Origin of the sequence: Flavobacterium araucananum, from assembly GCF_002222055.1 — a bacterium.
GTDB classification, from domain to species: domain Bacteria; phylum Bacteroidota; class Bacteroidia; order Flavobacteriales; family Flavobacteriaceae; genus Flavobacterium; species Flavobacterium araucananum.
Genome location: NZ_MUGS01000003.1, coordinates 1 through 57,671, shown reverse-complemented (window position 1 = coordinate 57,671; position 57,671 = coordinate 1). Strand labels below are relative to the sequence as shown.

Here is a 57,671-nt window from a genome sequence, read left to right as displayed (position 1 = left end):
GGTTTACAAAAACATAAAACAAATATTTTTTCTTATAATGATGGTGACAGCGTCGATTTCGTTTGCGCAGGAAATCGTTGTACACGACCCGGTTGTCATCAAACAAAAAGACACTTATTATTTGTATTGCACCGGAAACGGAATCAGTGTTTTTAGTTCGAAAGATTTAAAAAACTGGAATCCTGAACCTCCCGTTTTCAAAGACAAACCCGTTTGGGCAGATGCAGTTGCGGCCGATTTCAAAAATCATATTTGGGCGCCGGATATTTCATTACATAACAATGTATATTATCTGTATTATTCCGTTTCAGCTTTCGCCAAAAATACTTCGGCGATTGGCGTTGCGACCAATACAACTTTAGATCCAAAAGACAAAAACTACAAATGGGTCGATCAGGGAATTGTCATTCAATCGCAACCCAATCGAGATATGTGGAATGCTATTGATCCAAATTTAATCTTCGATGAAAATAATACACCGTGGTTATCATTCGGTTCTTTTTGGGAAGGATTGAAAACGGTAAAACTAAATCCTGATTTAAAATCAATTGCTCAGCCACAAGAATGGCACACGATTTCGAAACGAAAAAGAACTTTCGAATTAGCAGATTCAGATCCCGGAGATGGCGCACTTGAAGCTCCTTTTATTTTTAAAAAGAACGGCTATTATTACCAATTTCTTTCTTGGGATTTATGCTGTCGCGGAGAAAAAAGCACCTATAAAGTCGTTGTTGGAAGATCTAAAAATGTAACCGGACCGTACGTCGATAAAGACGGAAAACTATTAACCGAAGGCGGAGGAAGTATTGTAGTTCAGGGCGATGAAAATTACTTTGGCACAGGCCATAATAGCGCTTATACATTTGATGGGAAAGATTATATTTTTTATCACGCTTACGAAAAGAAAACCAACGGAACGCCAAGATTATTGGTAAAAGAAATGCTTTGGGATGCAGATTTGTGGCCCGTTTTAAAATAGAATATCCAAAATAATGAAAAAATATAATTTACCAATAGTAACGATTTTCATGGCACTTTTGATTTTTGTTTCCTGTAAAGAAACGAAGAACGATGCCGTGCAATCGACTAAAACTTCTGTATTAAAAGCAGGTTACGAAATAGAACCGGTTAATATTCAAAATGTAAAATTGACCGATTCTTTTTGGTTGCCTATTATCAAAAGAGTACAAGAAGTGACGATTGCATACGCCATTCAGAAATGTAATGAAGAAGGTCGTTTTGAGAATTTTTTAATCGCCGGAAAACAAAAAACAGGAGAAGTTCGTGGGCAAATGCCTTTTGACGATACCGATGTTTATAAAATTATCGAAGGCGCATCTAATACTTTAATTTCTGCGCCAAACCCAAAATTAGATCGCGTTTTGGATTCCCTAATTGCCATTGTAAAAATTGGTCAGGAAAAAGACGGATATCTAACAACTTGGAGAACCATAAATCCTGCAAAACCGCCAGCGCCTTGGGTTCCAGTAATTGAAGGAAAACGTTGGGAATCATTACAAATTAGCCACGAATGCTACAATGCGGGACATTTGATCGAAGCTGCTGTGGTACATTATGAAGCAACCGGAAAAAGAAACTTCCTTGATATTGCCATTAAAAATGCAGATTTATTAGTGAAAACTTTTGGCGACAAACCAGGTCAGGTAAAAGGAGTTCCGGGGCATCAAATTGTAGAAACAGGTTTGATTAAATTGTATCAAATTACCGGAAAAGAAGATTATTTAAAGTTAGCCAAATATTTTCTGGACAATCGCGGAAATCCAAACAATCATAAATTATATGGCGAATATGCACAAGATCATATTCCGGTTATTCAGCAAAAAGAAGTTGTTGGTCACGCCGTAAGAGCCGTTTATATGTACGCAGGAATGACAGATATTGCCGCCATAACAAAAGACAAAGGTTACACAGATGCCGTAAATAATTTGTGGAGTAATATGGTCAACAAAAAAATGTACATCACGGGCGGAATTGGTTCGAGACACGACGGAGAAGCTTTTGGAGCCAATTATGAATTGCCAAACTTAACGGCGTATAACGAAACCTGCGCTGCAATTGGCGATGTATATTGGAATCATAGATTGCATAATTTGACTGGAAAATCACAATATTTTGATGTGATCGAAAGAACAATGTATAACGGATTAATCTCCGGTATTTCGCTTGACGGAAAAGAATTTTTCTATCCAAATGCCTTAGAATCTGATGGCGTTTTTAAATCTAACAGAGGATCTTGTACACGTCAGGCTTGGTTTGATTGCTCTTGTTGTCCAACAAACTTAATCCGATTTGTGCCTTCTATTCCGGGACTTATTTATTCGAAATCAAAAGAGGTGCTGTATGTGAATTTGTATGCTTCAAACAACGCAGCTTTCACTTTAGGAAAAACAGATTTACAGATTTCGCAACAAACGGGATATCCCTGGAACGGAAAAGTTGCAATCTCGGTTAACCCGAAAAAAGAAAGCCAATTCACAATTAAACTTAGAGTTCCGGGTTGGGCAAGAAATGAAGTTTTGCCGGGAGATTTATATTCTTATAAAAAAGCTTCAACTCAAAAAGCCACGATTAATCTGAATGGAGAAATATTGACGATTCAGCCTCAAGATGGTTATTTTGTTATTAACAGAAAGTGGAAAAAAGGAGACAAAATCAATCTTAATTTCCCAATGGAAGTTCAGGAAGTTGAAACAAATGCCAAAGTCGAAACCAATAAAAACAAAGTTTCTCTGGAATATGGACCAATCGTTTATGCTGTTGAAGAAGTTGATAACAAAACTAATTTCGATAAAATAGATATTAGTTCTTCAGATACTTTCAGAGTAAAAAAAGAACCTAATTTATTGCAAGGCGTAAACGTAATCGAAAATTTAAAATTCAAAGCAATTCCATATTATTCTTGGTCAAATAGAGGAGTTGGGAAGATGAAAGTTTGGTTGGATTATGAGAAGTAGAGTATAGAAAATAGAATAAAGAGGCAAGAATCAAGATAATGGCGCAGATTAAAGAATTAAAAAGATTAAAAAATCTGCTCAATCTGCCGAATCTGCGAGAGAAATATTTAAACACATAGAAGCATAGATTTCTAATTGAATAAAAAAGAGAATAAAACAAATCGTGATTTGCACACATAGCTATGTGAATTCAAACAAATGAAATGCCTTTTTACAGAATCAAAAACTATGTCTCTATGTGTTAAAAAGTCAAAGTATAGAAAATAAAAACCCGTTTTTATCCGCGTTTTCACTTTAGTGAATCAGTATCATCCGCGTGCCATAAAAACATAAATATAAAAAAATGAAGTCCAATTTAATTACCAAAATTACCCTTTGTGGTTTATTGCTGAACGGCTTTTATGCATCGGCACAAAAAAACAATCTTCAGGTTGACGTTGCAAAAACAGTTACCAAAATTCAGCCAACGATGTACGGAGTGTTTTTTGAAGACATCAATTTTGCTGCCGATGGAGGTTTGTATGCCGAAATGATCAAGAACAGATCATTCGAATTCGAAACTCCAATGATGGGCTGGAACGAGCCAAACAGCGACCGACACAAACTGAACCTTCAATCCGGAATCGCAAACATCATTCAATATTCGCAAAAAGGAACGAACCATAATTATTGCCGAGTTACAATTAACGATGCAAATGGTTATGAATTGATCAATGAAGGCTTTAGAGGAATGGGAATCAAGAAAGATCTGAAATATAATTTGTCTCTAAAAGCTTCGCAACTATCAGGTAATGTTTCGAAGATTAAAATTCAATTTATTGATAAAAACAAAAAGGTTTTAGGCGAAACTTCGATTGTTCCAACAGCAAAAGATTGGGCAAATTACACCGCACAATTAACAGCAACGGCTACAGAAGCAAAAGCACAAATGAGAATCACTTTTGAAGGAAGTGGAGTGATCGATTTAGATCAGATTTCGTTATTTCCGGAAGATACCTGGAAAGGAAGGAAAAACGGAATGCGAGCTGATTTAGTGCAATTATTATACGACTTGAAACCTGGATTTTTACGTTTTCCAGGCGGATGTATTGTTGAAGGAAAAACGTTGGCATTACGTTACCAATGGAAAAAATCAATTGGAAATGTAGCTGATAGAGAAACGATGATTAACCGTTGGAATACCGAATTTGCACATAAACCGGCACCGGATTATTTTCAGAGTTTTGGTTTGGGATTCTATGAATATTTCCAACTTTCAGAAGATATTGGAGCTTCACCATTGCCTATTTTAAGCTGCGGAATGGCGTGTCAATTTAACACAGGAGAATTAGTTCCAATGGATCAATTGGATCCTTATGTACAAGATGCTTTAGATTTAATTGAATTTGCAAACGGCGATCAAACTACTGCTTGGGGAAAAGTTCGTGCTGATATGGGACATCCAAAACCATTTAATTTAAAATTTATTGGAGTTGGAAATGAGCAATGGGGACCAGATTATATTGAGCGTTTCAAAGTGTTTCAAAAAGCGATAAAAGATAAATATCCAAATATCACAATTGTTTCCGGAACAGGACCTTTTCCTGACGGAGATTATTTTGATTACGGCATGAAAGAACTTAAAAAATTAAATGCTGAAATCGTTGACGAACATTATTATAAAGATCCGGCCTGGTTTCGTAAAAACGTGACACGTTACGACAATTATGACCGTAAAGGACCAAAGATTTTTGCAGGAGAATATGCAGCGCAAAGTGTAGCGATTGCAAGTCCGGATAATAAAAACAACTGGGAATGTGCTTTTTCTGAAGCTGCTTTCATGACTGGAATGGAACGTAATGCTGCCGTTGTTCACTTAACTTCTTATGCGCCGTTATTGGCTCATGTTGAAGGCTGGCAATGGACACCGGATATGATTTGGTTCAACAATTTGCAATCCTACGGAACACCAAATTATTATGTTCAGAAATTATTCTCAAATAATAAAGGGACCGATTTAATAAATATTACAGAAGGCGGAAAAGCGGTTACGGGACAAAATGATTTGTTTGCATCGGCAGTAAAAGATGTTAATTCTAAAGAAGTAATCCTGAAAATTGTGAATGCTTCGGCAACAGCTCAAAATGCTTCAATTGATGTAAAAGGAGCAAAATTAGATTCAAAAGGAACAGCAATAATCTTAAAAGGAGACGGAATAAATGATGAGAATTCTTTTAAGTCTCCAACGAAAATTAGCCCAAAAGAAAGCGAATTTAATGTGAACGGAAGTAAGGTTCAATATGATTTTCCGGCATACTCCGTTACCGTTTTGAAAATTAAGATGAAATAATCGCAACAGAATAAATGTAAAACCAACGTTTATTTTTTGTTTTGCCCTTAAACTCTTGTTTTGATGCATTATTTGTAAAAATTCAAACCATTATTTTTATTAAGTGTTTATTGTACACTTATAAATGAATTATAATTATATTTGTCATTATTATTAAATGAATTTCGAATGAAAAATTACGTTATAGGATTGGACTACGGAACAGATTCAGTTCGAGCGATGCTAATAGATACTGAAAATGGGCAAGAGCTGGCATCAAATGTTTCTCATTATAAAAGATGGAAAAACAAGCAATATTGTGATGCGTCGATAAATCAATTTCGCCAACATCCTTTAGATCATATCGAAGGTTTAGAAATTACGATTCAGACGGTTATAAAAGAAAGTAAAGTTGATCCTTCGCAAGTATGCGGAATCTGTATTGATACAACCGGATCTTCACCGGTTCCTGTTACGAAAGAAGGAATTCCATTGGCTTTGACAAAAGGTTTCGAGGAAAACCCAAATGCGATGATGGTACTTTGGAAAGATCATACTTCGATAAATGAAGCAAACGAAATCAACGAATTGGCGGTAAGTTGGGGCGGAGAAAATGTAACTAAATATGTAGGCGGAATTTATTCATCGGAATGGTTTTGGGCAAAAATCCTGCACATTGCCAGAGAAGATGAAGCGGTTCGAAATGCAGCACATACCTGGATGGAGCATTGCGATTTAATGACGTATTTATTAATTGAAGATAAAGATTTAAAAACGTTTAAAAGAAGCCGTTGTGCAGCTGGACATAAAGCGATGTGGCACGAAGACTGGAACGGATTACCGCCATTTGAATTCTTAGAAAAATTACATCCTTATTTAGCTCAACTTCGTGGTAATCTTTATGATGAAACGTATACATCAGATGTAGTTGCCGGAAATTTAAGCAAAGAATGGGCAGATCGTTTAGGACTTTCGACAGAAACAGTTGTAGCCGTAGGAACTTTCGATGCACATTCCGGAGCTGTTGGAGCGAAGATTGGAGAAAATACTTTAGTTCGTGTTATGGGAACTTCAACCTGCGATATTTTGGTTGGTTCTTATGATGAAGTTGGAACAAAAACCGTTCGTGGAATCTGCGGACAAGTTGATGGATCAGTAATTCCCGGATTTATTGGTTTAGAAGCGGGACAATCTGCTTTTGGAGATTTACTGGCTTGGTACAAAGAATTATTGCTTTGGCCAACAGATCATTTATTAACGGCTTCAACTGTTTTAAATGAAACTCAAAAAGAACAATTAAGAGAAGAATTCAGCGATAAATTAATTGTAGAATTAACAAAAGAAGCAGAGAAAATTCCGGTTTCAGACAGTCTTCCAATAGCATTAGACTGGATTAACGGAAGAAGAACTCCAGATGCCAATCAGGAATTGAAAAGCGCGATTTCGAATCTTTCTTTAGGAACAAAAGCGCCACATATTTTCAAAGCTTTGGTAAATGCAATTTGTTTTGGAGCGAAGAAAATTGTGGATCGTTTTGAAGAGGAAGGTGTAAAAATCGACAGCGTTATCGGGATTGGTGGCGTTGCTCGTAAATCTCCTTTTATCATGCAGACATTGGCAAATGTTTTAAATAAGCCCATTAAAATTGCAGCTTCAGACCAAACTCCCGCTTTAGGAGCAGCGATTTATGCAGCAGTTGCAGCAGGAATTTATCCAAATGTAATCGAAGCAAGTCAAAAAATAGGAAGTGATTTTGACGGAGAATATTTCCCGCAATTAGACAAAGTTGCAGCTTATCATAAACTGCTTTTGGCATACGATCAATTAAGTGCATACGAAGATCCAACTATTAAAATTTCGCAACATGAGTTCTCTTTATAAAGATTTAAAACAGGAATGTTACGAAGCCAATATGCAGTTAAATGCATTGAATTTGGTTGTATATACTTTCGGAAATGTGAGTGCTGTTGATCGAAAAAATGGTGTTTTTGCGATTAAACCAAGTGGTGTTCCTTATGAAGATTTAAAACCGGAAGATATTGTGATTGTCGATTTTGATAATAATATTATTGAAGGAACAATGCGTCCGTCATCAGACACAAAAACGCATGCATATTTATATAAAAACTGGCCAAATATTGGTGGCGTTGCACATACACACGCCACTTATTCGGTAGCTTGGGCACAATCACAACGTGATATTCCCATTTTTGGAACCACGCATGCCGATCATTTAACAGCTGATATTCCGTGTGCGCCACCGATGGCAGATGAGCTTATAGAAGGAAATTACGAACACAATACCGGAATTCAGATTTTGGATTGTTTCAAAGAAAAAAATCTTTCTTATGAAGAAGTAGAAATGGTTTTGATTGGAAATCACGGTCCATTTGCATGGGGAAAAAACGCAGCAAAAGCAGTTTACAATAGCAAAGTTTTGGAAGTTGTAGCCGAAATGGCATTCTTGACTTTACAAATAAATCCAAACGCACCAAGATTAAAAGATTCCCTAATAAAGAAACATTACAATCGTAAACACGGAAAAGATTCTTATTACGGGCAGTAAAAGAGAAAAAAGAATAAAGAAAAAAGATTTTAGACGGTTTCAAATTTGAAACAAAGAAAACCTGAAATAAAAAAATAATAACAATTCGATTTTCAGATTTCAACAACCTGAAACTTGAAACAAAAAATAACAAAATGATTGACATTTCTCAAAAAGAAGTATGGTTTGTAGTAGGAAGCCAGGAATTATACGGTGAAGAAACGCTTAGAAAAGTAGCGGAACATTCGCAATTAATAGCAAAAGGATTAGACGCATCATCGAGTATTCCGGTAAAAGTGGTTTATAAAGATGTAGTAAAATCTCCTGCTCAAATTTTAGATGTTTGTTTGGCAGCGAATTCAGAAAAAAACTGTATCGGGATTATTGCCTGGATGCACACTTTTTCTCCGGCAAAAATGTGGATTGGCGGATTAAGTATTCTAAAGAAACCATTATGCCATTTGCATACACAATATAATGCCGAAATTCCGTGGGGAACTATCGACATGGATTTCATGAACCTGAATCAATCCGCACACGGAGATCGTGAGTTTGGTTTTATCATGTCAAGAATGCGCAAAAAGCGTAAAGTTGTGGTTGGACATTGGGAAGATCCTCGCGTTTTGAACAAATTGGGTGTTTGGACAAGAGTAGCTTTGGGTTGGGATGAACTTCAGAACTTAAAAGTAGCCCGTATTGGAGACAATATGCGTGAAGTTGCCGTTACAGAAGGTGATAAAGTAGAAGCTCAGATTCGTTTTGGAATGTCGGTTAATGGATATGATTCATCGGATGTTACGAAACATATTGAGAAAGTTACAGACCAACAATTGAATGATTTATTAGCCGTTTATGAATCTTCTTATACTTTGACAGATTCTTTAAAAGAAGGCGGAGCACAAAGAAGTTCATTGGTCGAAGCAGCAAAAATAGAATTAGGTTTAAGAGCTTTCCTTACCGAAGGCGGTTTTGGGGCTTTTACAGATACGTTTGAAAATCTTGGAGTTTGGAAACAATTGCCAGGAATTGCAACACAAAGATTAATGGCCGATGGTTATGGTTTTGGTGGAGAAGGCGACTGGAAAACTGCTGCAATGGTTCGTGCCTTAAAAGTGATGAATGTTGGACTTGAAGGAGGAACTTCTTTCATGGAAGATTATACGTATCATTTTACACCTCAAAAATCATACGTTTTAGGATCTCACATGTTAGAAATTTGTCCATCGATTGCAGAGGCAAAACCTTCATGCGAAGTGCATCCGTTAGGAATTGGAGGAAAAGAAGATCCTGCGCGTTTGGTGTTTAATTCACCTGCAGGAGCTGCAATCAATGTTTCTTTGATTGATATGGGGAATCGTTTCCGTTTGATTGTGAACGAAGTTGAAGCGATTAAACCATTGGCAGATTTACCAAAATTACCGGTTGCAAGAGTTTTATGGGATTGTAAACCAAATCTTGATATCGCGGCAACTGCATGGATTCTTGCCGGAGGAGCGCATCATACGGTTTACAGCCAGGCAATCACAACAGAATACATGGAAGATTTTGCTGATATCGCCGGAATCGAATTATTGGTTATTGACGAAAAAACTACGGTAAGAGACTTTAAAGATAAGATCAATGCAAACGAAGCTTATTTTCATTTGTTTCAACACGGACTTTAATTAAAGGTACAAAGGTTCAAAGAGGCAAAGGTTCAGAGGTTTCAAAATTTCGTCACTTTTAAATTTTTCATATCTTTCATTTCACTTTTTACAATACTTAAAAAATAATATTTATGAATGTATTAAAACGTTGCGTTTTTGGAATTAGCCTTATGAGTTTGGCAGCAATTTCTGTTCAATGTAAAAACGATAAAAAAATGGATGCGACAACAGTTTCTTCAGATGAAAAAGCTACGGTTACAATCGAAAAATCTTCTTATGGAACTACTGCAAAAGGAGAAAAAGTAGATAGTTATAAGTTGAAAAACCAAAATGGGATGGAAGTTGATATCATCACTTTTGGTGGAAGAATTACGGATCTTAAAGTACCAAATATACAAGGTGTTTCTGAAAATGTAGTGATCGGATTTAATTCTTTGGCACAATATGAAAAAGAAAATCCATTTTTTGGAGCTTTGATCGGAAGATATGGAAACAGAATCGCGAAAGGGAAATTCGCTTTAGACGGAAAAGAATATCAATTAGCTATAAATAATGCACCAAATGCTTTGCACGGTGGACCACAAGGATATTTTAACGTTGTTTGGAAAGCCGATGCCGTTAAATCCGGAAATACAGCGACTTTAAAATTATCTTATTTAAGTAAAGATTTAGAAGAAGGTTATCCGGGAAATCTTCAGGTTTTTGTAACGTATACATTGACAAATGATAATCAGTTAGAAGTTTTGTATGAAGCAACAACAGACAAGAAAACGATTGTAAATCTAACACAACATTCTTATTTCAATTTATCGGGAGATTTTACAAAAACAATCTTAGATCATGAATTGACTTTGAATGCTGACAAATTAGTTCCGGTAGATGCAACTTTAATTCCTACGGGAAAATTAGAAGATGTTGCTAATACTCCTTTCGATTTTAGAACTCCAAAATTAATTGGAAAAGACATCGAAGTTAAAAACGAACAATTAGAAAGAGGAAAAGGTTATGATCATTGTTGGGTATTGAATAATCCTGAAAAAGGAAAAACAATCATTGCAAAAGTATATCACGCAGCGAGCGGAAGAGTTATGGAAATGACAACTGACGAACCTGGAATTCAGTTTTATTCCGGAAACTTTCTTGACGGAACTTTACCAACACGCGATGGCAAAAAATATGGACACAGAACGGGACTTTGTTTAGAAACTGAACATTATCCGGATTCTCCCAATCAGAAAAATTTCCCGACAACGGTTTTAAACCCGGGAGAAAAATATAAGACTAAAACTGTTTTTAAATTTTCTGTAAAAAAATAGTTTTAGAATTTGTTTATTAGTTCAGTAATTTTTTAAAAACCTCGAAAGTACTCCTTTCGAGGTTTTTTTATTAGAAAATATTAGAACATATTACGATTTACAAAGACTTTGTTAATTTGTTAAATTATTTCTTACATTAGCGTAATAACTATCCTAAAAACCCTTTAATTATGAAAAACCCAATTAAATTATTACTTCTTTTATTAACATTTTCAGTATTTGGAATTGCAAATGCTCAGGTTCAGATGAATTTTAAATTTGACACGCCTTATGGTAAAAATACGGCTGTTGGAAAATTTGTCGAACTCAATGGAGCTAAAATTTATTATGAAGAATATGGAAAAGGGGAACCTTTGTTATTGATTCACGGAAATGGAGGAAGTATTGAATCGATGGGAAATCAAATTGATTATTTTAAAAGTAAATACAGAGTTATTGCTGCCGATAGTAGAGGACAAGGCAAATCAGAGTTAAAAACAGATTCTTTAACATTTGTCCAAATGACAAAAGATACTGAAGCATTAGTCAATCATTTAAAACTGGATTCGATAAGTATTATTGGATGGAGTGATGGAGGAATTGTTGGTTTGCAAATGGGGATTTCAGGGAAGTCAAAAATAAAGAAAATCGTAGCAATGGGTGCCAATTTACGACCTGATTCTACTGCTATTTATTCATGGGCGACAAAAGATGTTCAGAACTTGAAAAAAATGATTGTTTCAAAAATTAAAGAAAAAGATACTAGCGAGAATTGGAATCTAATGAAACAACTTGCCGGACTTTTGATATATCAACCTACTATTGCAACTAAAGATTTATCAAAAATTAAAGCAAAAGTTCTTGTAATAGCTGGAGATAGAGACGTAATCAGAAATGAGCATACAGTTGAAATTTTCGAAAACATACCTAAGGCACAGTTATGCATTATGCCTGGAGAAACCCATTTTGCACCGGCTTCAAGTCCGGAAGTATTTAATGCAATAGCAAATAAGTTTTTATCAGAACCGTTTAAAAGATCAGATTCGGATTGGACTAAATGGGATAAATAAAAACAGACTCAAAGTTTTATTCGTTTAATAATTCTCTAAAAACCTCGAAAGTGATTCTTTTGAGGTTTTTTTATGGATAAAGTTTTCGCCACGAATTTCACAAATTAGCACGAATTGATTTAGTAAACTCTACTCAGTTTAATTAGTAAAAATTAGTGAAATTCGTGGCAGAAAAAACTTTGCGTCTCTGCGACTTTGCGGGATTAATTCATTTACAACTTATAAAATCTTAACTTCGCAATAGAAAATGAAAGCGAAATGAAACATTTATTCAAAGCAGCAATAAACTGGACTTCAAACAAAGAGCAGGAAGATTCAACAAAGAGGGTTTACAACAAAAGCCATCAAATAAAAATTGAAGGTAAACCTGTTTTAGATGTTTCGGCAGCAAAAGCTTTCAAAGGTGATCCTGAATTATACAATCCCGAAGATTTGCTTTTGAGCAGTTTGGTTTCTTGTCACATGATGTCCTATTTATACGTATGTTCTCAAAACGAAATAGAAGTTCTGGAATATTCAGATAATGCCGAAGCAATACTCGAAGTTTCTCCTGACGGCAGCGGGCGTTTTACAGAAGTCAGATTAAATCCTAAAGCAAAGATTTTAAATCCTGATAAAATTGACTTAGCGATACAATTGCACACAAAAGCAAATCAATTGTGTTTTATCGCTAATTCTTGCAATTTTCCTGTATTGCATAACGCGAGTTGTGAACTTATATGAGGAAAAAAACTTTATATCTTAACGACAAAACCACCATAAGGTTTCATTTTCAGGGTCAGTTTTTGGTTTTTTGAAATGGATTCTTGTTTAAAACCATTCTCATCTTCAAGGACAATAAACCCTTTTTGATTTTTTACAAAAGACAAATCGACTTCAATTTCTTTTGGAGAATTTTCGCCATTAATACCCACAATGTGCCAGGTGTTTCCGCTTCTTCTGGCCATTACAATATATTTTCCTGGAAAACCGGCAATGAATTTTGAGTCGTCCCAATTTGTTGGGATATCTTTTAAATAATCAACAACATAAGCAGGCATTTTTGCCATTCCTTCCGGAATTTCAGCAATATGTTGAATACCGGATAAGAATAAAACAGGCAGAGCCAGTTCAAAAGCCGGAGTTGTTATTCTATTAATATTCGGAATTTTATCCAGAGCCATTGGCGTAAAATCCATTGGATCAAAAGCATTTCTGGCAAAAGGCAGCATCGCACAATGGCTTGGTTCCAGATTGGCAATATTTTGATCGAAAGTAATGTACTCATAACCTTTTACAGCTTCTGTAGTTAGTAAATTTGGATATGTACGTTGCCATCCTCGAGGCAAAGTCGCTCCATGAAGATTGATCATTAATTTATAATGGGAAGCATCTTTTAGCATATCGTGATAATATGCAATCATCGATTGTCCGTCGCCACCAAAGAAATCAACTTTAATTCCGGCAATACCTAAATCATTAAGCCTTTTAAATTCAAAAGCCCTGTTTTCATGCGTCAGTAATTTATTCTTAGGGTGATATTCAGTACTGTTCCAGGCACCTGATGAATTGTACCAAACCAATAATTTTACGTTTTTGGTTTTGGCAAAATCCACTAATTCTTTCATTTTCTCGTAGCCAATTCTGGTATCCCAATCTGCATCAATCAAACAATAGGGCCAATTCATTTTAGAAGCATATTCAATAAACTGATGCGTGGTTTCATAGTTTACAGAATCATCTTTTAATAAAACCCAACTCCAGGATGAAAGTCCGCTTTTTATAAAAGAGGTATCCATTTTGATAGCAGGATCGGACAAATCTGTTCCTAAAGTACTTTCGGTAATCGTGTTCAAAGAACCAATGGTGATAATGCGCCAAGGCGTAATCCAGGGCAATTGGGATTCCGGATTCAAAGCACCATTTGGAAAAACTTCTTCCTTTTGAGGAAAAGTCACCTGCATCGCTTTTGCATTGTCGTTATAAACCAATCGTGTGCCACAGTATTTGTTGTGTAAACCGGTTTCTGTAATCAAAATCCAATTGTTGTTCGTTTCAAAAAGAGCCGGATAAACCCAACCTTCACCAAATGCAGGTTTTGTACTTAAAGGAACGCCCATGGCATAATGTTCTTCGTATGCCGGATTGGTTTCTTTCCAGCCCGATTTAGCTTTAGACATAGGCTGTAACCAGGCTTTCGCCGAAGAATCAAAGTTATAAGATGTTTTTTCTTCCACTATCTTTTTCAATTCTTTTGAAGTTGACGGAAATTGGTATCGAAGCGCAACACCATCTTTCGAAAGCTGAAAAATGATTTCCATGATTTCACTTTTCGAATTCTGAAGGCTTACAATATATTGATTGGCAGAATAGGAAATATCTTTTCTTTTACCCTGAAGCATCGAGTAGTGATCCGTTACTTTTTTAGCATCAGAAATTTTAATGACTTTTAGATCTGTATAAAAATTAGCGTCTTCACGGATAATTCCCAATTCGGAGGTATTAAGCACAACTTTATCCTGATATAAAATAGTGTACGTTGGCGTGTTTTTGGTATTCATTTCAAATGCTACTTTTAGAGTCTTCTCAGAATTTGTAAAAAATGAATTCGGTTTTTTTTGAGCAAATGAATTGAGAAATATCCCAAAAATGGTTAGTAATAATAGTTTTTTCATAGTTAAGTGTTTATTTTACACTTACAAACATAATGAAATTATTTTAATATAAATTACTAGTTGCGAATAATTTAATGGGCTGGAAATGGAGGAGTTGAGGTTGGGATCTGAAGGAAAGAGAATGGGGTAAAACCAAAAAAACCTCTTCTTTCGAAGAGGTTTTTGTACCATTTACAGTTGAATTATCGAATCTTTTTGTAGAAGATTTGAAGAAATTGTCCTACGCCTATAAGTTGTTGACTAGGAATAAAAACCTTTAGAACAACGGTCGACCGACCAATCAAAAAACATTCACACAAACTATTTACAATTTATTCCAATTCAATTATGATTGTGGATAAATATTTTATGTCCGAAGGAACTTTTCCAGTTTTCCGAGATATTTATAATAAAATAACATGTCCAAAGGGAATTTAAGCAATTCTCTAATAGATATGATGCGTTTAATAAGAACTAAAAATGCAAAACAATGAATACTTAACAGTAAAAGAAATTAGTGGTAAATACGAGATGACTACTAGAAATGTTAGAAGAATAATTAGTAGTCTAATAGACAATTGTAGCGAAACCATGCTACACAAGAATAAAAATGGCGAATGGCGGGTGCACCATTTATTGGCTCCAAAGTTCAAACCTCAACGAACTAGAAAGAACAAATACTATGCACTCAGCATCGACCCGTGTACAAATTACAGTACATCTGACATCGATGTGGTAATGAAATTTGCTTATGAACAAATGGGTGATGACGTACTAGAGATTAATTATGTGGTCGAGCAAAAGAAGAGCAACAACCGAAATCATTTGCATTGCTATGTCAGATGCTCGAATAAGAAGAAACTAATCAACTGTTTCAAATTAGGATTCAGCCAAATAAGTTATCATGAGAGTGTCATTTTCGACTTAAATGGTTGGAAGGACTACATAAAAAAGGATGGTAGTCAGATAATAACATTAAAAAAATTAAACTAAGTATGATAGAAATTAAAGACTTTAAGTACAATCCAAAGCTTCGTAAGATGTTGGTCAATTACTGCATTAGAACTTATGAAGAAGATGCAATTTTAGATGATTGGCATTTGATTCAGGAGTATAATCTTTTGAAAAAGAATAACGAACTCCATTTCCTTTTCGAAGAGGAGTATTTGATTAATTACCTAAAGGATGGAAGCAATAGCAACGGATGATAAAATTAGGTTAAAGCAAATGCAAATCTCTATTGAGAACGAACCGTATCGAAAACAAGAGTTACAAAAACAGTTACAAAAGTTACAACTAGAGAAGGAAATCGAGCAAATAAAGAAGAGAATAGAGCAGTTAGGGTGATGCACCCCGTCCTGCTATTTGGGAACAAGTTGCTCGTTACCTCTAAGCTTTTTGAGGGTGTGCTTTCTTGAAATATGGGGTCTTCTGATATGTAAGCGAGGTATCGTAAAAATATTTTTTTTAGATTTTTAGGTACATATTTGTTCTTTTTGGTACGCAGATGCTCCAGTATTTATTCTGTCGGCTATTCTTAAAAACATCGTTTTAGAGCTTAAAAAGGAGCGTTCCATCGAAGGGATGCGTGAAGTGTTTCGTGAAAAACGAGAGGGTTGTGCAATGCACGACCCTTTTTGTTTTAAAATACTTATGCTGTAATTATTCTTTGAATCTTCTGTGCAGTTCCTAAGCTACAACCACCTATTTTTGATGCTCTCCTAAGAGATTCGCCATTTTTTAATTCACGGACAACCGACTTGTATTTGGTAAGAATTTCTTCGTTGGTCATTTTTGTTCCAAAAAGGCGACCAGTATAAGTGCCTTTGGCTTTGGCAAGCTCGATTCCTTGGCGTTGGCGTTCTAGCATGTTATTACGCTCCATTTCGGCAACGTTCCCTAAAACACTTACAATCATTTTAAAGCTTGGGTTCGGTTTGTTATCGATTAGTGAAAACATTCCGATATTTTCTACAAATAGGTTTATAGATTTATGGTTGAAAAATTCTACCATGGTTAAAATATCGATGATGTTTCTACCAAGACGGTCGATTGATGCGATGTGAATTTCGGTAACGATTCCAGTTTCGATGTCTGCTAAAAGTTTCTTAGCTTCTTTTCGTTCGATGAATTGGATTGCTCCCGATGTTTTATCGATGTAGATTTTCGAGAATTCTTTGGCGTTTACTTCTTGTCGACCTGTGTTTTGCTCTTCGGTTGAAACTCGGATGTATTTTACTTTTGACATTTGGCTTATAATTGATTACAGGACAAATATAGTGTATATTTTTAGACTGGCAAAAATATACACTTAAAAACCAGGCTTTTAACTAAAAAAGGTGTGCTATTTTGAAGCATGCTCTTAAAATGTACATCTCTGTATTGATTAAGAAGAGGAAAGCAAAACAATTAAGAGATATTGAGGTTGGATTCTTCTAATTGTTTTGCTTTGCCTAAGAACAAATTAAAAGAAACCATTTAATCCTGCATTTCTTTGAGCACTTTGTTTTGAAGCAAAACCTTGCCCTGCTGAACCTAGAGTTTTACCATTACTGGACACTGCTCTCCAACGCCATTTTCCAGCGGTATCTGTGTAGACTTCTAATCTATATTTTGTCATAATTTATTATATTTTGTATATGTGAGTTAAAAATTACCTATATATTTCCATAGTTTTTTATTATGGTATGCCTATTTCTGTATAGATAAATAATATTGTTTTTGTTTGATTTTTACTCTGGTCTGTGATTATCTTTGCAATGTTGTTAGAATTTAAAGAACCCAACCGAAGTTGGGCTTGCTAATAGTTCTACAATAGATTTGAAAAGATGTACTTTAATAATTCGGAAGTCGCCTGCAAGCATACTCGAACAAATAAAGTTTCTTTCCACCAAGGTTTTTGGGTGTTAGCCATTTTTGTTTTGGTTTTAATAATTCATAAATCATTTTTGCCCAGCAACTGAGGCGAGTTTTAACACAAACATTAATTGTTTTCATTTGACAAATGTTTAAGGTTAATACTACTTAAATTTTAAGCCGACTTCTTTATTGAAGACTCGGCATAATTCATTCGGCGCAAATATAATAAAAAAATTCGACTCTACAAAGAATTTTAACAAGAATTTAGGTGTTTTTATTTTAAAGGCTTGATTTTCAATCAAATATAATATTTAAAAAAATAGAGATATTCATAATTGATTGGTTCCATGTATTTTAATATCAATAATCCAAGATTTAGGTTGCATATATCGCCATAAATTCGTACCTTCGTACATATCACTTAAGAAGTTATAAGCTGATTCTTTAATCAGTCCTTTTTAACAATATTACTCAGAACCGCATGAGGGCAGTTTTTTACTGTTTAGACGATAACTTATATTTCCACTTTGTTCTTCAAAAAGTGGTTTCAGCACAAACACAAAATCATATTATAGGCATTTTTGCCTAATCAGCTATTTGTTTCATTTCGTTTGAAACGAAACTTCTATGCGCAAAATTTATCTAAATCGGGTTATGAGACTGATTTGGACAGAGGTCGTCTTGCTGTGACCAAAAATAAAGAGAATTCCACCGTCAAATTAAAAAATCGGAAAATGACGACTGAGAAACAAAGTGTTAAGTCTAACTGAATGCAAAAAAATATTAAATAAAAAAGGAATAAGCTATACAGATGCAGAAATAGAAATTATCAGAAATGTACTGTATAAACTGGCAGAGGTGTGCCACAATCAGCTCAACAATAAAATCAAAGAATAAAAGATATAAAAGAATAGAACATGGAAAATTCAAAAACAAACGTAGTTATTTACTGTCGTGTAAGTACAGACGAACAAGCTCAAAAAGGTTTTAGCTTGGATTATCAAGAAGAATCATTAAAGAGATACTGTGATTCAAGAAACTATAATATTGTCAAAGTTTACAGAGAAGACCACTCTGCTAAAAATTTCAATAGGCCTGAATGGTCAAAGTTGAAAACTTATGTAAAATCCAATAAGAAAGAAATACACAAGGTTCTTTTTGCTAAATGGGATAGGTTTTCAAGGAACGTGGAGCAAGCGTTAACCGTATTGAGAGAGTTTGATTCAATAGGAGTTGAGTTAAATGCGACTGAGCAATACTTAGATACGAGTAATTCAGATAATAAAATGGTGCTAGCTATTTATCTAACCGCTGGCGAGGTCGAGAGAGATAAAATTTCTAGTAGAACAATTGCGGGTACTTATCAGGCGAAAAGAGATGGCTATTTTGCAGGAAAAGCTCCGTTTGGGTATGATAACTTTAGGGATGAGCAAAAAAAATCCACTCTTAAACCTAATGATTATGCTTGGTTGGTGAAGCGAGCATTCAAAGAGGTTGCTATGGGAATAGAGCCTGTTGAGACGATAAGGAAAAAGCTAAGGCAAGATGGAATGGAGTTGAAAAAAAGTGCTTTTAGCGAGCTTCTTAAGAACATTGTGTATATAGGTAAGATAAGAGTTCCTGAATTCAAGAAGGAGCCAGCAATGGTAGTTGACGGTAAACACGAGGCTCTAATTGATTTGGAGACATTTAATAAGGTTCAAGCTGTATTTAGAGGAAAAAGATGGCATGGTATCAAGCCAAGTCATAAGAATCATGACTTTCCAATGCGTGATTTTTTAACTTGTAAGGTTTGTGGTAGTCAGATAACTGGTAGTAATTCTACAGGTAGGACAAAGAAATACGCTTACTACCATTGCAGGAATAAATGTGAAACAAGAGTTTCGGTTCATGATGCTCATCTTAAAATCGCAAATATTCTGACTGGTTTGCAGATAAATGACAATATAAAAGAATTGTTTTCGGTTGTTTTAAAAGATTCGGAGTCTCAAATCAATGGTGACAAGAGTAGTCAGCTAGAAATGAAATTTGAGGCTCAAAGAGCTTTAAAATCTCAAATTGAAAATGCAGAGGATAAGCTTATAAGTGGTGATATTAGCAAGGAAAGATTCGAAAGTATAATCGAACGTATCAATGGAAAGTTAAGTGTTGTGAACAATGAAATTGAGGTTCTTAGTGCTAAGACGGATTCAATGAAAACGTTTGTGGATTCAGGTCTTGAGTTGCTTACTAACATGGATAGGTTGTTTCATAATGGAGATTATGATGAGAAAAGAATTGTAGCGGGTTCAATTTTTACTCAAAAACTAATTTTTGGAAATGATGATTGTCGAACCACTCAAGTGAATGAAGTAATCAACGTTTTGACTAGAAATAGCAAGGGTTCGGAAAGGCTTAAAAAAGAAAAAGCTGTCATTTTTGACAGCTTTTCCGTTAAAGTACCCGGAGCCGGAGTCGAACCGGCACGGTTTCCCACAGGTGTTTGAGACCAGCGCGTCTACCAATTCCGCCATCCGGGCTTAGCAGACGAAAAAATAATCAAATAAATCAATTATTTTAACGCAATAGAATAAGTAATTATGATGTCATAACTGTGCTTATTCCTTTAACACGGTGCAAATGTAAAAAATAAAATTAAAAATTCTAATAAAAATACTTAATTTTTTCCTTTCAGTGTCCAATAAATTTTCTAAATTTGCACCTCGTTAAAACGACGCACACACAACTAACTACACCCGAGGCATTTATACAGGTCTGGCTTTACGAAAATCATAAAGCCGAATTGTGCAGAGCGCAGCGGAGCAAAAACAACAAATTATAATGTCGCACCTAGAACCAGAAGCTAAAATTTTTGCGTGTTCAAAAAGTGTTTATCTAGCAGAAAAAATTGCAGAACAATACGGAATTCCGTTAGGGAAAGTAACGATGTCAACGTATAGTGATGGAGAATTTCAACCATCTTACGAAGAATCAATAAGAGGATTACGCGTTTTTATCGTGTGCTCAACTTTTCCAACTGCAGATAATTTGATGGAATTGTTACTAATGATTGATGCTGCAAAACGCGCATCGGCAAGACATATTACAGCTGTTATGCCTTATTTTGGTTGGGCAAGACAGGATAGAAAAGACAAACCAAGAGTTCCGATTGGAGCAAAATTAGTAGCTAATTTATTAGATGCTGCCGGAGCGACAAGAGTAATGACAATGGATTTGCATGCAGATCAAATTCAGGGATTTTTCGAAAAACCGGTAGATCATTTATTTGCATCTACAATCTTTTTACCATACGTAAAAAGTTTAAATTTAGAAAATCTAACCATTGCATCTCCGGATATGGGAGGTTCAAAAAGAGCTTATGCTTACTCTAAGTTTCTGGAATCAGATGTAGTAATCTGTTACAAACAAAGAAAAGCAGCCAACGTTATCGACACTATGGAATTGATTGGTGAAGTAAAAGGTCGTAACGTAATATTAGTAGACGACATGATCGATACAGGTGGTACATTAGCAAAAGCCGCAGATTTAATGATCGAAAAAGGAGCATTAAGCGTAAGAGCAATTTGTACACACGCCATATTATCAGGTGATGCATACGAAAAAATAGAAAACTCAAAATTAAGCGAGTTAATAGTTACCGATTCAATCCCGTTAAAGAAAGAATCAAAGAAAATCAGAGTAGTGAGTTGTGCACCTCTTTTTGCTGAAGTAATGCACATGGTGCACCACAACAATTCCATCAGTGGAAAATTTATAATGTAGTCATCGCGGGTAACAACGCAATCTCACTACAATAAGAATTAGAATATTTATTAATAACTATATTTTTTTACAATGAAATCGATTACAATTAAAGGATCAGAAAGAGAAAGCGTGGGCAAAGTGTCAACTAAAGCCTTACGTAATGCTGGAGCGGTTCCTTGCGTGTTATACGGAGGAAATCAAGCAGTACACTTCTCAGCAGACGCTGCAGCGTTCAAAACCTTGGTTTACACTCCAAACGCACACACAGTTGTGATTGAGCTTGGAAAAGGAAAATCATTCAATGCAATTTTGCAAGACATTCAGGTTCACCCGGTATCTGATAAAATTTTACACATTGACTTCTTTCAATTATTTGATGACAAAGAAATCACTATGGAAGTTCCTGTAAAAGTTGTTGGTACATCAAAAGGTGTTCTTGCAGGTGGTGTTTTACGTTTAAACACACGTAAATTAAAAGTTAAAGCTTTACCTAAAGATCTTCCTGATTTTGTTGAAGCTGACATTACTCCACTTGAAATGGGTAACAAATTATACGTTACTAAAGTGGGTTCTCCAGAATACAAAGTTATGCACCCGGAGAACACAGTTGTTGCTCAGGTAAGAATTTCTCGTGCTGCTATGAAAGCTGCTCAAGAAGCTGCAAAAGCTGCAAAAGCTCCTGCAAAAGGAAAGAAAAAATAATTTTTTTCAACTCAATACAAAAAGCCTCAATCGAAAGATTGGGGCTTTTTTTTGTTTTAAAGGTTCTGAGTTGTTGAGGAACTGAGGTTCTAAGTTATCTAGGTTGAAATTGTCTAAGTTGTCAGGCTGAGCGAAGTCGAAGCTTTTTTCGGTTAGAATACATTCTCTCATTGACACATTTTCTAATTATCAAATTTTACAGGAGCAAAAACTTTCAGATTTTCAAGACCAGACGTTCCTGCCATTCGCTATATCTTTTTCTCTCCGCCGCGGCGGACAGGAAAAAGGATGCCGCTCCTGTCAGGGCTAGCCAGAAGTTTTGTTTTTTATTAGAAAAGAGATACAAAGGTTCAGAGGTACAAAGGTGCAAATCCGCGTCATCCGCGTGCCATTCTTCGCGGTTAAATCACAATCCAATTCAAATTATCTAAGTATCTAATTGCCACATTATCTAATTAATCATACTTTTGCAAACATGATAAAATGGATAACAAAACTGTTTTCATCAACACAAAAAGAAGAGAACATAGATAATATGAAGAAATATTTAATCGTAGGCTTAGGTAATATTGGTGCCGAATACGTAAATACAAGACACAACATAGGATTTAAAGTCCTGGACTTTTTAGCCCGGAAAGAAAGTCTTTCTTTCGAAACCGCAAAACTAGGTGCTTTGGCAGAATACAAATTTAAAGGGAGAACCTTTTTCTTGCTTAAACCAAACACTTACATGAATTTAAGTGGTAAAGCGGTAAAATACTGGATGGACAAAGAAAATATTCCGTTAGAGAATATTTTGGTTATTACAGATGATTTAAACCTGTCTTTTGGAACCATCCGTATCAAGCCAAAAGGTAGTGACGGTGGTCATAACGGATTAAAGAATATCAATCTTGTTTTAAACACACAACAATACACTCGTTTTAGATTTGGCATTAGCGATCAGTTCAAAAAAGGACAACAAATAGATTACGTTTTAGGAGATTGGGACGAAGAAGAAAAAGCAAAATTACCCGAGCGTTTAGAAGTGGCTTCAGAAATTATTAAATCATTTGGAACTGCCGGTTTAGAAAATACCATGACAACTTTTAACGGAAAGTAAAGAATTACAGATATTTAACTATAAAAAAGTCAAGTTATAAAAGAATTTAATTTAATTATAACGAAATAGTATTTTCTATTCCAAAGTTAAATGTCTAAATTTGGTATAAATTATTATAAATCATAAAATCATAATATCATGGCTTTTGAATTACCACAATTATCTTATGCATATGATGCACTAGAACCACATATTGATGCTCGTACAATGGAAATCCATTATACAAAACACCACAATGCTTACACTACAAATCTAAATGCTGCAATTGCAGGAACAGATTTAGAAGGTAAGACAATCGAAAATATCTTAATCAATTTAGATAAATCAAATGCTGCAGTTCGTAACAATGGTGGAGGTTTTTACAACCACAATTTATTCTGGACTGTAATGTCTCCAAACGGTGGTGGATTGCCAACAGGTGATTTGTTAGCTGCAATCGAGGCTTCTTTTGGAACTTTTGATGAGTTTAAAGCAAAATTTGCTAAAGCTGGTGCAACACAATTTGGTTCAGGATGGGCTTGGTTGACTGTACAAAAAGGAGGTAAATTAGAAGTTGTAGGTACTCCAAATCAAGACAACCCATTAATGCCGGAAGTTGCTGGTAACGGTGGAACTCCAATTTTAGGAATGGATGTTTGGGAACATGCTTACTACTTAAACTACCAAAACAGAAGACCTGATTATATTGAAGCTTTCTTTAGTGTAATTAACTGGACTGAAGTTGCAAGAAGATTTGCTTTAGATAAATAGTCTAGATAATAGAGTAAAGATTATAGAATAAAGATTATAGAAAAAAGACGAATGGCCTAACGGTTATTCGTCTTTTTTTTTGTTTCTGTATTTTTCATTTCTCGTCTGTACTCTATAATCTTTATTCTTTCTTCTATTCTCTTTCTTCTATTCTCTTTCTTCTTTTCTCTTTCTTCTTTTCTCTAAAAAAAATAAAAATAAAAAAGGCGGAATTTCTTCCACCTTTTTTGCCCCAAATCTACCATAAACTTAACCTACTAATGTTATGGTTTAGTAAATGTATGATAGCTATTTCTATGAAAAAAACTTTCTAGACGAAAAGCAAATATATCCGATTAAGTGAATGTAAAATCCTACTTTAGAAATAGTTGAATTTATTCCAATAAAAAAGGTGGAATTGCTTCCACCCTTTTTGCCCCAAATCTACCATAAACTTAACCTACTAATGTTATGGTATTTCAAAAGTATTGTAGCTTTTCATTTTTACCAAACATATAGGATGAACGGCAAAAAAAACCGATGAAATGCACAAATTAACCTTTTGTTAGTATTTTATTAATATGCTCTTGCATCTTTTCCTTCATAAAAATTCATGAAAGCCCTGTTTACAACACGGTTTCCACCCGGTGTAGGGTAGTCTCCGGTAAAGTACCAATCACCAAGATTTTTCGGACAGGCAATATGCAAATCTTCTACTTTTTGGAAAATAATTTTTACTTCGGCATTTATTTCCGGAGAGCTCAACATTTCGGCAATTTTCGCAGATACTTCTTCAGGAGTAAACGGATCGTAAATGGCAGTAACATAATTTACCACATCGCTGTCTACGTAGTTTTCCTGTGCTTTACATTTTGCATAAACTTCATCTACGATATGATATAAGTTTCTTTCTTTTAATAAAGCCAAAGCTGCTCTAAAGGCCACAAGACCTTCAAGCTTTGCCATATCGATTCCGTAACAATCAGGATAACGAATCTGTGGTGCCGATGAAACGATTACGATACGTTTAGGTTTTAAACGATCCATCATTTTAATAATGCTCATTTTAAGCGTTGTACCACGAACAATACTATCGTCTATAATAACCAGATTATCTGTTGGTTTAATTACCCCGTAAGTTACATCATAAACGTGAGCAACCAGATCGTCACGGCTACTATCCTCAGTAATAAAGGTTCTAAGTTTAGCATCTTTAATAGCGACTTTCTCGGTACGTATTTTTACAGATAACAATTCTTGCAGCGTTTCGGCATTAAGAGTATTTCTGTTGGCCAAAATATAATTGTTTTTTCTTTGGTTCAGGAAATCCTGAGCAGCTTCGACTAAACCGTAAAAGGATGTTTCTGCCGTATTCGGGATATAAGAAAAAACAGTATTGTCTGTATCGCTGTCAATAGATTCAAGAACCGCAGGTAAAATTAATTTTCCTAAATTTTTACGTTCCTGATATATTTCGGCATCGCTCCCTCTTGAAAAATAGATTCTTTCAAACGAACAGGCTTTCTTAACAGTTGGTTCCAGGATTTGCTCCATTGTAACCTTTCCGCTTTTTTTGATGATTAATGCGTTTCCTGGTTCAATTTCCTGAACACTTTCAAAAGGTACATTAAACACAGTTTGAATAACGGGTCTTTCTGAAGCTACAACGACAACTTCGTCATCCTGATAAAAATATGCCGGACGAATTCCTGCAGGATCTCTAAAGACAAAAGCATCACCATGACCTAACAATCCTGCCATAGCATACCCTCCATCAAGATTTTTGGCAGAACGGGTTAATATTTTTGCGATATCCAATCGGTCTGCAATTACCGGCGAAGCTTCTCTTTTAGAATAGCCTTCTTCTTTGCAGTCCTGATACAATGCCATTACTTCTTTGTCCAGAAAATGACCTATTTTTTCCATAACCGTCACAGTGTCGGCCATTTCTTTAGGATGTTGTCCAAGCTCTACTAAATTTTCGAAAAGCTCTTTAACATTTGTCATGTTAAAGTTTCCTGCCAAAATTAGATTACGGTGCATCCAGTTGCTTTGACGTAAAAAAGGGTGTACACTTTCGATACTGTTTTTTCCGAAAGTCCCGTAACGAACATGTCCCAAAAATAACTCTCCTATATAAGGTATGTTTGCTTTTTGTTTGGTAACATCATTTGCATATTCAGGATGAGAGGTCATCTCTTCGTTGATACGCTCGTTGATTTGTTTAAAAACATCTTGTATAGGTTGTGCGTGGTTCGAACGAACTCTGCTGATATAACGTTCGCCTGGTTCAACATCTAATTTGATGCTTGCAAAACCGGCTCCGTCCTGTCCGCGGTTGTGCTGCTTCTCCATCATTAGATACATTTTTTGTATCCCGTAAAAAGCAGTTCCGTATTTTTCTTTGTAATATTCAAGCGGTTTAAGAAGTCTAACTAAGGCTATACCACATTCGTGTTTTAAAGCGTCGCTCATTGTGTTTTGTATTTTGTGTTGTTGTTGTAAGTTGTGCGTAAAGACGTAATAAAAAAGCCCCGTTTTATCGAGGCTTCGGGGCATTATATTTCTATGTCAAACTGAGTTAACGATTTAAACTGTTGTAATCGAATCGCTACTTCTGCTTTGCTTAAGGTTTCCATCCTTTCGGTTCCAAATTTCTCTACACAAAATGAAGCTAAATTAGATCCGTAAATAATTGCATTTTTCATATTGCCAAACGAAATGTTTTCGCTCTGTGCAATAAATCCCGAAAAACCACCTGCAAAAGTGTCTCCTGCTCCTGTAGGGTCATAAACATCTTCTAGTGGTAATGCCGGTGCAAAGAATACTTCTCTGTTATGGAATAAAAGTGCTCCGTGTTCTCCTTTTTTGATTACCACATATTTTGGTCCCAATTCCTGGATTTTGTTAGCCGCTTTTACTAATGAATATTCTCCCGAAAGCTGTCTTGCTTCTTCATCATTGATTGTGATCACGTCTACACGTTTAATTACGTCAAGTAATTCCGGTAAAGCGCAGTCCATCCAAAAGTTCATAGTATCTAAAACTACTAATTTTGGTTTTTTCTCCATTTGATCTAAAACACTGCTTTGTACTAAAGGATGTAAGTTTCCTAACATTACAACATCAGCATCTTTATAGTTTTGAGGAACTTTTGGTTGAAAATCAGCCAAAACATTCAACTCAGTTACTAATGTGTCTCTGGAGTTTAGATCGTTGTGGTATAAACCGCTCCAAAAAAAGGTTTTTCCGCCTTTTACAATTTCGATACCAGAAATATCAATATTTTTTGAAGTTAAAAGATCTAAATGTTCTTGAGGAAAATCGTCGCCAACTACAGAAACAATGGCCGATTGTAAGTTAAAAAATGACGCTGATAAACCAATGTATGTTGCAGCACCACCTAATATTTTATCTGTTTTTCCGAAAGGAGTTTCGATAGCATCGAAAGCAACCGTTCCAACAATCAATAATTTATTCATTTTATGAATTTCGAATTAGGGTGCAAAGATACTTCATAAGTTACAATATTGCAACGGTTTAGGTTCTCAAAATTTTCATAAAAAAAGAATATCGATTTCGGGGTTAAAACTATTGTAAATGAATGATTTGTATTTGATTGTTGTGAGTGCTTAAAATATGTTTTTCCGATTTAAATAACAAGAGTTTTTTTTGAAAAAAGTGCTGAGGATTTTAGTTAGATTTGTTTAAATAAATCCTGGATCAATACTTTTGTAAATCTCTAGCTTTTTCTCTTCCCATTTTTCATTAAACTTTTCTAAAGACATTGTTGGTGATTTTTCAGCAATTTCTATCCATTTTAGGAAATCTTGCTTAGATAATTTATTGTATATTTTTTTTTCCTTCTTCGGCATATTCAAACATATTGTTTTTAACCCGTTGGGTGTAATTAATTTTAACACATAGAAACATAGCTTTTGGATCTTTAAAAACGACGTTTCACTTGTTTAAAATGCACATAGCCTGGCTATGTGAAAGAAATGTATTTCTTTTGGCATTCCTTTTAGCTAAAAAAATCTATGTTTCTATGTGTTAAATATATATTTTTTGACCCAAGCGAAGCGAACAGACGAAGTAATTACACCCAACGGGTTGTTTTTAATAAATTCTACAACTCATATTTCTTATCAAAATAATTTTTCAAAACTCCAATCTGCACTAAAACCATAACCGGCACGATCAAGAGCGCATACAGTACATTTTTAGAAAAGTGAATTCCTGAAAACAGACCGGAAACTTTATCTGAATATAATTGGGCTACTTTAAAATTAGAAGTATCGTTGTTAGAATAAAAAGAATACGCGATCAAAGCAAGTAAGCAAATGCCAATAAATGCCCAGATTGTTTTAGAAATCAAAGGTTTGTAAGTTATGATTTTGCTTTTTTCGGCCACTATAACCTGAGACATTATTTTTGATGTAAAATCTATAGATGGCGATTCTAAAGTGTTTTCGCGCATCATTTTGTCAATAAGGTTTTCTATATTTTTATCGCTCTCTTTCATAACACTCTATTATTTCTGGTTCTAATTGCTTTTTCAAAATTACGGCTAATTTTTGTCGGCTTCTAAATAATTTTACTTTTACATTATTAGCATTAATGCTCATGATTTTTCCTATTTCCTCTAAACTCTGATCTTCAAAATAAAATAAAGTTAGCAGGAAATTCTCTTCACTCGGTAATAAATTCAAACAATTCTGAATGGTTTGCCTTCGCTCTTTATCTTCAAGAGCACTTAAGGCATTATCCATCGTTTTGATCAAATGTGCCGAAAATTCATCTATAGATATATTGTTATCTTCTTTTTTGTTTTTCTTTAAACGATCCAGACACGTATTATAGGCTACTTTATAAATCCAGGTCGAAAATTTAGAATCACCTTTAAATTTGTTTAAAGAATTATAAGCCTTGATAAAAGTGTCTTGTGCAACCTCTTCAGCTTCTTCCCTGTTTTTGATCATTTTAAGTGCCAATGTAAAAATCATATTTTTATAACGATCAACCAACACGGCAAAAGCATTGGTTTCACCCTGTATAATTTTATCTATATAATGTTGATCATTTAAAGTACTCATATTACATAAGACGACAGTTCGTTTATTTAGGTTACAAGAAAGGAGAAATAAATTTTAAATTTTTCAAATCCCATATTCTAACTATAATATTTAAAATTCCAATTTTGAAGATAGTGATTGAGTGTGATCTTTGATAAAGATTTAGTGCTTTGTAAAATAATTTATTGATTCAAAATTAACTCATAATCAGCTAGTTTTGGGATTTGGGATTTAAAAGTTAGAATTTATTTAAAAAAAACTGTAACCTGAATTTAAAAGATGTCGTCATATGGGTATCAATCAATTATAAAAACATAAAAATTATGGAATCAGAAATTTTAATACCAATTAGTCTTTTCTTAATGATCTTCGGGATTGTTTATCTTATTTACTCAACAAGAAACAGAGAGCGTTTAGCACTTATAGAGAAAGGCGTCGATGCCAGTATCTTTTTAAAAGGAAATGGCAAAGGTGTCCCTGCCTGGAAAATTTTTGTTTTAAATCTTGCCTTTGTATTAATAGGTAGCGGAGTTGGAATTTTTGTTGCCTTGCTTATTACAACTTATACTTCACTGGCAGATTCAGCAGTATACCCATCCATTATTTTTATTATGGCAGGAGTTGGTTTACTTGCAGGATTCAGCAAAGCCAAAGACTTAGACAAGGAGTAAATCGTTTAAGTTAGTACCGCAATAACGGTTATAACGCGTCAGGAGCAATTGTTTCTGACGCGTTTTTTTATGATTTTGATCCTATAGTTTCGTAATAAACATCTACAGAAAGATTTTTTTGCAAAGATGCCATAACAGCCAGTTCGTCGCAACGCTCATTTTGAGGGTGATTATTGTGTCCTTTAATCCATTTAAAATCGACTTGATGTTTGCGATAAATAATTAAAAAACGTTTCCACAAATCAGGATTTTTTTTACCGGTATAGTTTTTTTTCTCCCAGCCAAAAACCCATTTTTTTACAACAGAATCAATAACGTACTTAGAGTCTGAAACGACTAAAACCTTCATGTTTGGGTTTTTTAGTTTTTCAAGACCTACAATTACCGCCAAAAGCTCCATTCTATTATTAGTCGTTAATCGAAAACCTTCATAAAATTCTTTTTTATGTGGTGTTCCAACCAATTCCATTACTACGCCATAGCCTCCGTTTCCGGGGTTTCCTTTTGCAGCCCCATCAGTATATATATGTACTTCGTGATTCATTTTTTTTTAGACTTCTTAGATATTAGATTTTAGACTTCTTAGATTTTTGGCTGTCAGACTTTTTTGAACTCGATAAAGGTTTGATTAATAATCTAACGCTCTAAGAAGTCTAAGAAGTCTAACAATCTAACTAATCTATTCTTCCAGTAGTCTCGAGATAATTTCAGGAAAGTACTTTTGTTCCAGTTCATGAATTTTTTCGGCTACTGTTTCGGGTGTATCAGTCTCTGTAAGGGCTACATTTTTCTGAAAAATAATTCCGCCTTCATCATAATTTTCATTTACAAAATGAATTGAAATTCCGGTTTCTTTTTCTTTATTGTCAACTACAGCTCTGTGTATGTGCATTCCGTACATTCCCTTTCCTCCGTAATTAGGTAAAAGTGCCGGATGAATGTTGATTATTTTGTTAGGATATTTCTCTATTATATGATCGGGGAACTTCAATAAAAAACCCGCAAGAACGATCAGATCCGGGTCGATTTCTTGTATTTTTTGTAAGATGTTACGCTCTAAAAGTTCGCTTTTTGAGAAGATTTCAGTTGGAATTTGATGATTTTTTGCTCTTTCTATAACTTTTGCTGCAGCATTATTTGTAAAAACAGAAACAACCTTTGCAATTTTAGTTTTTGCAAAATGTTTTATGATATTTTCGGCATTAGTTCCTGATCCTGAGGCAAAAACAATAATTTTTTTCATAAACTCTTTTAATTTTAGAATGCAAAAAACGGAATAAAAATCGAAAATAAATAGTATTAAAAGGGCTTTCTTGAAATTAATTTTATAAATTAGTGTTACATTTATAAACTAAATCGTGGTTTTAAAATAAAGTTTTTTATTTTTGCCAACAAATTAAATTCTAAAATTAAAGATTATGTCAGACATTGCATCAAGAGTAAAAGCGATTATCGTAGACAAATTAGGTGTTGACGAAAACGAAGTTGTAACAGAAGCAAGCTTCACTAATGATTTGGGAGCTGACTCATTAGACACTGTTGAGCTTATTATGGAATTCGAAAAAGAATTTGATATTCAAATTCCAGACGATCAAGCAGAAAACATTGCTACTGTTGGTCAAGCTATTTCTTATATCGAGGAAGCTAAAAAATAATAATACTGCACCCGATTTTTATATTCTATAAGTCGGGTGTTATTATTTTTTTAAAATTTAAATTTCGATTGATTTTCAATCAAAAAGATATATTTATATTGTAATGCCCATGGCTCTTAAGTAAACAATACAGTTAAGAAAGCGTGGGTTTTATTTGTTTAAAGTACAAAACACATATTTATGACGTTAAAGCGAGTTGTTGTAACAGGATTAGGTGCTCTTACTCCTATCGGGAATAATATCCAGGATTATTGGGAGGCACTTGTGAATGGGGTTAGCGGAGCTGCTCCTATCACGTATTATGATACAGAGAAGCATAAAACGAAATTTGCCTGTGAAGTAAAAAACTTCAACATTGAAGATTACATGGATCGCAAGGAATCTCGAAGATTAGATAAATTCGCTCAATACGCTGTTGCTGCAAGTGATGAAGCTATTAAAGATGCCGGACTAACTAATGATAATATTGATAAAACAAGAGTTGGTGTTATCTGGGGAGCAGGAATTGGTGGTTTAGAAACTTTTCAGGAAGAAGTAATTTACTATGCAAAAGGGGACGGAACTCCTAAATTCAATCCGTTTTTTATTCCTAAAATGATTGCCGATATTGCACCAGCACACATCTCGATGCGTAATGGTTATATGGGTCCAAATTATACTACTGTTTCTGCATGTGCTTCTTCTGCAAATGCATTAATTGATGCTTTCAACTACATTCGTTTAGGAATGTGTGATGTTATAGTATCAGGAGGGTCAGAAGCAGCAATTACTATTGCGGGTATGGGAGGTTTTAACTCTATGCACGCTTTATCGACAAGAAATGATAGCCCTGAAACAGCTTCAAGACCTTTTGATGCAACCAGAGATGGTTTCGTTTTAGGAGAAGGAGCAGGAGCTTTGGTTCTTGAAGAATACGAACATGCTAAAGCCAGAGGCGCAAAAATTTATTGCGAAGTTGGTGGTGGCGGAATGTCATCTGATGCGTACCATTTAACTGCGCCACATCCGGAAGGAATTGGAGTTATTGCAGTAATGAAAAATACATTGAGAGATGCAGGAATGAAGCCGGAAGATATTGATCATATCAATACACACGGAACTTCTACCCCGTTAGGAGATGTAGCCGAATTGAAAGCCATTAGTGCGGTCTTTGGTGAACATGCAAAAAACATCAATATCAACTCAACAAAATCAATGACAGGACACTTACTTGGTGCTGCAGGAGCGATCGAGGCAATTGCTTCGATTTTAGCAATGCAACACGGGATTATTCCTCCAACGATTAATCATACAGTTGTTGACGAAAACATTGATCCGTCATTGAATCTTACTTTAAACAAACCTCAAAAAAGAGAAGTAAATGTTGCGATGAGTAACACTTTTGGGTTTGGTGGACACAATGCATGTGTATTGTTTAAAAAATTAGTTGATTAATTTCTGCTTATGAATATTATCAAAAAAATATTTTCTAAATCCCGTTCTCTAGAAGACGGGATTTTTTTTGACACTATTCAGAAAATACTTGGTTTTCAGCCTGCTAAAATCGATTTTTATAAGAAAGCGTTTACGCACAGATCTTCGAATAAACTTGATGAATCAGGACATCCAATAAATTATGAACGATTAGAGTTTTTAGGAGATGCTATGTTAAGTGCCGTAATTGCAGCACATTTATTTAATAAAGCACCAAATGGCGACGAAGGTTATTTGACCAAAATGCGATCAAAGATTGTAAGTCGCGAACACCTGAATGAATTAGGTAAAGATTTAAACTTAGTTCGGTTTGTAGAAAGCAAAGTGCCTATTCAGCATTTTGGAGAAAATATTCATGGTAATATTTTCGAATCACTTGTAGGAGCAATTTATTTGGACAAAGGCTATTCATTTTGCGAAAAATTTATTCAAAAAAGAGTAGTTGCCCCTTATGTTGATATTGCACGACTTGAAGGCAAAGTAATTAGCTATAAAAGTTTGGTTATCGAATGGTGTCAGAAAGAAAAGAGGATCTTTCATTATGATATCTTTGAAGATAACGGTATTGACGGACAGCGCTTATTTGGCGTAAAATTAAGTATAGACGATAAAGTCATCGCAAGAGCGCGAGCAACTTCAAAAAAGAAAGCAGAAGAGAAAGCTTCACAAAGAGCTTATTTTGCATTTCAGGAAAAAATAGACAAGAAATAGCTACAAATTTGCTGTAACTATCTTAAAGCTATAACGTTTTCGTTTATAAATTAATAAAAACAAGCACATCTTAACTATTTAAGCTCCGCTAGAAATAGTATATTTACACCTTGATTTTTCATGACATGGCTATTCATAGATTGGATTTAGACGAATTTGACGAAATTGATTATTATTTAATGGCAATCCATACTTCATTGGAAGATTACAGATTGGCCTATTTTATCAATAAAAACCTTCCGATAAACTTAAGTAAGAGCAAGAACGAGATCCATGCTCAAACAAAAGAAGGCGAGGCAAATTTCTCGAGATTTTATTATTATGATGCCGAAAAAGCAGTTTCATGGAATTTGATTCAGAATAAGAATGAGATTATTTCAGTGAGTAGAAATGATTCTCAAGATTTGTTTTCCAATGAAACAAGTGAGGTTTCAACAACAATTCATTTACTTCCTGAATTCAAAAAAGTAGATTTTTTCCTGAAAATAGAGAATAGCGAAGAGGCTCTTGATTTTTCAGAAATTCAACAACAATTAAATACCATCGAGAGTATTGCAGCTATTTATGCTGTAGATACTGATAAAATAAAATCAAAAAACAATCTAATTTTTTAAAAAAAATGTTAACAAACAAAAAAACCAAAATTGTAGCTACACTTGGTCCTGCATGTGGTACAAGAGAGATTATCAAGGATATGATCGATGCAGGGGTTAATGTATTTAGAGTTAATTTTTCGCACGCTGATTACGAAGGAGTAAAAGAGAAGATCGGTATTATTAGAGGTCTTAACGAAGAATTTGGTTATACTACAGCAATCCTTGGAGATTTGCAAGGACCAAAACTTAGAGTTGGTGTGATGGAAGAAGGAACTGTTGTTCATGATGGTGATTTAATCACTTTTACGACCGCAGAAGATATTTTAGGAACAGCTCAAAAAGTGTTCATGAAATACCAAAATTTCCCAAATGATGTTAATCCGGGAGAGCGTATTTTGCTTGATGATGGTAAATTGATTTTTGAAATTATTTCTACTGATAAAAAGACAGAAGTTGTTGCTAAAGTAATTCAGGGTGGAGAATTAAAATCTAAAAAAGGAGTTAATCTTCCAAACACTAAAATTTCTTTACCGGCTTTAACTGAAAAAGATATTGCAGATGCTATTTTTGCGATCGAACAAAAAGTAGACTGGATCGCACTTTCGTTTGTAAAAACACCACGTGATTTACAAGATTTACAAGAATTGATTGCTAAACATTCAGAATATAAAATTCCTATTGTTGCTAAAATCGAAATGCCGGAAGCTCTTGAGAACATGGATAAAATTATAGCATATTGCGACGCTTTGATGGTTGCCCGTGGAGATTTAGGAGTTGAACTTCCTGCACACGAAGTACCATTAGTTCAAAAAGATTTGATCCGTAGAGCTAAAATTGCAAGAATTCCTGTTATCGTTGCTACACAAATGATGGAAACAATGATTACAAGTTTAACACCAACAAGAGCCGAAGTAAATGACGTTGCAAACTCTGTAATGGATGGAGCTGATGCTGTAATGTTGTCTGGAGAAACTGCAACTGGAAATTATCCGGTGCAGGTAATTCAAAAAATGACACAAATTTGTGAAGCTGTTGAGGATTCTCCGCTAATTCAGGTTCCACAAAATACACCACAAATTAAAACAAAACGTTTTGTTACTAAAACAGTTTGTCATCAGGCAGCTTTATTAGCAAATGAAATTAAAGCTAAAGCCATTTGTACCTTAACAAATAGTGGTTATACCGCTTTTCAAATTTCGGCTTGGAGACCATCAGCACATATCTTAGTATTTACTTCAAACAGAAGAATCTTAACACAATTAAATTTATTATGGGGAGTTAAATCATACTTCTATGATAAAGATGAAAGTACAGATGATACTGTAACTGATGTTAACGAAATCGCTGTTCAAAAAGGATATGCTGTAAAAGGTGATTATTTGATTAATCTTGCTGCAATGCCAATAAAAGACAAAGGAATGGTAAATACCATGAGAGTTTCTGAAATAGAATAGTCTATTTTTAAATTATATAAAAAAGTCATCAGCATTGCTGATGACTTTTTTTTGTTATAAACGTACCCGTTTTTTTGTTATTTAAATTAAAATGCACCTCAGAGACTTCTTCATTAATTTAAATAAAATTCAGATCAATATTCTTCATTCTGCAATTATTCCATGTTCCATTTTATAAGATGAAACATAAGGGAGCAAAATAAAACATTTTTATTGTTTCATTTTATAAAATGAAACAATGTCAAGCCGTATAAATAGACTTGTTCAGTTTTTTATTAGTTAATTTTGAGACAGTTAAATAAAAGTTAAGAAAATTCTTGTTTCAAATTCCCCCCTCTAAAAATTTGAAAAACTGAAACAAAAAATATTTAACACTCCTCAACAAATCACATCAAGTAGTATTTTTCCTATATTTGATAATAATTAATAAAAAAAATTACTAACAAATTTTTGTACCATGAAACAAAGTAGACTTAAAATTGGATGTAGAAATTCTATAATGCTTTTTGCATTAGCGTGTTTTTCAATATTTGAAGGACATGCACAGAATGCAAAAAAGCCAAATGTTCTTATAATTTGGGGTGACGATATTGGTATAAGTAACATTAGTGCTTATAGTGATGGACTTATGGGGTATACAACACCCAATATTGATCGTATTGGTAACGAAGGAATTCGTTTTTTACATTATTATGGGGAGCAAAGTTGTACTGCCGGCCGTGCAGCTTTATTAACAGGACAGCAGGGTATTCGTACCGGTTTAACCAAAGTTGGATATCCCGGAGCTCCTATGGGTATGAACCAATTAGATCCTTCTATTGGCGGTGTGATGAAAAATCTGGGTTACGCTACCGGGCAATTTGGTAAAAACCACGTGGGAGATCGTAACGAGAACTTACCAACTGTAAATGGATTTGACGAATATTTTGGAAGTCTGTATCACTTAAATGCATCAGAAGAACCAGAATTGGCAGATTATCCTAAAGATCCTTCTTTCTTTAATAAATTTGGACCTCGTGGTGTTTTAAAATGTACAGCAACAAGTACAGATGATGCAACGGTTGATCCTCGTTTTGGAAAAGTAGGAAAACAAAGAATCGAAGATACAGGACCTCTTACTAAAAAAAGAATGGAAACTATAGATGATGAAACATCTGCGGCAGCTATCGATTATATTAAAAGACAAACATCTGCGGGCAAACCTTTCTTTGTTTGGTACAATGCAACCCGCATGCATTTACGTACTCACGTAAGACCAGAGCACAGAGGCAAATACAAACATGGAGACAGTGAGTATATCGACGGTATGATTGAACATGATTTTACTGTTGGTGAACTTTTAAAAGCATTAGATGATTTAGGAATTGCTGATAATACAATAGTAGTTTATTCCTCTGATAATGGTCCCCACATGAACAGTTGGCCAGATGCAGCAATGACTCCATTTCGTTCAGAGAAAGATACCAACTGGGAAGGAGCTTTCCGTGTTCCTTGTTTAGTTCGTTGGCCGGGAGTTATTAAACCGGGACAAATTAGTGATCAGTTAATGTCGCACCTGGATTGGATGCCAACATTATCAGCAATTGCAGGAGAACCAGACTTAGTAAAAAAATTATTGACAGGATATAAAGCCAATGGCATAAACTATAAAGTACATTTAGACGGATATGATCAATCAGCCTATCTGGAAGGGAAAAGTCCAAATAGTGCCAGAACCAAATTCTTTTATTCTGATGATGATGGCTTACTTGTAGCAATGCGATTAGGAGATTACAAGTCAGTTTTTGCAGAACAACGTTCTCCGGGAACATTAGCACTTTGGGGAGAACCGTTTACTAAATTACGCTTGCAAAAAATGTATAATTTATATCAGGACCCTTTCGAAAGAGCAGATATTACTTCAAATACCTATTGGGACTGGATTCTAAACCATGTTTATTATGGATATGAGTTTATTGCAGAGGTAGCAGAATTTGCTGAAACTTTTAAAGAGTATCCTCCAAGAGCGATACCACCAAGTTTCTCTCCTGCTACAATTATGGAAGAAACATTAGATGCAATTAAGTTTAAAAGAGAGATTAAAGCTGTAGAAGGACAAGCTCCAAAGAAAAAATAGTATATCACAATAGAGCTTGAGTTCCCCATAATTCAGGCTCTATTGATTTAAAAAATCAATATCATGTATAAAAACATATATATATTACCCCTGTTTTTATTATTATTGGGGTCGTGCAAAAAGACAGATACAGTTACTGCAACTACCTCTAAAGATAGTACTGCAACAGTAGCAACAAGCAGCGATCCGTTGCCAAGCTGGAACGATGGGACATTAAAGAAAGATATTATCGCTTATGTTACCAAAGTCACTAAAGAAGGAAGTCCGGATTTTATTCCAATTGAAAATAGAATAGCCACCTTTGATAACGACGGAACGCTTTGGGCTGAAAAGCCATACGTTCAGGAATTATTTGCCTTTTATCGCGTTAAGAAAATGGTAGAAGCAAAACCTGAATTGGCAAAAAAACAACCTTTTAAGGCTGTAGTCGAAAAAGACAAAACATTTTTTGAAAAAGGAGGAGATAAAGCCCTTATCGATTTGATTGCCGCGACTCATACCGGCATGACCGAAGATGAATTTGAAGCTTCGGCTAAAGAATTTTTTGCCGGAGCCCAATATCCCGGAAAAAAAGTTCCTTTAAAACAAATCAGATACCAACCACAATTAGAATTACTAAACTATTTACGGGCAAACGGATTCAAAACTTTTATTGTAACCGGAGGCACTATTGAATTAATTCGTGCAATATCGTCTGATTTTTATGGAATACCAAAAGATCAGGTCGTTGGAACTTCGTTTAAATATAAATTTGATGATGCAAAAAATGCTATTCAAAGACAGCCTGCTTTAGATCACTTTAATGACAAAGAAGAAAAACCTGTAGGGATACAATTGCACATTGGGCAAAGACCTGTTTTTGCGTGCGGTAACGAAGGCGGAGCAGGAGATATTGCCATGCTTAAATATGCGTCAGGAAATAAATACCCATCCTTTCAATTGCTAGTCAATCACAACGATTCGATCAGAGAATATAGTTATCAGGAAAAAGATAACCTATCCCTAAACACCGCCGCAAACAACAAGTGGCATGTAGTAAGCATCAAAGACGACTGGAAAAAAGTCTTTGCAGATAAATAATTTGAATTTAGTTAGAATCTAAAATGAAACAACTTTTAGAAGTTGAAAGTTGTTTTGTTTTGATTTTAAAAATGATTAAAAATAATCTTTTAAATGAAATAATTATGAAACGTACAAGGTCTTATCTTGCCCTGAAATTGTTGTTTAGTACCGTCTTTTTTCTCTTAAATTTTGGACTATTTGCTCAGGAAGAATCAAAAGCAGGAGGCAGTGCTCAGGAACTTGCAGACAAATTGGCAAACCCCGTAGCCAGTCTTATAAGTGTGCCTTTGCAAAACAATCTTAGTTATGGTATTGGTCCTTATAATGGCTCAAAATATACCATAAACATACAACCTGTAATTCCGTTTAAGTTAAGTGATAATCTAAACTTAATTACACGTTACATTCTTCCCGTTGTAGACCAACGAGATATTACAGGCGAAAATACGCATCAGTTTGGTCTGAGCGATGCAACCGTAACGGCTTTTTTTGCACCCAAAACCAAAGGAATTATTTTTGGATTTGGGCCTGCCCTTTTAATTCCAACCGCTACAGATAAATTTTTAGGAACAGAAAAATTTGGAGTAGGACCCAGTGTTTTGGTAATGCATCAGGGCAAAGGACTTTCGGTTGGTTTCTTGGCCAACCAAATCTGGTCTGTAGCCGGAAACGAAGACCGATCTGATTTTAATAGTTTTTATACCCAGATCTTTATTTCGCATAGTTATAAAAGCGGCGCCAGTCTAGGAGTTAATGCTGAAATTACCCAAAACTGGGAAGCAAATACAACGATGATTTCTTTAAATCCATCGATAGGAGCCGTTACAAAATTAGGCGATCAGGTCGTTCAGTTTGCTGTTATGCCTTTAATACCAATTGTAGGCCCACACGAGAGTAGACCCGATTGGGGATTAAGAGCCGTAATAGCATTTGTGTTTCCGGGGTCATAAAATTACTTCTAAGTTTCACTCATTATCAAAAAACAAGACATGAAATCAAAAATTTTATCAATTGCAATAATGAGTTGTTTGGTGTCATGCACCAATTCAACAACAAAAAATGAAACAATAGCCGTTACAGATACTACAAAGACAACAGTATTTAAACCTGTAAATTTTGAAGAACAATTAATTTACAATAGAGCAATTCAAGCTGTTATTTGGGGAATGCCTGCTGTAAATTCAGAATTAATGCATGAAAGTCTTATAAAAGTAAGAGGAGATTATAACCAGATTATTTATTGGTCTAAATTGATTAGCTCGAAAAATCAGACTTTGACGCCTAATCCGGATGTTATTTATATTAATCCTTTTTATGATACAAGACAAGGTCCGGTTGTTTTAGAAATTCCGCAAGTCGAAGGTAGTTCTTCGCTTACTGGTAGTTTAGATGATAGTTGGCAAACCGCTATAGAAGATATTGGTCCTGCAGGCTTAGATAAAGGAAAAGGGGGTAGATACCTTATTTTGCCACCGAATTATAAAGAAGCAATTCCGATAGGTTACATTCCAATGCCATCATCTACTTATACAGGTTATGCAATCCTTCGTTCAAATCTAACGGACGGAAGTCTAAATGATCTTAAAAGAGCAGTTGATTACGGAAAGAAAGTAAAAATTTATCCACTTTCTAAGGCTGATAATCCACCGGCAACAACCTTTGTTGATTTAATTGATGTTCCGTTTGGGAATATAATTCCGTACGATTTTCACTTTTTTGAAGTTTTGAATCAGTTTATTCAAAGAGAACCATGGTTAACAAGAGATTTGATTATGATCGATCAGTTAAAATCTATTGGAATTGAAAAAGGAAAAACTTTTCAGGCTGATACCCGAAGAAAAGAAATTCTTAATGCAGCAATCAAAGATGCGCACAGTTGGATTGATAAAAAATATGAAAGGATTTTTGCACAGCCTTTTTATGAAGGCACGCACTGGTCATTGCCTGCATTTCCTGATTTTGCCAAATCAATTATGGCAAACTATGAGATACCTAATATGTATCCTGTTGATGAAAGAGCGGTAAGTTATTCAATTGCTTATTTCAGTGCAAAACATATAGGAGCGGGGCAGTATTATTTAATGAGTCCAAGAGATAAGGAAAATCAGCCGCTGGAAGGTTCAAAATTATACAAACTGCATTTGCCTCCCAAAGTTCCCGTAAAATTATATTGGTCTGTAACAGCCTACGATCGTGAAACGCATGCTTTAATTTTAGGGACTAAATATTTTAGCCGAGCTTCTACATCGCCCGGACTTAAAAAAAACAGTGATGGTTCGGTAGATATCTACTTTGGCGCCAAAGCTCCTGCGGGTAAAGAATCGAATTGGGTTCCGACAAATTCAAAAAGAAAATTTGAATTACTGGCTCGTTTCTACGGTCCTGAAAAAGGATTTTTTGATAAAACATGGAAAATGGGAGATGTTGAGGAAGTAAAGTAAAGTTTAACCCTTTTGCAAAAAATAAAAATTATGAAAAAGAAATCACTATTTATTATATCTTTTGTCTTATTGATATTAAATGCTGGATGTGAAAAAAAGACAATAGAAAATGTTGAATCAGTATCAGTTTCGAAATCAGGAACTGAAGTAAAACTCGATGGAGAACTGCCTTCTAAAGAATCTATTCCGGCATTGTTTGACGAAATGGATTTTCAACAAGCAACTCAAACTTATTTATGGGGATTACCAATTGTGGCTTTCGCCGAATGGCAACAACAACATTACAAAAATTTTAAAGCAACAAGCAATGATCTTGTACTTTACAATTCATATAATGATCGATTAGGAATACTTACAGCAAATGCTACAACTCCTTATATCATGACATTTATAGATCTTGTTGCAAACGGACCAACAGTCATCGAAATGCCATCCGGACATACTGCAGGAGGATTAGCAGATTTTTGGCAACGAGAACAAGCTGTAATTGGAGAAATGGGCCCCGATAAAGGAAAAGGAGGTAAATATATTTTAGTACCTCCAACAATGAAAGACTTTAAACCAGCAGGATATTTTATAGTTCCTTGTAATACGGTAAATATGTTTTTTGGTTTTAGAGCTTTAGATCCTGATCCAAAAGTTACAGAAACATTAGTAAAACAAGTAAAAATTTATCCTTATGATAAACGCGCTAATCCTACACCTACAAACATAGTTAGACCACCAGCGGGGAAAAAATGGTTAGGAATTCAGCCTTCCGGGATTGCTTATTGGGAACGCCTTCATGCTATTTTACAAAATGAACCTGTACAAGATCGTGATCGCTTTTTTATGGCTTGGCTTAGAAACTTGGGAATAGAAAAAGGAAAACCTTTTGCTCCAAATGAACGTCAAAAGAAAATTTTGATTGCAGCTGCTACAAAAGGACAACAAATGGCAATGGCAAATTCTTTTAATAAACGTTTTAAGGATGTAAAACACTGGCCAGATAAAAAATGGGATTATGTAATGATTATAAAAGATCCGTCTCAGCATGCCGATAATTATGATGAATTTTTTGAGAGAACGTCTTATTTCTACGAAGCCGTTACGTACTCAAAAGCCATGATTACCAAGATACCAAATGTAGGTCAGGCTTATTTAGGTTCTTATTTTGATAATAACGGAAATTGGTTAGACGGAGCTAAAAATTATACACTAAATGTTCCGGCAAATCCTCCGGCAGTTAATTTCTGGTCAATTACGATTTATGATTCGACAACACGTTGTTTGATAGATAATCCGCAACAAAATGCCGATTTATCTTCCCGTAAGGATCTTATAAAAAATGCTGATGGATCTGTTGACTTGTATTTTGGACCAAAAGCGCCTGCCGGAAAAGAGAAAAACTGGGTACAAACTTTACCCGGAAAACATTGGTTTACTTATATGCGTTTTTACGGACCAACAGAAGCTTATTTTGATAAAAGCTGGAAAATGGATGATATTAAAGAATTGAAATAAAAGCTATTCCAGAGTTCATTTAAATAATTAATCTGATTGATCCCATGAAGAATATTTATAAAACCCTGTTTATTTTAATTGTATTGACTCTTTGTTGTAGCGAAAAAATAAATGCTCAAAAAATGGCTCAAAATGTTGCGGCCTGGGTAGGATATGAAATGTATTTGCCTTTTAAAGAAGACGGAAGATGGGGGTTGTTATTAGAAGGATATTCAAAAGGAAATGATTTTGTATCAGAACTTCAGGGATCTTTTTATAGAGCAGGAGCCAATTATTATCTTAAAAACGGAAATCGGCTAGGAGCAGGTATTGCTTATCAATGGGATTTGCCTTATGATGAGATTTCATTACCCTACAATAATCCTGATTACAGAATTTATGAACAATTTATTTGGCGTATTGTCAAAAAAGAAGGAAACGAAGTTTGGTCACAACGTTTTAGAATGGAGCAACGCTGGTTGGGTAGAAAAGATTACCCCTATAGCGCAGGCAATCATTTTGATTATTACAAATTCGAAAACACATTTAGATACCAAATTCGATATCAATTATGGTTTAAAGAAAGATGGGCAGCTGTTTTTTATGATGAAGTTCATATAAGAACCAATGCGGCCAGTGGAAACGAAAATTATTTCGATCAAAACAGATTGTATGCAGGAACTGCTTATAGTCTTGATAAACGTCGAGAAATACGATTGGAATTAGGGTATATGAATCAGATTTTCTGGAAATCACCGGATACAGAAAGTGGTTTTAGCAGAATGAATCATACGTTCCGGATTACCCTTACGACAGATTTGCCTTTTAAAAGAAAATAAAATTAAAAGAGATGACTGACGAATTCAAAGAAATGAGCGAAAACAGATTTGATCCGGCAGTATCAAAGACACAGCGCTTTGATGAGGGAGTTGCGATTAGAAAAGTTACGCCACGCTCTGTTCATCAGGAGTGGAACCCTGCGGAAGATCGGAAAGATCCGGTAGAAATTTTAATAGAGACAAGTATTGGAAGAATAGAAAATTTGCTTCCTATTCGATACAGTCGAATGATGGAGTCGCCATTTGCATTTTTTAGAGGAGCTGCTGCAATTATGGCTGCCGATTTAGCCCAAACACCAAATACAGGAATTGATCTTCAGCTTTGTGGCGATTGTCACTTAATGAATTTTGGCGGATTTGCTACTCCGGAACGTAAGTTGGTTTTTGATATTAATGATTTTGATGAAACATTTCCCGGACCTTGGGAGTGGGATTTAAAAAGACTTGCCGCAAGTTTTGTAATTGCGGGAAGATGGAGAAAATTTTCAAACAAAACCTGCAAAGAATTTGCCTGGAATGTTGCCGATAGTTACAAAAGACACATGCTGGAATACAGTAAACTATCTGCACTTCAAATTTGGTATGCTCATATTGATCTCGCAGAACTTATAGAAAAAGGGGGAGACGAAGAGATAAAATCATTTCAGAAAAAACGAATTAAGAAAGCAGCTGAATATACGGCACACGAAAAAGAATTTGCAAAGATGACGTATCAGGAGGGATCACAGGCTAGAATAAAAGATGATCCGCCATTGATATTTCATCCAACAGGAGAAGAGGGAAAACGAATTTTGCTTGAAGCCGAAACCATACACAAGCGCTATCTAAAAACATTGTCTGATGAAAAAAAAGTATTGTTAAGCAGGTACAGTTTGCATGATCTGGCGATCAAGGTGGTAGGCGTAGGAAGTGTCGGAACCCTTTGCGGAATTAGTTTATTAATGTCGGCTACGGGAGAACCTATTTTTTTACAGTTTAAAGAAGCAAGAAAAAGCGTGCTTGAAGCAAATGTAAAAGCCAAAGGCAAATACTCACATCAGGGCGAGCGAATTGTGCGGGGGCAGAGGTTAATGCAATCTGCTTCGGATATGTTTTTAGGATGGACAAATGACGACAACGATAAGTTTTTTTATATCCGTCAGCTTCGGGATGCCAAAGTAAAACCGGTTCTTGAAATTATGAAATCCAAAAACATTAATGATTATGCTAAAGCTTGCGGATGGGCACTTGCCAGAGCACATGCGCGTACAGGAGATCCCTCAGTATTATCGGGCTATATGGGAAAAAGTAATGAGTTTGCCAATGCAATCTCGAAATTCTCTATTGCGTATGCCAATCAAAACGATTCAGATTATGATAAAATGCTAGAAGCGATAAAAGAGGGAAGATTGCCAATTTCTACAGAAATCTGACCTTTTATTAATTAATAAAAATAGAATTTATGAGTAAAAAGTTTTTGTTTTTGATGGGCTTTGTGATGTTAGCAATCACAGCAAACAATGTTTCCGGAACAGTTTTCTACTATCGAGGGTCAGGATAGTTATGTTGTTGTGCAAGAAAAACAAACATTAAAACGCTTACAGTAGATTTTTTTTTAATCCTAAAGAATGTGCTCTGAGTAAATAAGTAAGAATTTTTGTATTTGTACATGTCAATTAAATAAAATAATTTATCTTTGAATATATACTAAGGTATTGAATGATAGTTATTTGTGTAAAAACAGGCAATTATTTAATACGATTTCCGCCATATTCAGGATTTAAGCACGATTTTAAGAATTTCCAGTAAACAAATTTTAATCATTAATTTAAATACCACAAAATGAATATTAAAAGAAAGAATCTTCGTATAATCCCAATTTTATTTTTGGGTTTAGTTTACAGCTGCTCTCCAACTGTAAAAGTTACCACTGATTATGATCATTCGGCTAATTTTAGCGAATATAAAACTTTTGCCTTTTATGATTTAAAAGCACAGGAAGGCCAGATAAATCAATTAAATGTTGACCGCATTACAAAGGCAATTCGTGCAGAACTTATTAGTAAAGGTTTTACAGAAACCACTACAAATCCGGATTTAAAAGTAAACGCAGTAACCATATTAAAAAATAAAACATCAGTATCTGCAAACACCGACTTTTATGGTTATGGCGGAATGTACCGTCCGTATGGATATTGGGGCGGCGGCGCAATGATGGGAAATGCCAATACAACATTTAATACTTACGATTATGTTGATGGTTCTCTGGTAATTGATATTGTATCTTCGAAAACTCAAAAACTGGTTTGGCAAGGAATCGGTAATGCTCAAATCGATAGTAAGCCAGACAATCCCGAAGAATTTGTTTCGAACTCAATCAAAAAAATTCTCGCAGGTTTTCCTCCCGGATTGGTAAAAAAATAGCTTAAAATAATTGTTGTAAAGCAGCTGTACTTATCTCCTGGCAGATAAGTACAGTGCTATAGCAATTATAGAGAAACTTTCTTTTTTAAATTTATTTTAAAAGGAAAAGGAATAAACTAAATAAATTAAGCTTAAAGCTCATGATCGATATAATACTTTCGCTTTTCTTTTTTATAGCTACAATAGTTGGTTTTGCGACATCCTTTATGGTTCTTTTTTCGAGAAAAAATTACTCAAAAAGTTTTTTTCTGGGACTCTTTTTGTTTAGTCTGGCAGTAGTAAGTGTATACAATTTTTACTTATCAGCAAATGGGTTCAAAGATTTTCCGGATTTATTTATGATCACAAAATCATTCATTTTTCTAGTTGCGCCCTCTGCTTTTTTATATGTACGAAGTATTTTATTTTCTAATCGAATATTTAGAAAGTACGACTGGCTGCATTTTTTACCCTTTATGATCTATTTTAGCTTAACGCTTTTTGTATGGATTGGAAATTATATGGATCTTCAGTTGATTCATTACATCTCTGCCAAAACAAGTAGCCCTTTTTCGATGCTAAGTTTAACCGTTTGGCTCTTGTATGCTTTTTGCCAAACTATGATGATTTTGAATTATGATTTGAAAAAATTCAAAGAAAATCATTTTAATAAAATGAAGGTTTTAAGCTGGATCAGAGTTTATAACTTGATGATATTGTTTTTGTTCTCAACACTTTTTGTGCATTATTTTTTAATTACGCAAGTACAAAGAGTTGATTTTTCCTGCTACATATTAATATCATCTGTTTTGATTTTTACAGTAAGCTGGCTTTATTTTAAACCTCAAATTTTTTACGATATAAATGAAACTTCTGAGTTTATCGAAAAAAGATTAGAAATCGTAACCACAAACGAAAGTAAAACGACTTTGCCACTGGTTAAAGAATTAACGCTGGAAAAAAGATTACTATACCTCAATAAATTAGACAGCATTTTTGAATCGAAAGAGCTCTTCTTGAAAAAAGATTTAGTAATACGCGATATCGCTGATGAAAGCGGAATATCAGTACATCACATTTCAAACTTAATCAATTCAGAATTTAATCTTCATTTTCAGGATTACGTAAACTTAAAAAGGATAGAATATTTTAAAGAAAAAATAAACGATCCTGAATGGAAAGATTTATCACTCGAAGGTATGGCGTGGGGATCTGGGTTTAAATCCAGAACAACCTGTTTTAGGGCTTTTATAAAACATACCGGAAAATCACCATCTGAATATTTTAAAGTAATTAGAATTAGTCCGGAGAAAACCAGTGCTTATTATTTTAAGCAAGCTTCAAACTAAACAAAGAATAGTTTGTAAAATGAAGGGATGGTATCTCATTAATTTTTAAAAAAGTAACTATGAAAACGAAATTTAATATAAAAAGACAAACCATAAAATTAGTTTACAGCATATTACTTCTGTTCGTTTGTTTTTCTAGTCAGGCACAGCTAAAAGGAGGTCATATTCTTGGTGCTATGGGATTGCAATCAGGAACTCAGACACCTGAAAAAACCTTGAGTGTATACGTGCCGGGTTATTTTTATACGGCTTCTTCCTTGCGGAATGCCAATGGCGACAAGTCGATTGCAAATCCTGATTTAACAATGACAATCACAGGAGCAGGAGCATCTTATGTAAGTGATTTTAAGATTTTAGGCGCTACTTACGGAGCAAGTATTTTATTGGCTTTTGCAGCAAATACCATTCAGGGAAATAATGTAAATGCCAAAAATTCTCTCGCATTTACAGATATGTATGTGCAACCTTTGCAATTAGGATGGCATCAAAAGAGAGCCGATTTTATTTTTAGTTATCAAGTGTATTTGCCCACAGGACGATTTACTGCCGGAGCTTCTGATAATAGCGGTTTAGGAATGTTTATGAACGAGTTTTCAGCCGGAACAACTGTATTTTTTAATGATAAAAAGACCTTTCATTTCTCGGCTTTAGCCTCTTATGAAATAAACGGAAAAAAGAAAGATACAGATATTAAAACGGGAGACATTTTAAGTATTGAAGGCGGTTTAGGAAAAACGTTTTATGTTTTGAATGCTGAAAAAACAGCCCCAAAATCAATAATTAATGCCGGATTAATTTATTACCTGCAATATAAAATGACAAGTGATAAAATTACGTTACCGGTTATTGGAGTTCTCGAAGGAGATAAAGATCATGTTGGCGGATTGGGAGCTGAAATCAATTATTTTCATATAGGTTGCAGTACTTCTGCCGGACTACGCTGGATTGCTGAGGTTAATGCCGTAAATAGATTTCAGGGCAACACCTTTTTTATAACACTGGCGCATGTTTTTAGTTTAAAAAAAGAATAATTCTAAGGACAGTTTCAGGATTGTTTTTGGTTGTAGTTGATGGTTTTTTAAGGACGCGATAAATTCTAAATTATTTTAAATGAGAAATAAATATTCAGATTCGGCTATGAAAAACATAAAACACTTTAGGGAATTAGTTCTTTTAAATACTTTGGTTCTTTTATCATTTACCACAATGATGGGGCAGAAACCACATATAACGGTAAAAGATTCTCTGGATGGCGCATTCGATTTAAGCGATTATATTATTTATGCTCATGGTTTTATTGTCGTTCCCACAGTTATCACCGAGCCTGCTTTAGGGGGGATTGGAGGTGCAATTGTACCGGTTTTTCTTAAAAAACATGCTCCGGTAATTGACGAAAACGGCAAAAAAAGATTCATTAACCCGGATATAACGGGAGGAATTGGAATGTATACCGGGAATAAAAGCTGGATGGTTGGCGGATTTCGTTCCGGAAGTTTAATAAAATCAAGGATTTTATACCGCGTAATGGGAGGTTATGGCGACATGAATCTTTCCTTTTACGAAAATTTGCCTAATGGAAATGACAAAGAATTCAAGCTTAATTTTAAATCATACGCCTTTTATACCCAATGGCTCAGACAATTTAGAAATCCAAAATGGAGCGCCGGACCACAGTATCTTTTTCTAAATTCTGATATTAATCTTCCAACAGAAAATCTCCCTTCTTTTGCAACACCCAAAGATATAAAGAGTACCGTAAGTCAATTGGGAGGAGCGATTCAGTTTGATGGTCGGGATAATATTTTTACTCCTGATAAAGGGATACGGTTGCAATCTGATTTCTTCTGGTCAGATAACGCAATAGGAAGTGATTATGATTCCTGGCGTCTAAATTTATCTGCGATTGGATATTATCCGGTAACAAAAAAATTAATAGGCGGACTTAGGATTGAGGGAGAACAATCTTTTGGGAAACCTCCGTTTTATCTTCTGCCCGGAATAAACTTAAGAGGAGTTCCTGCAGGAAGATATCAGGGAAAAACAAGTTTGATTTTCGAAACTGAATTTAGATGGGATTTGTACAGAAGATGGAGTCTTATGGGATATGGTGGTGTAGCAAGTGCTTTTAACGAATGGGATAAGGCTTTTGCCAAACCGGTTGTATACAGTTACGGATCGGGTTTTAGATATTTATTGGCCAGAAAGTTTAAACTCAGGATGGGTGTAGATGTTGCAAAAGGCCCTGAAGACTGGGCATATTATATAGTTTTTGGGAGCAATTGGCTGAGATAAAACTTCGATAAGAAAGAATGAAACAGGGCCACGAATTTCACCAATTAGCACAAATTCAATTCGTGTTAATTGGTGAAATTTGTGGCAAAAAAACTTTTCGTCCTGCAATAATCTTACAGAACTTTGTTCTTGATTATTTTTTCCAATAAGGCTTAATAATTTGATTGTTTTTATGGCTTAATGCCAATAAAAAAACCGTTCCCAGTATACAAAAAACAATTGCCTGTATCGATCCTTCGGGACCAAATGCACCACCGGTAATAAATTCTGGACCTTGTATTTTGGCCTCTACAAGGCTATTTGTTTTTTCGTTTCCAGAAGTTATTGCTCCATAAATACCGGACTGTGTAAAATTCCAGGCAAAATGTAAAGCAATAGGCATCCATAAATTACGACTATAAATAAAAGCAGCTCCCATTAAAAAACCCGCAGCAGTAATGCATATTGCCGATATCAAAGTGCCGTTAGGATTTAGCAGATGAAAAACGCTAAATAAAACCGAAGAAATAGTTAAAGAAATATACGTGCCCAGTTTTTCTTCCAGAATTCTAAATATAATGCCACGTACCAGAACTTCTTCGATAATAGCTACCGTAAACATAATGGCAAATGGAATCAGGATGAATGAAATGGGATTGATATGCAGAACACTATAACTGCCATTAAGATAGATTACTAAAATTGTCAGCGATTGCAATATAAAACCAATCATAGTGCCAATAAAAAGATTTTTTGCAAGTCCTTTTGCAGCAAATTCAGTCACGGCTCTTTTATCATATTTTTTAAAGAAAAGAATATAACTCAAAACGCATGATGCCGAGACAAAAAGACCTTTGAGAAGGTTTCTGTAATTTTTATCAAGAGGTGTTAATACTAGTAGTTTTGAAGCAATTTGCTGCCCTATAATAACAACTGCCATAAAGGTAAGCAGGGCAAGAATGATTTTTGTAACAGGGTAATTGAAGATTTTTTGTTTTGCAGTAAGAGTTTCCATTTAGATTTGGTTTAATGATTTATGATGCAGCAAAAGTAGAAGACATCAAAACCAAAAAATAGAACGAAATTTGCCTGCTTTATAATTTTTGAAATTGTTTGGGTAAAAATCCGGTCTGATTTTTAAAGGTTCTTATAAAGTGACTTTGATCTGCAAAACCACACTGAAAACCAATTTCAGTTAGATTACTTTGGTTGGATTCTATCAGCAAAAGCGAACGATTGATCTTCATACGGCGCATGTATTCGCCTAAAGTGCAACCAAAATATTTAGGAAAATGTTTTGAGATCGTAATGGGGTTTAAATTTAAAACCTGAGCAAGATCCTGTAAGTTTGGATTTTCGTTCCAGCAATCATTTAGTAATTCGTTTAGACTTTTTACCCAAAACGGACTTTTTTCGAATCGCTCCAAGTGAGTATTGGCATTCGATAATTGTGCAAACAACATATTAATGGTATCGCCGGAAAAAGTATCGGCAACCATAGATTCTTTAAAAATCTTTAGAATCAAAAATTTGGTAAGCATTGTATTCTGAACAGATTTTTCGATGATACTTTCAGAAATTTGAAGTTCTTTTAATAAATTTTCTTCTATTTCGATATTAATATTTTTAGACGGAAAAAGAGTGTCCTGATTCAAATGCAATTCGTCGCTATGGTAAAAAAGTAGCGAACCCGGACCCACAATCGTACTTGAGTTTTTTCTTTTTTCGGCAGTTCCGCCTTTTAGAAAAAGAGTAATGTGAGCATTATTGTGCGAATGCCATCCTTCGTAAACCTTGTTTTTATACTCCGTTTCGACAACCGCAATTCCTTGCTTATTGTTAAAAATGTTTTTGGCATTACCCAGATATTTCTCTTTTTGGAGTTCGTACATTTTTTAAGATTATGAATGCATTTACAACAGCCAAATTAATACATTTCTTTCAGTATCGCTACAGGCATTATAAATAAGTCAAAGAGATATTTTTTTAACTAAAAAAAGAGCTACATTTTTCAGGTATAGAAAATAATTGTATCCCATAGATTAAGCATAAAAAGCGTCTTTGTTTTTTATTATCAAATAGTTAATGATTTTGCGTATTTTGTAAGGTTTTATAGCTTAATAAAAACATTTTGTAAATATTAACGCTTAAAGGTTAGTTTATTTATGTAAAATTTAATTGTTTTGTAACATAAAGTAAATTACAACTACTAATTTATTAAATCATTAAATATAAATTATGAATACATTTTCATTCAAATCAGTACTTGCCGCTTCGGTTTTTTTTGTTGGAGCAACAAGCTGTTTTGCACAAGACATTTTAGTGAATTCACTAAAACTAAATGCAAGCGAAAAAAGTAAAGAAGCCTTTAAATTTACAGATGTAATTAATCTGGGAACAACATCGGTAAAATTACAAGGTTCTTCAGGAACATGTTGGAGTTATTCTACGAACTCTTTCTTAGAGTCAGAAATGATTCGTTTAGGAAAACAACCGGTAGAATTGTCTCAGATTTTTTCGGCAAGAAATGTATATGTAGAAAAAGGAGTTAATTATGTACGCATGCACGGAGCAGTTACTTTAGGCGACGGTGGAGCATTGCACGATGTAATTAATATGTATAAAAAATACGGAACTGTGCCCAGAGAAGTTTACACAGGACTGAACTACGGAACAGACAAAAATAAATTTGGAGAAATGGCAGCGCTTATCGAAGGAGTTCTGACTGCTGTGGTTAAAAATCCAAACGGAGAATTAACACCAAACTGGCAAAAAGCGTATGCTGCCGTTATCGATTCTTATTTAGGAACCGTGCCGGAAAACTTTACCTACAAAGGAAAAAACTACACGCCACAAACTTTTGCCAAAGAAGTAGTAGGGATTAATCCTGATGAGTATATAGAAATGTCATCGTTTACAACGTCTCCATATTATCAAAAAACAACCATGATGGTGCCGGACAACTGGTCATTTGATCAGGTTTATAATGTAAAAGTAAATGATATGACAGATGTTATTGACAATGCTTTGAAAAAAGGATATACTGTAGCGTGGGCAACAGATGTAAGTGAGAAAAGCTTTAGCTGGAAAAATGGTGTAGCTTATGTGCCAACAAAAAAATACGATGATATGACTGCCGAAGAAAAAGCAGACATGTTTAACGGACCAAAAGCAGAACCTGAAATTACGCCTGAAATGCGTCAGACAGCGTTTGATAACTATACTACAACAGACGATCACGGAATGCACATTATTGGTCTTGCAAAAGATCAAACCGGAAAAGAATATTACATCGTAAAAAATTCATGGGGAGCAACAAACGATTACAAAGGTTATTTGTTTGTAACTAAAAACTTCGTGAAATATAAAACAACAGCACTTTTAGTAAACAAAGGAGGAATCCCAACAGAGATTGCTAAGAAATTAGGAGTTTAAGAGTTCAGTATTTTATACTATCAAAAAAGCGCTGCAAGCAATTGCAGCGCTTTTTTTTTGACTTTTTTGTGCGTTTTAAGTTCCATTTGCCAATAATGTACACGTTCTAAATCAGGTATAACTACTCGTTTTAATGGTTTTTAGTATTCCTAATTTCGTCTTGTTTAAGCAATTAAAGGCGTTTTCCGAAAAGCCTTAACAGAGTAGGATAATCAAATAAACAATAAAACCATGTCAACACAACAAGTTATTACCGTACCCATAACAGATCAACAACATTTGTTATTTTTATTTATTCCCTTAAAAAAAGGTTCTGTAGAATTGGCAAAGAGTACTGCCGAAAAAGTAAGGCAAGCTGCCGTACCACTTACAGCTCCTGGTGGAGATCTTCGCAAAACAACCGGAGTACATTATTTTACTATTTATGGGCAGGAAGACGGAAAACCTACAGCAGGAATACCGGTACCGGGGTTTCAATCCTATCCTGGAAAAGATGTATTAGTAGTGATGTCTATCTATGACGGACAGTTTGATGCTTATATAAGTGCATTTTTCAAAATTCCTGAAATTGTAGAAGGGCTAAAATTTTTACTCAGTATAATGGATGAAACAGGAATTCCGGGTGTAGATCCAGACGGACAAACATCAGCAAAATTTATATTAGAGAAAGGACTTGAAAAAAATGCACTTGCATTTTATTGCCTATTAATGCGCTACAATTTTGGAGATCCGGTTTTATGTGCCGGTGACAAAAACGGAAAATATGTTTTTGGTACAAATTTCCCAGGACTTACAGTAGCAAAAATTATTGATAAATTTCCAGATGCAGCTACAATATGGCCACCAGTTGCAGGTCAGGTTAGTTATGCTTTTCCAAAGGCTCAAAAACCAAATTGCAAATAGTTTGGCATCTTACCCCCATTTAAATTAATTAAGACAAACTATGAGCAATTCTAATCAGGTTGACATGAATGATATACAAGGATTGATATTGCGGGGATATAATTTTCCGTATATCAGGTATATCATTTTAAAGATAGAAGACATAACCGGAGCACAAAAATTCTGTGCAGATCTTGCTTCAGGAACCGGTTCGGGAGGTATGTGCATTACTAGTGCAGAGCCTTGGGAAAACATGGTAAAACCTGATTATTGCCTTAACATAGGTTTTACATATTCAGGTTTAAAGCAACTAATAGGCGAGGAACAATGTACAGATGTAGGTAAAAATTCAAGTATGGAAATATTTGGGTCATTTTCTGAGGGAGCTGTTCTCGATGCAAATAATATAGGCGATACTGACGAAAGTGCCCCAATTAACTGGTGGAAAAACGGAGGCTGGATCTCAGATACACCGCCAACTACTACAGGTAATGAACTTCATATTCAGTTAACGCTTTTTACACTGACTCCGGAAAACCGAGAAAAATATTATGAAACATTGCTGGGCATGATTTCAAAAACAGGCTCAGGATTATCAGTAGCTCCGGTATATTTTCAGGATTCAGATCCTATCACAGTTGATGGCAATTCAGACTATGTGCATTTTGGTTATCGTGATAGTTTGTCTCAGCCCCGCATTGATGATATTTTATGGAATAAGCCCAAAATGCGAAAATTAATGGGCATTAGCAGTATCGACGACAGGCCGGTAGTACCTTTGAATCGCTTTGTGATAAATAACGATGCTGACGATTATTTTGCTCATCCATTATTGGTCAATGGTACATTTGCCGCCTTTAGATTATTGTATCAGGATGAAGCTAAGTTTAATGCATTTATTCATTCGGATACCGAAACTTCGCCGGAGCTAATGGCTGCAAAAATGTGCGGACGTTGGCGCGATGGCACGCCTCTTGTCGTATCTCCTGATAAAGAAGATAAAAGTCTGGGAGAGCCAAGTACTAAAAATTTTAATTTTACAAATTTCGATTATTTAGCACCCAGCCCAAACCAGCAAGGGGATCAGAGCAGCGATGAGTTGGGTTTAAAATGTCCGTATGCAGCGCATATTCGAAGAGCAAACCCGCGAGACGACACCAATGTTACCGATAACGATGATAATGCTCAAACACATAGAATTTTAAGGCGTGCATCGCCTTATGGACCTGTTTATAATGCGGGCGAAAAAAGCGGCATACAAAGAGGGTTAGTTGGACTGTTTATTGGTGCTGTTCTTGATTTTCAATTTCGTTTTGTTACCATGCAATGGTTAGAAAAGGGTGGTTTTATAACCCCGGATGCCTCACCAAATTATAGTGGTGTTGATCCGCTTTTTGGCCCGCAGGTTTCAGACACTACTCCGGGCGATGCCATTTTTGCGTATAATAAAAATGGTACCTATCAGGAAATCCCTAATCTTACCCGTTTTATTCGTACCGACGGGAGTTTGTATTTGTTTTTACCATCTATTACAGGTTTAAAACAAATTGCTCAAGGAATAATCCCGCCATCTCTTAGTGTAAATTAGGGGTTTAATTTTATTTCAGATTTAAAATAAATAGAAAAAGCGCTGCAAGTAATTGAGGCGCTTTTTTTATCCTTAATTTTTGCTTTTAGAATATAGACCTTTGTATTTAACTAGTTTTTTTGTAGTTTTTAATTAAAGCAATTATTTATATAAAATGTATATTTGATCTTTAAATTAATTAATACTTTTCTCTCAAAACGATATGTCAAAAAATAAAAAAATAAATGTAAAAGGTATTGATATTGTTTTGTATGAAGACAATAAAGAAGATTTTATATCGCTAACAGATATTGCAAAACATAGAGATAATGAACGCAGTGACTATATTTTACAAAACTGGATGAGGAACAGGAGCACTATTGAATTTATTGGTTTATGGGAAAAATTTAATAATCCTGATTTTAATTCCATCGAATTCGATGGAATTAAAAATATGGCAGGTTCTAACAGTTTTTCACTAACTCCGAAAAGATGGATTGAATCCACTAATGCTATTGGAATTATTTCGAAAACGGGTAGATATGGGGGAACGTTTGCTCATAAAGATATTGCTTTTGAATTTGCTACGTGGTTGAGCGCAGAATTCAAGTTTTATTTAATAAAAGAATTTCAGCGTTTAAAGGAGGAAGAGAATAGTACTAAAAAATTAGATTGGAATCTGCAAAGAACCATTTCTAAAATTAATTATAGAATACACACGGATGCAATAAAAGAAAATCTAATTCCGATAAGTCTAAAAACAAATCAAAGAAATTTTATTTACGCAGATGAAGCAGATATATTGAACGTTGCTTTGTTTGGTAAAACAGCAAAACAATGGCGTATTGAAAATCCTAACGAAAAAGGAAATATTAGAGATATAGCATCTATTGAGCAGCTAGTTGTGCTGTCTAATCTTGAAAGTATAAATGCTATGCTAATACAACAAGATATAGAACAAAACGAGCGGTTATTAAAATTGAATGAAATCGCTATAAGTCAAATGAAATCGCTAATTAATACTACAGTATTAAAGAATATTACATCGTGAAAAATTCTTATGGAGAAACAAAAGACTACAAAGGATTCTTGTTTGTAATCAAAAATTTCGCGAAATAGAAAACGAATGTCTTAATGATAAACAAAGATGGAGTTCCTATTGAAATTGCTAAAAAGTTAGGAGTTTAAAAATTTAAGGTTTTTATAAAATAGAGAAAGTACTGCAATTTTTGAATTGAGGAGTTTTTTTTCTTAGCATGATAAAAACTATTTACCTTTTAAGTTTGTTTCATTAAAATATAAGAAATATAAAGAAGTAATATTTCTTATGTTAACAAAGAATATATGTAAGATCAAAAATAAATCTATAGTTTTTAAAATTTTTAAGGTTTTGATTTCGCAAATTTTATCCCAAGAAATTAAATAACCAATAGTATTTACAATTATAGTTATTAAACATATTAAAACCGAATAGCTTATTAAAATATAGAGTTTTCTGAAAAAGCTAACTTCTAAGCCATCAATTATTATATCTGTTTTCTTTTCTTTTAATTCTTGAACAGTTTCGTTATTGGTTGAAGTCAAAATGGTTATTGCTGTCATGTTAAAACCAGCTAATATTCCTAATACTGTCGTTGCATTAACGATAAAATTCTTATCAAAGTTTAAAAAGTTAAAAATCAAAAATATGCCCAAAACTAATGATAGTGCAAATGGGAAAACAACGTCAAAATAGATATTCTTTTTTAAAGTGAATAAATAATCACTTATAAGAATTAAATAACTTTTATAAATCATATGTTTTTGTTGTTTATAATAATTTCAACAGTTCTCTCTTCATACTTTCTCCAACCAATGATCCGGTTGCTATTTCAATATCAATTGTTACAAAGGTACTTTTTTGAATTTTATCCAAATAAAATTGATTGATATTTCCATTATTATCTTTTCCTTCGATCCAAATCTTGTCAATTTTGGTATTGTAAACTAATTTTTGTCTTACATCAGTTAGTAAATCTCGGATATCCTGTCCTTTTTGTGCTCTAACATCTATTACTAACTCTTCTCTTGCTTGCAATGTTCTATTAGCTAAATTCAATCCGTCTTCTCCTAGTATTGATTTATCAATAAATATTTTTGTTTTCGTAACACGATCTAATCTGTCGATCATCATGTCTTCACTAGAAATAACAGCGCCTTCAACTATTTTAAATTCTTTTGCAATATTTATTGAATTTAGATATGTCAATATATATTTGTCTAAATAATTTTTAAGGTGTAAAGATTTAATTCCGCGCCCTGCATTTTGGATAATTAAATCAATGTTGCCATTTGTTTTAAATCCAAGTAAAAAATAGTTTTCTTGTTCTTCACCTTCTTCAATTCTTTTAGGATTTTCTCTTCTAGAATTATTTCGACTATCTTTTAAATTCCTTCTACTTCCAAAATTTCCTGTACTCATCATTCCAAAGTAAACATTGGGATGATTTTCAATTTGTCTTAAGTTTACTTTTTCAATTTTATCTAATGAAGTAAACTTATTTTGTGAAATATTGAATATTTTTTCTTCGTCTTGTAGTTGTGTAAACCAATTGGTAAAAGC

Annotated in this window: 51 protein-coding genes and 1 tRNA gene; 36 read left to right on the top strand and 16 right to left on the bottom strand. The window is 34.5% G+C overall.

Annotation, left to right across the window (positions count from 1 at the left end; translation table 11 throughout):
- The first annotated feature begins 37 nt into the window (after window positions 1–37).
- The 9 genes from B0A64_RS02630 (at window position 38) to B0A64_RS02590 (ending at window position 12,562) form a co-directional block, all read left to right on the top strand.
- Complete coding sequence (locus B0A64_RS02630; protein ID WP_089478003.1) at window positions 38–979, top strand: arabinan endo-1,5-alpha-L-arabinosidase; 942 nt, start codon at window positions 38–40, stop codon at window positions 977–979.
- Window positions 980–992: 13 nt separating this feature from the next.
- Window positions 993–2,975: a glycoside hydrolase family 127 protein gene (locus B0A64_RS02625; protein ID WP_244285332.1), complete on the top strand. Its 1,983-nt coding sequence runs from the start codon at window positions 993–995 to the stop codon at window positions 2,973–2,975.
- 343 nt (window positions 2,976–3,318) lie between these two features.
- Window positions 3,319–5,304: an alpha-L-arabinofuranosidase C-terminal domain-containing protein gene (locus B0A64_RS02620; protein WP_089477990.1), complete on the top strand. Its 1,986-nt coding sequence runs from the start codon at window positions 3,319–3,321 to the stop codon at window positions 5,302–5,304.
- Between the two features lie 168 nt (window positions 5,305–5,472).
- Window positions 5,473–7,164, top strand: a complete 1,692-nt coding sequence (locus tag B0A64_RS02615; protein WP_089477989.1) for a ribulokinase — start codon at window positions 5,473–5,475, stop codon at window positions 7,162–7,164.
- A complete protein-coding gene (locus B0A64_RS02610) occupies window positions 7,148–7,849 on the top strand; it encodes an L-ribulose-5-phosphate 4-epimerase (protein ID WP_089477988.1) in 702 nt (233 codons plus the stop codon). Before B0A64_RS02615 ends, B0A64_RS02610 begins: the two co-directional genes overlap by 17 nt.
- Before the next feature lie 134 nt (window positions 7,850–7,983).
- Window positions 7,984–9,492 (top strand): L-arabinose isomerase, encoded by a 1,509-nt coding sequence (araA, locus tag B0A64_RS02605; RefSeq protein WP_089477987.1) that lies wholly within the window; start codon window positions 7,984–7,986, stop codon window positions 9,490–9,492.
- A gap of 113 nt (window positions 9,493–9,605) precedes the next feature.
- Window positions 9,606–10,790, top strand: a complete 1,185-nt coding sequence (locus tag B0A64_RS02600; protein ID WP_089477986.1) for an aldose epimerase family protein — start codon at window positions 9,606–9,608, stop codon at window positions 10,788–10,790.
- A gap of 170 nt (window positions 10,791–10,960) precedes the next feature.
- Window positions 10,961–11,839, top strand: coding sequence for an alpha/beta fold hydrolase (locus B0A64_RS02595; protein WP_089477985.1), 879 nt, complete (start codon window positions 10,961–10,963; stop codon window positions 11,837–11,839).
- Window positions 11,840–12,097: 258 nt separating this feature from the next.
- Complete coding sequence (locus B0A64_RS02590) at window positions 12,098–12,562, top strand: OsmC family protein (protein ID WP_089477984.1); 465 nt, start codon at window positions 12,098–12,100, stop codon at window positions 12,560–12,562.
- Between the two features lie 11 nt (window positions 12,563–12,573).
- Here the strand turns inward: B0A64_RS02590 and B0A64_RS02585 are convergent, their stop codons facing one another.
- Window positions 12,574–14,493 (bottom strand): glycoside hydrolase family 97 protein, encoded by a 1,920-nt coding sequence (locus B0A64_RS02585; protein ID WP_089477983.1) that lies wholly within the window; start codon window positions 14,491–14,493, stop codon window positions 12,574–12,576.
- 974 nt (window positions 14,494–15,467) lie between these two features.
- Here B0A64_RS02585 and B0A64_RS24875 point away from each other — a divergent pair.
- Entirely contained in the window at window positions 15,468–15,680 is a 213-nt protein-coding gene (locus tag B0A64_RS24875; protein WP_123875868.1) for a hypothetical protein, read from the top strand.
- Between the two features lie 443 nt (window positions 15,681–16,123).
- On the opposite strand, the gene B0A64_RS02575 is transcribed toward B0A64_RS24875, so the two are convergent.
- From B0A64_RS02575 to B0A64_RS25060, 3 genes are all read right to left on the bottom strand, one after another.
- Window positions 16,124–16,720, bottom strand: a complete 597-nt coding sequence (locus B0A64_RS02575; RefSeq protein WP_089477981.1) for a recombinase family protein — start codon at window positions 16,718–16,720, stop codon at window positions 16,124–16,126.
- Between the two features lie 216 nt (window positions 16,721–16,936).
- Window positions 16,937–17,092: a YegP family protein gene (locus B0A64_RS02570; protein ID WP_165769745.1), complete on the bottom strand. Its 156-nt coding sequence runs from the start codon at window positions 17,090–17,092 to the stop codon at window positions 16,937–16,939.
- 215 nt (window positions 17,093–17,307) lie between these two features.
- The gene (locus tag B0A64_RS25060; RefSeq protein ID WP_165769744.1) at window positions 17,308–17,469 is read right to left on the bottom strand and encodes a hypothetical protein; all 162 of its coding nucleotides are present in this window, start codon (window positions 17,467–17,469) and stop codon (window positions 17,308–17,310) included.
- 779 nt (window positions 17,470–18,248) lie between these two features.
- On the opposite strand from B0A64_RS25060, the gene B0A64_RS25745 reads away from it, so the two are divergent.
- The gene (locus B0A64_RS25745; RefSeq protein WP_394338341.1) at window positions 18,249–19,817 is read left to right on the top strand and encodes a recombinase family protein; all 1,569 of its coding nucleotides are present in this window, start codon (window positions 18,249–18,251) and stop codon (window positions 19,815–19,817) included.
- Here the strand turns inward: B0A64_RS25745 and B0A64_RS02560 are convergent.
- Window positions 19,771–19,850, bottom strand: a tRNA-Leu gene (locus tag B0A64_RS02560). The genes B0A64_RS25745 and B0A64_RS02560 overlap by 47 nt on opposite strands.
- A 301-nt stretch (window positions 19,851–20,151) precedes the next feature.
- Here B0A64_RS02560 and B0A64_RS02555 point away from each other — a divergent pair.
- The 4 genes from B0A64_RS02555 (at window position 20,152) to B0A64_RS02540 (ending at window position 23,629) form a co-directional block, all read left to right on the top strand.
- Window positions 20,152–21,093 (top strand): ribose-phosphate pyrophosphokinase, encoded by a 942-nt coding sequence (locus B0A64_RS02555; RefSeq protein ID WP_089477979.1) that lies wholly within the window; start codon window positions 20,152–20,154, stop codon window positions 21,091–21,093.
- A 72-nt stretch (window positions 21,094–21,165) separates the two neighbouring features.
- Window positions 21,166–21,777 (top strand): 50S ribosomal protein L25/general stress protein Ctc, encoded by a 612-nt coding sequence (locus B0A64_RS02550; RefSeq protein WP_089477978.1) that lies wholly within the window; start codon window positions 21,166–21,168, stop codon window positions 21,775–21,777.
- A gap of 475 nt (window positions 21,778–22,252) precedes the next feature.
- Window positions 22,253–22,879, top strand: a complete 627-nt coding sequence (gene pth / locus B0A64_RS02545) for an aminoacyl-tRNA hydrolase (protein WP_089477977.1) — start codon at window positions 22,253–22,255, stop codon at window positions 22,877–22,879.
- A gap of 138 nt (window positions 22,880–23,017) precedes the next feature.
- The gene (locus B0A64_RS02540) at window positions 23,018–23,629 is read left to right on the top strand and encodes a superoxide dismutase (RefSeq protein ID WP_089477976.1); all 612 of its coding nucleotides are present in this window, start codon (window positions 23,018–23,020) and stop codon (window positions 23,627–23,629) included.
- Window positions 23,630–24,184: 555 nt separating this feature from the next.
- Here the strand turns inward: B0A64_RS02540 and B0A64_RS02535 are convergent.
- The 5 genes from B0A64_RS02535 to B0A64_RS02520 form a co-directional block, all read right to left on the bottom strand.
- Window positions 24,185–26,083 (bottom strand): amidophosphoribosyltransferase, encoded by a 1,899-nt coding sequence (locus tag B0A64_RS02535; RefSeq protein WP_089478000.1) that lies wholly within the window; start codon window positions 26,081–26,083, stop codon window positions 24,185–24,187.
- 83 nt (window positions 26,084–26,166) lie between these two features.
- Window positions 26,167–27,090 (bottom strand): PfkB family carbohydrate kinase, encoded by a 924-nt coding sequence (locus B0A64_RS02530; RefSeq protein ID WP_089477975.1) that lies wholly within the window; start codon window positions 27,088–27,090, stop codon window positions 26,167–26,169.
- Window positions 27,091–27,315: 225 nt separating this feature from the next.
- Window positions 27,316–27,483, bottom strand: a complete 168-nt coding sequence (locus tag B0A64_RS25055; RefSeq protein ID WP_165769743.1) for a hypothetical protein — start codon at window positions 27,481–27,483, stop codon at window positions 27,316–27,318.
- 254 nt (window positions 27,484–27,737) lie between these two features.
- Window positions 27,738–28,133 (bottom strand): hypothetical protein, encoded by a 396-nt coding sequence (locus B0A64_RS02525; protein ID WP_089477974.1) that lies wholly within the window; start codon window positions 28,131–28,133, stop codon window positions 27,738–27,740.
- Window positions 28,117–28,704, bottom strand: coding sequence for an RNA polymerase sigma factor (locus tag B0A64_RS02520; protein ID WP_089477973.1), 588 nt, complete (start codon window positions 28,702–28,704; stop codon window positions 28,117–28,119). Before B0A64_RS02520 ends, B0A64_RS02525 begins: the two co-directional genes overlap by 17 nt.
- Before the next feature lie 302 nt (window positions 28,705–29,006).
- On the opposite strand from B0A64_RS02520, the gene B0A64_RS02515 reads away from it, so the two are divergent.
- A complete protein-coding gene (locus tag B0A64_RS02515) occupies window positions 29,007–29,354 on the top strand; it encodes a DUF6249 domain-containing protein (RefSeq protein ID WP_089477972.1) in 348 nt (115 codons plus the stop codon).
- 67 nt (window positions 29,355–29,421) lie between these two features.
- Here the strand turns inward: B0A64_RS02515 and rnhA are convergent, their stop codons facing one another.
- On the bottom strand, window positions 29,422–29,898 hold the full coding sequence (rnhA, locus tag B0A64_RS02510) for a ribonuclease HI (RefSeq protein WP_089477971.1): 477 nt from the start codon (window positions 29,896–29,898) through the stop codon (window positions 29,422–29,424).
- A gap of 135 nt (window positions 29,899–30,033) precedes the next feature.
- Window positions 30,034–30,597, bottom strand: coding sequence for a phosphoribosylglycinamide formyltransferase (gene purN / locus B0A64_RS02505; protein WP_089477970.1), 564 nt, complete (start codon window positions 30,595–30,597; stop codon window positions 30,034–30,036).
- A 175-nt stretch (window positions 30,598–30,772) separates the two neighbouring features.
- Here purN and B0A64_RS02500 point away from each other — a divergent pair, with 175 nt between their 5' ends.
- The 16 genes from B0A64_RS02500 to B0A64_RS02425 all read left to right on the top strand — a co-directional run bounded on the left by B0A64_RS02500 (window position 30,773) and on the right by B0A64_RS02425 (window position 49,206).
- Entirely contained in the window at window positions 30,773–31,009 is a 237-nt protein-coding gene (locus tag B0A64_RS02500) for an acyl carrier protein (RefSeq protein ID WP_007137004.1), read from the top strand.
- Window positions 31,010–31,189: 180 nt separating this feature from the next.
- Complete coding sequence (gene fabF / locus B0A64_RS02495) at window positions 31,190–32,443, top strand: beta-ketoacyl-ACP synthase II (RefSeq protein ID WP_089477969.1); 1,254 nt, start codon at window positions 31,190–31,192, stop codon at window positions 32,441–32,443.
- 9 nt (window positions 32,444–32,452) lie between these two features.
- A complete protein-coding gene (gene rnc, locus B0A64_RS02490; protein WP_089477968.1) occupies window positions 32,453–33,193 on the top strand; it encodes a ribonuclease III in 741 nt (246 codons plus the stop codon).
- A gap of 125 nt (window positions 33,194–33,318) precedes the next feature.
- Window positions 33,319–33,807: an IPExxxVDY family protein gene (locus B0A64_RS02485; RefSeq protein ID WP_089477967.1), complete on the top strand. Its 489-nt coding sequence runs from the start codon at window positions 33,319–33,321 to the stop codon at window positions 33,805–33,807.
- 5 nt (window positions 33,808–33,812) lie between these two features.
- On the top strand, window positions 33,813–35,243 hold the full coding sequence (gene pyk, locus B0A64_RS02480; protein ID WP_089477966.1) for a pyruvate kinase: 1,431 nt from the start codon (window positions 33,813–33,815) through the stop codon (window positions 35,241–35,243).
- A gap of 457 nt (window positions 35,244–35,700) precedes the next feature.
- A complete protein-coding gene (locus B0A64_RS02475) occupies window positions 35,701–37,359 on the top strand; it encodes an arylsulfatase (protein WP_089477965.1) in 1,659 nt (552 codons plus the stop codon).
- A 63-nt stretch (window positions 37,360–37,422) separates the two neighbouring features.
- Window positions 37,423–38,439, top strand: a complete 1,017-nt coding sequence (locus B0A64_RS02470) for an HAD family hydrolase (RefSeq protein WP_089477964.1) — start codon at window positions 37,423–37,425, stop codon at window positions 38,437–38,439.
- A gap of 104 nt (window positions 38,440–38,543) precedes the next feature.
- Window positions 38,544–39,371: a hypothetical protein gene (locus B0A64_RS02465; RefSeq protein WP_089477999.1), complete on the top strand. Its 828-nt coding sequence runs from the start codon at window positions 38,544–38,546 to the stop codon at window positions 39,369–39,371.
- Between the two features lie 39 nt (window positions 39,372–39,410).
- Window positions 39,411–40,862, top strand: coding sequence for a DUF1254 domain-containing protein (locus B0A64_RS02460; RefSeq protein WP_089477963.1), 1,452 nt, complete (start codon window positions 39,411–39,413; stop codon window positions 40,860–40,862).
- A 30-nt stretch (window positions 40,863–40,892) separates the two neighbouring features.
- A complete protein-coding gene (locus tag B0A64_RS02455) occupies window positions 40,893–42,365 on the top strand; it encodes a DUF1254 domain-containing protein (RefSeq protein ID WP_089477962.1) in 1,473 nt (490 codons plus the stop codon).
- Window positions 42,366–42,409: 44 nt separating this feature from the next.
- Entirely contained in the window at window positions 42,410–43,183 is a 774-nt protein-coding gene (locus tag B0A64_RS02450) for a DUF2490 domain-containing protein (RefSeq protein WP_109746149.1), read from the top strand.
- An 11-nt stretch (window positions 43,184–43,194) separates the two neighbouring features.
- Window positions 43,195–44,595: a DUF2252 domain-containing protein gene (locus tag B0A64_RS02445; RefSeq protein WP_089477961.1), complete on the top strand. Its 1,401-nt coding sequence runs from the start codon at window positions 43,195–43,197 to the stop codon at window positions 44,593–44,595.
- Window positions 44,596–45,004: 409 nt separating this feature from the next.
- Window positions 45,005–45,586, top strand: a complete 582-nt coding sequence (locus B0A64_RS02440; RefSeq protein ID WP_089477960.1) for a DUF4136 domain-containing protein — start codon at window positions 45,005–45,007, stop codon at window positions 45,584–45,586.
- A 140-nt stretch (window positions 45,587–45,726) separates the two neighbouring features.
- The gene (locus tag B0A64_RS02435; RefSeq protein WP_089477959.1) at window positions 45,727–46,914 is read left to right on the top strand and encodes a helix-turn-helix domain-containing protein; all 1,188 of its coding nucleotides are present in this window, start codon (window positions 45,727–45,729) and stop codon (window positions 46,912–46,914) included.
- Between the two features lie 59 nt (window positions 46,915–46,973).
- Window positions 46,974–47,945 (top strand): SphA family protein, encoded by a 972-nt coding sequence (locus tag B0A64_RS02430; protein ID WP_089477958.1) that lies wholly within the window; start codon window positions 46,974–46,976, stop codon window positions 47,943–47,945.
- Window positions 47,946–48,024: 79 nt separating this feature from the next.
- Window positions 48,025–49,206 (top strand): BamA/TamA family outer membrane protein, encoded by a 1,182-nt coding sequence (locus B0A64_RS02425; protein WP_089477957.1) that lies wholly within the window; start codon window positions 48,025–48,027, stop codon window positions 49,204–49,206.
- A 133-nt stretch (window positions 49,207–49,339) separates the two neighbouring features.
- Here the strand turns inward: B0A64_RS02425 and B0A64_RS02420 are convergent, their stop codons facing one another.
- Together B0A64_RS02420 and B0A64_RS02415 are read right to left on the bottom strand one after the other, a co-directional pair.
- The gene (locus B0A64_RS02420) at window positions 49,340–50,200 is read right to left on the bottom strand and encodes a CPBP family intramembrane glutamic endopeptidase (protein ID WP_089477956.1); all 861 of its coding nucleotides are present in this window, start codon (window positions 50,198–50,200) and stop codon (window positions 49,340–49,342) included.
- A gap of 79 nt (window positions 50,201–50,279) precedes the next feature.
- Entirely contained in the window at window positions 50,280–51,077 is a 798-nt protein-coding gene (locus B0A64_RS02415; protein ID WP_089477955.1) for an AraC family transcriptional regulator, read from the bottom strand.
- A gap of 346 nt (window positions 51,078–51,423) precedes the next feature.
- On the opposite strand from B0A64_RS02415, the gene B0A64_RS02410 reads away from it, so the two are divergent.
- The 4 genes from B0A64_RS02410 to B0A64_RS02395 all read left to right on the top strand — a co-directional run bounded on the left by B0A64_RS02410 (window position 51,424) and on the right by B0A64_RS02395 (window position 56,120).
- The gene (locus B0A64_RS02410; protein ID WP_089477954.1) at window positions 51,424–52,620 is read left to right on the top strand and encodes a C1 family peptidase; all 1,197 of its coding nucleotides are present in this window, start codon (window positions 51,424–51,426) and stop codon (window positions 52,618–52,620) included.
- 231 nt (window positions 52,621–52,851) lie between these two features.
- Window positions 52,852–53,523 (top strand): hypothetical protein, encoded by a 672-nt coding sequence (locus B0A64_RS02405; protein ID WP_089477953.1) that lies wholly within the window; start codon window positions 52,852–52,854, stop codon window positions 53,521–53,523.
- 40 nt (window positions 53,524–53,563) lie between these two features.
- A complete protein-coding gene (locus tag B0A64_RS02400; protein ID WP_089477952.1) occupies window positions 53,564–55,090 on the top strand; it encodes a Dyp-type peroxidase in 1,527 nt (508 codons plus the stop codon).
- A 202-nt stretch (window positions 55,091–55,292) separates the two neighbouring features.
- Window positions 55,293–56,120 carry a KilA-N domain-containing protein gene (locus B0A64_RS02395; protein ID WP_089477951.1) on the top strand — a complete coding sequence of 276 codons (828 nt, stop codon included), beginning with the start codon at window positions 55,293–55,295 and terminating at the stop codon, window positions 56,118–56,120.
- Between the two features lie 215 nt (window positions 56,121–56,335).
- Here B0A64_RS02395 and B0A64_RS02390 read toward each other — a convergent pair whose 3' ends face one another.
- A complete protein-coding gene (locus B0A64_RS02390) occupies window positions 56,336–56,866 on the bottom strand; it encodes a hypothetical protein (RefSeq protein WP_089477950.1) in 531 nt (176 codons plus the stop codon).
- Window positions 56,867–56,879: 13 nt separating this feature from the next.
- Window positions 56,880–57,671 (bottom strand): hypothetical protein (locus B0A64_RS25050; RefSeq protein ID WP_089477949.1); only part of this gene is annotated, 792 nt, incomplete at its 5' end.

What these genes read in the sequence shown, in the direction of transcription:
- B0A64_RS02455 (WP_089477962.1), top strand. Translation starts at nt 40,893, where the DNA reads ATGAAAAAGAAATCACTATTTATTATATCTTTTGTCTTATTGATATTA.
- B0A64_RS02530 (WP_089477975.1), bottom strand. Translation starts at nt 27,090, where the DNA reads ATGAATAAATTATTGATTGTTGGAACGGTTGCTTTCGATGCTATCGAA.
- B0A64_RS25745 (WP_394338341.1), top strand. Translation starts at nt 18,249, where the DNA reads ATGGAAAATTCAAAAACAAACGTAGTTATTTACTGTCGTGTAAGTACA.
- B0A64_RS02540 (WP_089477976.1), top strand. Translation starts at nt 23,018, where the DNA reads ATGGCTTTTGAATTACCACAATTATCTTATGCATATGATGCACTAGAA.
- B0A64_RS02570 (WP_165769745.1), bottom strand. Translation starts at nt 17,092, where the DNA reads ATGACAAAATATAGATTAGAAGTCTACACAGATACCGCTGGAAAATGG.
- B0A64_RS02415 (WP_089477955.1), bottom strand. Translation starts at nt 51,077, where the DNA reads ATGTACGAACTCCAAAAAGAGAAATATCTGGGTAATGCCAAAAACATT.
- B0A64_RS02520 (WP_089477973.1), bottom strand. Translation starts at nt 28,704, where the DNA reads ATGAGTACTTTAAATGATCAACATTATATAGATAAAATTATACAGGGT.
- B0A64_RS02405 (WP_089477953.1), top strand. Translation starts at nt 52,852, where the DNA reads ATGTCAACACAACAAGTTATTACCGTACCCATAACAGATCAACAACAT.
- B0A64_RS02535 (WP_089478000.1), bottom strand. Translation starts at nt 26,083, where the DNA reads ATGAGCGACGCTTTAAAACACGAATGTGGTATAGCCTTAGTTAGACTT.
- B0A64_RS02445 (WP_089477961.1), top strand. Translation starts at nt 43,195, where the DNA reads ATGACTGACGAATTCAAAGAAATGAGCGAAAACAGATTTGATCCGGCA.
- B0A64_RS02400 (WP_089477952.1), top strand. Translation starts at nt 53,564, where the DNA reads ATGAGCAATTCTAATCAGGTTGACATGAATGATATACAAGGATTGATA.
- B0A64_RS02475 (WP_089477965.1), top strand. Translation starts at nt 35,701, where the DNA reads ATGAAACAAAGTAGACTTAAAATTGGATGTAGAAATTCTATAATGCTT.
- B0A64_RS02450 (WP_109746149.1), top strand. Translation starts at nt 42,410, where the DNA reads ATGAAGAATATTTATAAAACCCTGTTTATTTTAATTGTATTGACTCTT.
- purN (WP_089477970.1), bottom strand. Translation starts at nt 30,597, where the DNA reads ATGAAAAAAATTATTGTTTTTGCCTCAGGATCAGGAACTAATGCCGAA.
- rnc (WP_089477968.1), top strand. Translation starts at nt 32,453, where the DNA reads ATGAATATTATCAAAAAAATATTTTCTAAATCCCGTTCTCTAGAAGAC.
- B0A64_RS25055 (WP_165769743.1), bottom strand. Translation starts at nt 27,483, where the DNA reads ATGCCGAAGAAGGAAAAAAAAATATACAATAAATTATCTAAGCAAGAT.
- rnhA (WP_089477971.1), bottom strand. Translation starts at nt 29,898, where the DNA reads ATGAATCACGAAGTACATATATATACTGATGGGGCTGCAAAAGGAAAC.
- B0A64_RS02550 (WP_089477978.1), top strand. Translation starts at nt 21,166, where the DNA reads ATGAAATCGATTACAATTAAAGGATCAGAAAGAGAAAGCGTGGGCAAA.
- B0A64_RS02515 (WP_089477972.1), top strand. Translation starts at nt 29,007, where the DNA reads ATGGAATCAGAAATTTTAATACCAATTAGTCTTTTCTTAATGATCTTC.
- B0A64_RS02525 (WP_089477974.1), bottom strand. Translation starts at nt 28,133, where the DNA reads ATGAAAGAGAGCGATAAAAATATAGAAAACCTTATTGACAAAATGATG.
- B0A64_RS02555 (WP_089477979.1), top strand. Translation starts at nt 20,152, where the DNA reads ATGTCGCACCTAGAACCAGAAGCTAAAATTTTTGCGTGTTCAAAAAGT.
- B0A64_RS02620 (WP_089477990.1), top strand. Translation starts at nt 3,319, where the DNA reads ATGAAGTCCAATTTAATTACCAAAATTACCCTTTGTGGTTTATTGCTG.
- B0A64_RS02390 (WP_089477950.1), bottom strand. Translation starts at nt 56,866, where the DNA reads ATGATTTATAAAAGTTATTTAATTCTTATAAGTGATTATTTATTCACT.
- B0A64_RS02590 (WP_089477984.1), top strand. Translation starts at nt 12,098, where the DNA reads ATGAAACATTTATTCAAAGCAGCAATAAACTGGACTTCAAACAAAGAG.
- B0A64_RS02610 (WP_089477988.1), top strand. Translation starts at nt 7,148, where the DNA reads ATGAGTTCTCTTTATAAAGATTTAAAACAGGAATGTTACGAAGCCAAT.
- B0A64_RS24875 (WP_123875868.1), top strand. Translation starts at nt 15,468, where the DNA reads ATGATAGAAATTAAAGACTTTAAGTACAATCCAAAGCTTCGTAAGATG.
- B0A64_RS02395 (WP_089477951.1), top strand. Translation starts at nt 55,293, where the DNA reads ATGTCAAAAAATAAAAAAATAAATGTAAAAGGTATTGATATTGTTTTG.
- B0A64_RS02600 (WP_089477986.1), top strand. Translation starts at nt 9,606, where the DNA reads ATGAATGTATTAAAACGTTGCGTTTTTGGAATTAGCCTTATGAGTTTG.
- B0A64_RS02485 (WP_089477967.1), top strand. Translation starts at nt 33,319, where the DNA reads ATGGCTATTCATAGATTGGATTTAGACGAATTTGACGAAATTGATTAT.
- fabF (WP_089477969.1), top strand. Translation starts at nt 31,190, where the DNA reads ATGACGTTAAAGCGAGTTGTTGTAACAGGATTAGGTGCTCTTACTCCT.
- B0A64_RS25060 (WP_165769744.1), bottom strand. Translation starts at nt 17,469, where the DNA reads ATGAAAACAATTAATGTTTGTGTTAAAACTCGCCTCAGTTGCTGGGCA.
- B0A64_RS02410 (WP_089477954.1), top strand. Translation starts at nt 51,424, where the DNA reads ATGAATACATTTTCATTCAAATCAGTACTTGCCGCTTCGGTTTTTTTT.
- B0A64_RS02595 (WP_089477985.1), top strand. Translation starts at nt 10,961, where the DNA reads ATGAAAAACCCAATTAAATTATTACTTCTTTTATTAACATTTTCAGTA.
- B0A64_RS02425 (WP_089477957.1), top strand. Translation starts at nt 48,025, where the DNA reads ATGAGAAATAAATATTCAGATTCGGCTATGAAAAACATAAAACACTTT.
- B0A64_RS02440 (WP_089477960.1), top strand. Translation starts at nt 45,005, where the DNA reads ATGAATATTAAAAGAAAGAATCTTCGTATAATCCCAATTTTATTTTTG.
- B0A64_RS02460 (WP_089477963.1), top strand. Translation starts at nt 39,411, where the DNA reads ATGAAATCAAAAATTTTATCAATTGCAATAATGAGTTGTTTGGTGTCA.
- B0A64_RS02625 (WP_244285332.1), top strand. Translation starts at nt 993, where the DNA reads ATGAAAAAATATAATTTACCAATAGTAACGATTTTCATGGCACTTTTG.
- B0A64_RS02630 (WP_089478003.1), top strand. Translation starts at nt 38, where the DNA reads ATGATGGTGACAGCGTCGATTTCGTTTGCGCAGGAAATCGTTGTACAC.
- B0A64_RS02470 (WP_089477964.1), top strand. Translation starts at nt 37,423, where the DNA reads ATGTATAAAAACATATATATATTACCCCTGTTTTTATTATTATTGGGG.
- B0A64_RS02465 (WP_089477999.1), top strand. Translation starts at nt 38,544, where the DNA reads ATGAAACGTACAAGGTCTTATCTTGCCCTGAAATTGTTGTTTAGTACC.
- B0A64_RS02575 (WP_089477981.1), bottom strand. Translation starts at nt 16,720, where the DNA reads ATGTCAAAAGTAAAATACATCCGAGTTTCAACCGAAGAGCAAAACACA.
- B0A64_RS02585 (WP_089477983.1), bottom strand. Translation starts at nt 14,493, where the DNA reads ATGAAAAAACTATTATTACTAACCATTTTTGGGATATTTCTCAATTCA.
- pth (WP_089477977.1), top strand. Translation starts at nt 22,253, where the DNA reads ATGATAAAATGGATAACAAAACTGTTTTCATCAACACAAAAAGAAGAG.
- B0A64_RS02430 (WP_089477958.1), top strand. Translation starts at nt 46,974, where the DNA reads ATGAAAACGAAATTTAATATAAAAAGACAAACCATAAAATTAGTTTAC.
- B0A64_RS02435 (WP_089477959.1), top strand. Translation starts at nt 45,727, where the DNA reads ATGATCGATATAATACTTTCGCTTTTCTTTTTTATAGCTACAATAGTT.
- B0A64_RS02500 (WP_007137004.1), top strand. Translation starts at nt 30,773, where the DNA reads ATGTCAGACATTGCATCAAGAGTAAAAGCGATTATCGTAGACAAATTA.
- pyk (WP_089477966.1), top strand. Translation starts at nt 33,813, where the DNA reads ATGTTAACAAACAAAAAAACCAAAATTGTAGCTACACTTGGTCCTGCA.
- B0A64_RS02615 (WP_089477989.1), top strand. Translation starts at nt 5,473, where the DNA reads ATGAAAAATTACGTTATAGGATTGGACTACGGAACAGATTCAGTTCGA.
- araA (WP_089477987.1), top strand. Translation starts at nt 7,984, where the DNA reads ATGATTGACATTTCTCAAAAAGAAGTATGGTTTGTAGTAGGAAGCCAG.
- B0A64_RS02420 (WP_089477956.1), bottom strand. Translation starts at nt 50,200, where the DNA reads ATGGAAACTCTTACTGCAAAACAAAAAATCTTCAATTACCCTGTTACA.